Genomic DNA, 56,803 nt, shown 5'->3' on the forward strand with positions numbered 1-56,803 from the left:
GCGCGGGATGCGAGCCCAATAGACGCCGGATAGATTGAAGCAAGCCATCCATTCCATCTGATGAACAGTATTGCAAAAAATGGGGTGACCATAGATTGGTCTTAACTCGCCGTCCGCGGCCAAAGTAACCAAAGCCGTTGCGCTCCATTCATCCGGCCCTGCGCTTCGCTCCGGGTTCCCTCACTCCGGACTTGCTCCCGGGAGGACCGCGCTGCAGGGCCCATCCTGGGCCCCAGCGCTTGACGGGCATCCATGCCCGTCACCTCCCTGCGCAAGTCCTGCGTTCGGCCTCCTGAAGTCGCGAAGTTACGGGCGGCGCCTGAACTGGCGCAGCTGTCGCTAGTTGGAGATTTATTAATCTTTCGATCGTTTCGCGGGGCAAGCCCGCTCCCACGCAATAGTCGTCGTTAAATATAACCCTGTAGGAGCGGGCTTGACCCGCGAAAGGGCCGGAACAGTCAATACATAACTAATAGTAAAACAACTAACTTCGCGCTTCTTGCTCTTGCTCTTGCTCTTGCTCTTGCTCTTGCTCTTGCTCTTGCTTCTAAGCGCGCGGTAGTTCAGGCGCCACCAATTGCGACTTCAGGAGGCCGAGCGGAGTTCTTGCGAAGGGAGGTGACGGCCATGGATGGCCGTCAAGCGCTGCGCCCCAGGATGGGGCGTTCAGCGCGGTCCTCCCGGGAGCAAGAACGGAGCGAGGGAACCCCGGAGCGTAGCGCAGGGCCGGATGAACGGAGCGGAACGGTTTTGCCTACTTTTCCCTAGAGAAAAGTAGGTCGCCGTAAAGGCGAAAAGGTGACTAAATGTCGACATCACCTACGAATGCGCATACAAAAATCAAAACAATCTCCCCGAACCCGAACCTAATCAACTGGAAGGCTTATCGTCACTCCCAACCCCCTGCTGCTGCCCACCCCGCGACTGATCCGACAAGGGCACGCCCCCCTGGGCAACCTGCTCAGCCTGCTGCCGCTGCAGCGCCCACTGATCGCTCCGTTCCTTGAGGCGATCAGCACCACCTTCCGCAAAAGCCGAACCCGCCGAGATCATTACTAAAAGTGCGAGCACAGATGCTAAGGATTTGTTCACCGGAAAACCTCCATTGATTGACCTTGAAACCGGCCACCCTGGCAGCCGGATCGAGGCAAGAATGGAGGCCACGGATTTTCCCAGGATTAACACACCCCGTTCAGTTGGCCAGCAACTGCTCGTGCACCCACCCCTGAGCCGTGAGCACCATGGATCGGGTTTCCTCCAGCGGTTTGGCCGAGCTGCCCGCCGCCAGCCCAAGCCCGGCGATGTTGGCCTGGACCGCCGCGTCACTGGCCCATACCGGCAGCTCGGTGACCTGGTAGCTGTAGGTCACCTGGGACTGCCGTCGGCCATTGTGCTCGACAGGTGCGCTGAAACCCTTGACGGCGGTGACTCGGGCCTTGCCGAAGCACAGCCCGCCGGTGCTGGCGCCGTTCGCCCTGGGCCGGGCGTCGGCCTTGTAGTAACGCCGGCCCTCGTCGGTCAGGTCATAGGCGTAGTAGATGTCAGTGCGCGCTGGTTGCCACAGGCGCTCCGGCACCTCCGTACGGGCGACTTCCCGCTCGCTGACCACCCCGACCCGGGCCAGGGCGTGCAAGGCCTTGTTGGTGCCCTCCACATCGAAGTCACGGGTGCGGGTGGGGAAGGCACTGATCACGAAACAGTGCGGGTACCGGGTGTCGAGGTAGGCCTGGGCGGCCTGGCGCAGCTCGGCTTCGTCGGGCTGTTGGCCGTCCGAGCAGCCGACCAGGGTCGCCAGCAGTGCCAGCGGTATGATCTTCCTGTCCATTGTAAGGCTTCCTTGAGTTGCCAGTTGCAGGGTTGCGCGCCGGCCAGGCCGGCTGGTACAGGATTAGAACCCGCGGGCCAGAGCCCCCGCAATCATGGCAAGACGACATATCCTCGGCGCTGTGCGCTGTTTGGCAACGCCCGCGTTGCGCCAGTTCCGGCAAAATGCCGATGCTCATCCATACTCCTCGGGTCCGCTCCGGCACCTTCGGGCAGCCGTCAACGGACAGACCTGCAACGAGCACAGAGGAGCCGCCGATGGCCAAGGGCGAGGGGAAGAAACGCAAGGGTGACGCCACGGAGAAACTCGGACGCAAGACCTACGAGGCGCAGCTACGGCGGCTGCACGTCGAGCTGGTCAAGCTCCAGCAGTGGGTGGTGGAGAAGGGCCTGAAGGTGTGCATCGTCTTCGAGGGCCGTGACGGCGCCGGCAAGGGCGGCACCATCAAGGCCATCACCGAACGCGTGAGCCCGCGAGTGTTCCGCGTGGTGGCGCTGCCGGCGCCCACCGAGCGCGAGAAGACCCAGATGTACGCGCAGCGCTACCTGACCCACCTGCCGGCGGCGGGCGAGGTGGTGATCTTCGACCGCAGCTGGTACAACCGCGCTGGGGTGGAACGGGTGATGGGCTTTTGCAGCGACGAGCAGGCCCACAAGTTCCTCACCGTGGTGCCGATGTTCGAGCGGATGATGGTCGAGTCGGGGATCATCCTCATCAAGTACTGGCTCGAAGTCAGCGCCGAGGAACAGACCCGCCGCCTGCAGGACCGCATCAGCGACGGTCGCAAACTGTGGAAGCTGTCGCCGATGGACGTCAAGTCCTACAACCGCTGGGACGACTACACCCGTGCCCGCGATGACATGTTCGCCGCTTCCGACTCATCCTGGGCACCGTGGTACCTGGCGCGCTCGGAGGACAAGCGCAAGGCGCGGCTGAACATCATCAGCCACCTGTTGCAGCAGATCCCTTACAAGGACCTCAGCCAAGAGCACAAGGTGTCGCTGCCCAAGCGCGGCAAGATCGGCAAGTACAAGGCGCGGCCTTATCCGTTCAAGATGGTGGCGGAGCGGTTCTGATGCCGCCGATCACTGCGCCTGGCGGGTATCGATGCTCACCACCACCGACATCCCCGGCCGCAGTTGCCTGGCCTCGGGCTGATCGTCATCAACGGTGATCCGCACCGGGATGCGCTGGGCGATCTTGACGAAGTTGCCGGTGGCGTTGTCGGCCTGCAGCAGGGCGAATTCGGAACCGGTGGCCGGCGAGATCTGCTGCACATGGCCGCGCAGCTTCAGGTGGTTGAGCGCATCGACGGTGAAGGTGGCGGGCTGGCCGATGCGTACGTTGGCCATCTGCGTTTCCTTCAGGTTGGCGATCACCCACAAGGTGTCCGGCACCAGCGCCATCAACTGCGCGCCGGGGTTGACGTAGGCGCCCAGGCGGGTGCCGATCTGCCCCAACTGGCCGTCGCGCGGCGCCTTGACCCGAGTGTTGTCCAGGTCGATGCGGGCCAGCTCCACGGCGGCCTTGGCATTCTCCACCGAAGCCTGCAGCGCAGCGCGGTTGACGATCACCGTCTCGCGATCCTGGCGGGCGATTTCCAGCGCGGCCCTGGCCTGGGCCAGGCTGGCGACGGCGGCGGCATGGCTGGCGCGGCTCAGGTCCAGTTCGCGGCGTGACACCGAGCCATCGCTGACCAGCGCCTGGTTGCGCTGCAGGTCGGCCTTGGCCTTGTCGGCCTGGGCTGCCGCGTCGCTGATCGCGGCCTGGCGCTGGGCGATGCCGGCCTCGGCGCTGTTGCGTTGCTGCAGGTTGTTGGCCAGCGCCGCTTCCTGCTGTTTGAGCTGGGCGATGGACTGGGCCAGGCGCTGGGTGTAGATGCGGTCGTCCAGGCGTACCAGAAGGTCGCCCTGCTTGACGAACTGGAAGTCGTGCACCGGCACCTCGACGATATAGCCGCCCAGCTGTGGCCCGATGATCGTCACCTGGCCGCGCACCAGGGCGTTCTCGGTGCTCTCGATGGCGCTGCTGAACGGTGGCAGGCGCCAGGCGTAGAGCACCAGCAGGATACCGGCCAGGGCCACGGCGGCGAAGCTCAGCGACGACAGCAGGCGCACCCGCCGGGTGCGCGCCGGGCTGGTCGGTTCGCTGGGCGGCGGCGTGCCTTCCGGGGTTTCGGCGAGGGCGGTGGTGGTGGTCGTTGGCGTCTCTTGGGTCATCGGCTTGAAGCACCGCTGGTGGAGTGGCTGTAGCGCAGGTACAGGCTGCGAATGAAGATCCAGATCATGGTCAGGATAGCGATGGTACCGATCAGCATGAACACATCGTTGTAGGCCAGCACGTTGGCCTCCCGGGTCGCGGCGTTGGCCAGCAGGCGCATGCCGGCCTCGTTGCGCAGCGCCGGGTCGGCCAATACCCCGGCGTAACCGGCGCCACCGCCCTGCACGCGGGCGCTGACCAGGGGTTCCAGGGCGCTCAGGCGGTCCATCAACTGGCTGGAATGAAACTTCTCGCGCACGGTCTGGAAGGTGCCCAGCAACGCCGAGCCAATCAGTCCGCCGAGGTTGTTGCAGATACCGAACAGCACCGAGAAGCTCACCAGGTTGCGCGGGTTGGCGCGCACATGGCCGATGCCCAGCGCCATCGACGGGCCGACGAAGAAGGTGCTGCCGAAGGCCAGCAGGAACTGGCTGAGGTACATCTGCGCCGGACGGGTCAGGTTGCTCGAGGTGCTGTCCATGAAGGCGCCGGTGGCCATGGCGGCCAGGGAGATGAACAGCGGTAGCACCAGGTGCTGGGGGGTGATGGTCAGGGCGCTGGTGGCCAGCCCGGTGACCGCGCCCAACAGCATCACCGCGTACAGCGCGCGCATCTGCTCGTTGCCCATGTTCAGCGCCTGGAGAAACCCCACGGCGCCGGTGGACTGCTCGGAGATCACCATGCGGATCAGGACCACGCACAGGGCCAGGCGGATGATCGCGCCGCTGCCCAGCCAGCGGGTCATCAGCAACGGGTTGCTGCGGTTGTGCTCGATGGCCAGGCCGGAGAGGATCAGGGCGATGGCGGCGGCCAGGGCGACGCCGATCCACGGCGCGTCCAGCCACCAGTCGATGCGTCCCAGCGACAGCGCCGCGCAGAGCAGGGCGGTGCCGCTGGCCATCAGGGTGAAGGTGAGGAAATCCAGGGGTTCGAAGGTCTTGAAGCGATCACCGGGGGGCAGTTTGAGCAGCAGCACGCAGCCCAGCGCGGTCAGGGCCAGGCCCAGCTCGAACAGGTACAGTCCGCGCCACTCGGCGATCTGCAGCAGGTCTTCGGAGAATACCCGGGCCAGTGGCACCGCCAGCTGCGAGGCGCCCAAACCCAGGACCATCGCCTTGAGCCGCCACTGCGCGGGGAAGGCCTGGATCATGTAGTACAGGCCCAGCGAATTCAGCGCTGCGCCGACCATGCCATGAGCGGCGCGCACGGCGATGGCCGAGTTGAGGTCGTTGACGAACAGGTGGGCGAGGGTGACCAGGGCATAAAGCATCAGGAACACCTCGGTGAACGCGCGCAGGCCGAACTCCTGGCGGAACTTCACCAGCAGCAGGTTCATCGACACGTTGGTCATCACGAAGGCGGCCGGCAACCAGGCCATTTCAGCGCTGGTGGCCCCCAGCGCACCCTGCAGGAACGGCAGGTTGGCAACCACCAGGGCGTTGCCCAGACCGCCGGTGATGGCCACCAGCAGGCCGACCAAGCCGTAGGCCAGGCGCTTTGTCGGGGCGTGCAGCGGCGTCGAGGGCGAGCCGGGCAGGCTGGGCTTCTCGTGGGGGAGCCACTGGCGGGGGGCGTACTTGTCCATCGGGTTGTCCATTACCGCGGGTGACCCGACTCTACGTCAATGGCCGGTTGGATGAAAACATCGCTCAAACGCCGAGCGACAGGCGCATGGCGCAGCGGTTGCCCAGGCCATGCGCCAGTTCGCCGGCGAGGATGCCTTGCAGCCGTGTATCGACCTGCGACGCTGGGATGCGCTCGAAGCCATAGCGGGCGTAGAACGGGGCATTCCAGGGGACATCGTCGAAGGTGGTCAGGGTCAGCCAGGGCAAGCCACCCAGGCGCGCGGCCGCCCGCGCCTGGTCCAGCAGTCCACGCCCTAGGCCCTGGCCCTGGGCTTCCTGGCGGACCGACAACTCGTGAATGTGCAGGGCGTCGCCTGTGGCGCTGGCGCAGAGAAAACCCAGCGGCCGGTCCTGATCATCCACGGCAACCCAGCTGCCGCCCTCGGTGACGAACGCCAGGTGTTCGGCTTCGCTCAGCACATCGCTGTCGGCCAGCCAGGTCAGGTGCGGCAATTGCCGGAAAGCCTGGGCCGCGGAGTGTTCCAGGGCGGGAAGCAGGGGGATGTCGCTAACGAGGGTGGGGCGGATACGCATGGGGGATCAGGACCTGTAGGTGCGATAATGCGCCCGCGCGTTGTCACGCAGGTAGGCGGAGTTTGCCAGATCGGAGTGAGGAGGTGTTGCATTGTGAATGTTATAACGTAACATTTAGATCTTCCTTCCTTGCAGGGCCCTTACCGTGATTCGCAGAAACCCCTCCGGCCATCTCCCGCAAATTGCTGAGTCGGCCTATATCGACCACACCGCCATCATTTGCGGCAAGGTGATCATCCATGACAACGTGTTCGTCGGCCCCTACGCGGTGATCCGCGCCGACGAGGTGGATGGCAGCGGCGACATGCAGCCGATCGTCATCGGCGCCAACTCCAATATCCAGGACGGCGTGGTGATCCACTCCAAGTCCGGCGCGGCGGTGCGCATCGGCCAGTACAGCTCGATCGCCCACCGCTCCATCGTGCATGGCCCGTGCGAGGTCGGTGACCGGGTGTTCATCGGCTTCAACAGCGTGCTGTTCAACTGCAAGGTCGGCGACGGCAGCGTGGTGCGGCACAACTCGGTGGTCGATGGCCGCGACCTGCCGCAGCGCTTCTATGTGCCGCCCACCGAGCACATCGGCCCGCACACCGACCTGGAGCGTTACCCGCCGGTCAGCGTGTCGGCCTCGGAGTTCTCCGAGGACGTGGCGCGCACCAACATCGACCTGGTCCAGGGCTACAAGGCTCTGCAGAACGAGTTCTGAACATGGACACATTGCTGGTGCGCAACGCACGGCTGGTCAATGAAGGGCGCGAGTTCGAAGGCGACCTGCTGGTGCGCCACGGGCGCATCGAGCGGATCGCCGGCAGCCTCGACAATGCCCGGGCGACGCTGGAGATCGATGCCAAGGGCGCCTGGCTGTTGCCGGGGATGATCGACGACCAAGTGCATTTTCGCGAGCCGGGGGCGCCGCACAAGGGCAGCATCGCCAGCGAGTCGCGGGCGGCGGTGGCCGGGGGCATCACCAGCTACATGGACATGCCCAACACCAACCCGCCGACCCTGACCTTGGACGCGCTGGCCGACAAGAAGCGGCGGGCGGCGGCGAGTTCGCGGGCCAACTACGGCTTCCATTTCGGCGTGAGCCGCGACAACCTGGACACCATCGCTGCCCTCGATCCGCGCGAAGTGGCCGGGATCAAGGTGTTCATGGGCGCCTCCACGGGCGACATGCTGGTGGACGACCCGCAGGTACTGGAAAAGCTCTTCGTCTATGCGCCGACCCTCGTCCTGGCCCACTGCGAGCACACTCCGAGCATCCTCGAGAACGAGGGCTGGTGGCGGGCCCGCCATGGTGAGTTCATTCCCCCCGCCGCACACCCGCTGATCCGCGACGCCGACGCCTGCTACCGCTCCTCGAGCCTGGCGGTGGAGCTGGCCCGGCGCTTCGGCACGCGCCTGCACGTGCTGCACCTGAGCACGGTGCGCGAGCTGGCGCTGTTCACGCCGGGCCCGGTGAGCGGCAAGCACATCACCGCCGAGGTGTGCCTGCACCACCTGCTGTTCGACGACAGCGACTACGCCAGCCTCGGTCACCTGATCAAGTGCAACCCGGCGATCAAGACCGGTACCGACCGCGATGCCCTGCGCAAGGCCCTGGCCCGCGACCGCATCGATGTGATCGGCACCGACCATGCGCCGCACACTTTGGAGGAAAAGCGCCGCGTGTATACCCGCGCGCCATCGGGGCTGCCGCTGGTGCAGCATGCCTTGCCGGCGGCGCTGGAGCTGGTCAGCGAGGGGCTGCTGAGCATGGCCCAGGTGGTGAACAAGACCAGCCACGCGGTGGCCGAACTGTTCGCCATTCGCGAACGCGGCTTCCTGCGCGAGGGGTATTGGGCGGACTTCGCCATCGTCGAGCGCCTGGCCAGCCCACGGGCCGTCGCTGACGATCCGATCCTGGCGCACTGCGGCTGGACGCCGTTCCAGCAGCGCGCCTTCCACCATGTGGTGCGCAGCACGGTGGTGTCCGGACAGTTGGCCTGGCACCAGGGGCGGGTACGTGACCAATGCCAGGGCTTGCCCTTGATGTTCGACCGCTGAATCCCCCAGATCCCGTAGAAACGGCCCCATGCCGCGAAAAGGCCGCAAGGCGCCCCCAGTGTCCCGGAGTGACCCCCATGACTGAAGAGCAACTGCTGCAACAACCCGCCACTGCTTACATGAACGAACCCCAGCGCCAGTTCTTCCGCAACCTGCTGCTGACCCAGCGCGGCGAGCTGCAGACGCGCATCGAGCAGGAGTTCCGCGCCCTGCGCGAACAGGAAGTGCACAGCGACCCCGCCGACATCGGCAGCGCCGAGGAGGAACGTCACTGGCAACTGCGCTCGCTGGAGCGGGAGAAGAAGCTGCTGGACAAGATCGACCAGGCGCTGGAGCGCCTGGCCCGTGGCGATTATGGCTGGTGCGAGGAAACCGGTGAACCGATCGGCCTGCGCCGCCTGCTACTGCGGCCCACCGCGACCCTGTGCGTCGAGGCCAAGGAGCGCCAGGAACTGCGCGAACGGCACGTGCGTGACGACGTTTAGTCAGTGGGCAGACCCTGGGCCTGCAGCTGCCAGCGCACGGCGCTGACACCTTTCTCCAGGCTCACCCGCCCGACCAGACGCTCCAGCTGGGTCGGCGCCTGCGGTGTGCCGAGCAGTTCGGCGCGCACTTCCAGGCGTGCCGGGTCGGGCAGGTCCTCGCTGTGCAGTGACTGCAGGCGCAGGCCTGGGTCGCTGAGGCTGTGCAGCATCAGGCTGCGCACTTGGATCTCGTCCTCGGCGCGGCAGACGATGCGCACCTCGTAGCGCTGCTCGACCTCGCTGGCCGACACCACGTCCTGGCGGTCCAGGCGCTGGGCGAGGTCGCGCAGCAGGATGTTGGCGCACAGCACCACCAGGCTGCCCAACGACGCCTCCAGCAGCAGGCCGAGGCTGCACAGCACGCCGACCGCGGCGGTGCACCAGAGGGTGGCGGCGGTGTTCAGGCCGCGCACGTTGAAGCCGTCGCGCATGATCACGCCACCGCCGAGAAAGCCGATGCCCGATACGACATAGGCGGCGATGCGCGAGGCATCGGTGGGCGCCATGCCCGGCACGGCTTGGGTCATCAGCACGAACAAGCAGGCGCCGGTGCTGACCAGGGCGTTGGTGCGCAGGCCCGTCAGACGCTGGCGCAGTTGACGCTCGGCACCGATCAGGGCGCCGAGCAGCAGGGCTACGCTGACGCGCAGCAGAAAGATTTTCCAATCCATAGCGAACTCCGTTCCGCGGGCAATGGCCCGCACGAGCGCCGACCGCAGACGACGCGAATGAAAGCGAGGAATGCGCAGGGCCACGCGCCTAGCCAGGTGGCAGGGCAGGAAAGGAAGGAGGAATGTTCAGCCCCGCAGGGCTGAAGGGAACCACCGTCTACCGTGTGCGGCGAGACAGTAGCAGGAACGCTGCCGGACTAGCTCGCCGTGTGGGCCTGTCGCAATCGACTGGGGCTACTGTCCAATGCAGGGGACTCCTGTGTGGGGGATGCTTGAATGCGCGGCGGACCTTACGCCTTGACCCGCGCAGGGTCAAGGCGTGAATCATGACAATTGCGTTACGCCAGGCGCCGGCAGACGTAGGCCTGGGTCCGGTACGGGAAGGCGACACGCTCACGGCCCTTGAGCGCCGGGTGGTTGTCGATCAGGTCTTGCAACCGGGCCATGACCCTGTCCTGCGCGGCCTGGGGCAGGGCGGCGATGAAGCTGACCGAGCGCAGGCGCTCGAGGATCACCGTTTGCGGACTGCCTTCATGGACGTGGGGCAGGGTGGTCAGTTGCGGCGCGCTGAAGCGGCTGCCCGCAAAGGCGTCGCGCCAGCGACCCGTATGGAAACGCGGGGTGTTGCCCTCGTAGGGGGTGATGATCTCGGTGATCCGCGCCACCCAGTCGACCGTTTCGTCGCGTACGTTCCAGATCAGCCCCAGGCGCCCGCCCGGCGCCAGCACCCGGTGCATCTCGTGCAGGGCGTCGGCATCGGCGAACCAGTGGAAAGCCTGGGCGCAGACCAGCACCTGCTGACTGGCGTCGGCCAGCGGGATGTGCTGAGCAGTGCCTTCGAGCACGGGAACCTCGGGGAGGCGCTCGCTGAATCGCTCGCGCATGGCAGCCACCGGCTCCACCGCAGTCAGGCGTGGCGCCAGCGCGGCGAGCAGGCGGGTGAACTTGCCGGTGCCGGCGCCCAGGTCGAGCACCGTGGTACCTGCGCCGATGCCCAGGGTGTCGCGCAGCCAGCCCTGCAAGGCGCTGGGGTAATCAGGCCGGCCCTGCTCATAGTTGCTCGACTGGCGGGTGTAGCCGGTGCTGGCCGCGGTGTGCACATCCTTCATGGAAAATCCCTCCGAATGACCTGGCGGCAATGGTACCCTTGCGCCTTTCGTTGCCAAACCCCCGGACCGATCCATGTTGTTCAATCTCGCCGTGCTGTTCGGTACCCTGGTGGCCATGGAGGGCGTCGGCACGCTGGCCCACAAGTACGTCATGCATGGCTGGGGCTGGTGGCTGCACCGCTCGCACCACGAGCCGCAGCTGGGCATGCTGGAGACCAACGACTGCTACCTGCTGGCCCTGGGCTTGATCGCCACGGCGCTGGTGGCCCTGGGCAAGGCCGGGCATGCGCCGTTGCAGTGGGTCGGCGCCGGGGTGGCGGGGTATGGCGTGGCCTATGTGCTGGCCCACGATGGCTTATTCCACCGGCATTGGCCCCGCGCGCCAAAGCCGGTCAACCGCTATCTCAAGCGCCTGTACCGGGCGCACCGCCTGCACCATTCGGTGAAGGGGCGCCAGGGCAGCGTGTCGTTCGGGTTCTTCTACGCGCCGCCCTTGCGGGTGCTGAAGCGACAGCTGAAGCGGCGGCGGGGCTGATGGCCCTATCGCGGGGCAAGCCCGCTCCCACGGTACTCGTGGGAGCGGGCTTGCCCCGCGATGTTTTCAATTGACGGTCTCGACCGCGACGTCCTCGCGACGATGCCCTCGACTCACCCACCAGCCAAACCCCGCCGCCGTGAAGAACATGATCAGGCTGTAGATCGCTGCCGGCACCGCCATGGTCGCGTTGTTGAGCAGCGTCGGGCTCAGGGCCAGTGCAATCGCCAGGGTGCCGTTGTGGATGCCGATTTCCATGCCGATGGCGATCGCCTGGCGTTTCGGGATGCTCAGCAGGCGCGGCACCCAGTAGCCCACCGCGAGGCTGAGCAGGTTGAACAGCAGCGCGGCGCCACCGACGATCGGCGCGTACTCGACCACGGTCTGCCAGTCCTTGGCCAGGGCCAGGACGATGGTGAAAGCCAGGAACAGCGCCGCGACGATCTTCATCGGTTTTTCCATGCGCACGGCGAAACGCGGCGTCCAGTGGCGAATCAGCATGCCCAGCGCCACCGGCAACAGGACGATGGCGAACACCTGCATGACCTTGGCGAACTGCAGCGGGATGGCCTGGTCCGATTCCATGAACCAGATCAGCGACAGGTTAACCAGCAGCGGCATGGTCAGGATGGCGATCAGCGAGTTGACCGCCGTCAGGGTGATGTTCAGCGCCACGTCGCCATGGGCCAGGTGGCTGAACAGGTTGGCGGTGGTGCCGCCCGGAGAGGCGGCCAGCAGCATCAGGCCGACCGCCAGTGCCGATTCGAGGCCGAAGCCGTTGGCGATCAGGAAGCACACCAGCGGCAGCAGCAGGATCTGGCAGACCAGGCCGATCACCACCGGTTTGGGGTACTTCACCACCCGGGCGAAGTCGGCCAGGGTCAGTGACAGGCCCAGACCGAGCATGATGATGCCCAGGGCCAGCGGCAGGAGGGCGGTGAGCAGCGGGGAGGCGGTCATGGGCGGTCTCTCGGGCGAAGGATTCCGAGGAGTGTAGGGGGTGGCGCAACGATAGCTAATCGCAAACGGCGCGCTTTGGTAACCGATTGTTACCGGGGCGAGCGGCCCTGTGTCGCGTTGCGATGCATCGCCCGGCGCAGTAGCATTCGCGCTTTTGCCGAGGATTCGCCTGTCATGCCGTTCCAGCCAGGTCTGCTTGCCACCCCGGTGCCGGCCCATGCCCGTCACCTGTTCTTCGCCCTCGATTCGCTCGAGGCCTTGCCCGCCGTCCTCGACCAGCTGTTGCCGCAGGTCGATGGGCAGCGCCTGATCCTGGGCATCGGCGCGCCGCTGGCCAAGGCCCTGGGCCGCGAAGTGCCGGGCCTGCGCAGTTTCCCACAGCTGGATGCGGTGGTGGAGAACCCGGCGACCCAGCACGCCCTGTGGCTGTGGCTGCGCGGCGCCGAGCGCGGCGAGTTGTTCCTGCGCGCCCAGGCCCTGCAGCAGGCGCTGGCTCCGGCGCTGCGCCTGGTCGACAGCGTCGATGGTTTCCTGCACCGGGGCGGCCATGACTTGACCGGCTACGAAGACGGCACCGAAAACCCGGTGGACGAAGACGCCGTCACCGCCGCCATCGTACCGGGCGATCAGCCTGGACTGGCGGGTTCCAGCTTCGCCGCGTTCCAGCTGTGGAAGCACGACCTGGAGTACTTCAAGTCGTTGCCCCAGGCTGAGCAGGACAACATCATCGGTCGCCGCCTGAGTGACAACGAAGAGCTCGACGACGCGCCCGAGTCGGCCCACGTCAAGCGCACCGCCCAGGAAAGCTTCGCGCCGGAGGCGTTCATGGTGCGTCGCTCGGTGGCCTGGACCGACGAGCGTGGCGCAGGCCTGGCGTTCGTCGCCCTGGGCTTCTCGCTGGATGCCTTCGAGGTACAGCTGCGGCGCATGAGTGGGCTCGAGGATGGCGTGGTCGATGGCCTGTACCGCTTCAGCCGGCCATTGACGGGGGGGTACTACTGGTGCCCGCCGTTGGCTGAAGTGGGCGCAGACCTGCGCCTTCTGTTGGGCTGATGGATCCTGGGGCTGCTGCGCAGCCCTTTCGCGACACAAGGCCGCTCCCACACCTGTCAGGCCATGGTTATCTGCCTTGGCCCATGCCTTGAGTCAAGTGGGACAGCAGTGGGGCTCACGCTGAAACCGAGTCGAACCAACAAGGCGGACAAGGTCATGGCACAGGATTGACTGGCCCGAAACAGATGTGGGAGCGGCCTTGCGTCGCGATGCGCCGCGCGGGCGGCGCTCGATCTTGCAGGCGCTGCAAAACCAACGTTGTACACCTTGAAAGGACTGCCCGTCAGAACGGCACCGCCACCGTCAGCTGGCTGTAAACGTTGGTCCCGCTTCCCACCTGGTTGCCGCCATTGCTTTGATCCTTGCGTGGCTTGAACAGCCCCAGCAGCGGGGTGACGATCAGGTGCTCGTTGACCGCCCACTCCACATACAGGTCCAGCTCCTGGGCATCCAGCTTCAGGGTGTCGCGGCTGCGCACGGTGTCGAAGTCGAAGAACAGCGCGCCGACCGTGAGGTCGTCCCGTGGCGTGGCCTTCAGGCCCACATGGTGGATGCCGCTGTTGGTGTTGAACGGCCCGGCATAGTTGCCGGCGACCTCGCCCTGGATCCAGGTGCCGTAGCCGCTGGACAGGCCGGTGAACAGCAGGTCCCAGCCCGCCGAATAGCGGGTGTAGCGGTAGGTCAGCTGCGGTGCCCACGGGGCCTCGGCGAAGGTATGGCTGGCCTCGGCGTACCAGGCGGTCTCGCGGCCGCCGCGCGTGTCCTGCCAGGCATACTCGAAGGCAAAGCGGGTGTTTTCCAGCCCGACGTCACCTTCGCCGCGCAGGCTGTAGACATCCATGCCTTCGCGGCCCTTCTGGAACTCGCTGGCCCACTGGTCGGCCACGTCGATGCCGTGGATATAGGTCAGGCCCAGGGTGCCCAGGTCATGGGTGTAGTCCAGGGTACCGGCCGCCAGCTCTGTTTCGGCTTGGGCACGGTTGTCGGACTTGAGCCACAGCACGCTGCCATGCAGCCCTTCCTTGCCGCCCAGACGCAGTACCGCGGTGCGGTCGAAGGCGTGGCGCGCGCCCAGGTAGAAGCCGCCGCCGCGGTTGAGCTGGCCATCGGCCGGGCCCTTGCCCAGGTTGGGGCCGTCGTCGTTGATCAGGAAACCGCTGCCCAGGCGGATCACCTGGCGGCCGCCGGACAAGTCCACGCCATCCTTGCCCAGCAGCGGGAACAGGTCGCCTGAGCGCCAGCCCAGGTAGGCGTCCTCGATCTTGGTGGTGCGTTCGGAGCCGTCCTGGTTGCCGCCGGCGTCGCCGTCGCCCCAGGCGCCGGAGCTGACCCAGTTGAGGGCACCGTACAGCGAGCCGTTGCCGCCCAGGCCCTGGTCGCCGCTGAGGCCGTACTTGATGAAACCTTCGCGCCAGGTCGAGCCGCCGGGGGTGCCATCGTAGTTGTGGCGGCTATTGAACATGCCCCAGACCGCGAGCAAGTCGGCATTCAGGTGGCTGTCATCGTCGGCGTACAGCTCATAGGCCAGGCTGGCCTGGCCATGCACCAGCAGGGCCAGGGCCGTGGCCATTGCGGTGCGACGTGGGGTGAGACGCATGGATCGATCCTCGTTGGTTGTGTGCGGTCTTGAGTGCCGCGTCGTTGTGGAGGCAGTGTCGAAAGGCGACGGGTTATTAGCGCGTGGAACGCTGGCGGTGGTCTTGCCCGTGGCTGCCAGCGGCCTTGCCTGTCGCCGCCATCACAGGCGCGCGGCGGTCTCCGGCAAGGTGGCGCCGCCGTCGACCACCAGGGTTTGGCCGGTGATATAGCGGGCAGCGTCAGAGGCCAGGAACAGCATCGCCCCGGCGATATCGGCCGGCTCGCCCAGCCGTCCCAGGGGCACGCCGGCGGCGATCCGGGCGTTGAGGGTGGTATCGCCGAGGTTGTCCATGGCCGGTGTGCGCACCATCCCCGGTTCCACGCCGTTGACCCGCACGTTGAACGGCGCCAGTTCCAGCGCGGCATTGCGAATGAGGCCATTGACCCCGGCCTTGGACGCTGCGTAGTGGCTCAGGCCTGGATAGGCCACCCGGGGGCCGGTCACCGACGAGGTGGCCAGCACGCATCCGCCACCCTGGCGGCGGAACAGCGGCAGGGCGCCTTGGGTGAGCCAGAACAACGCGCCCAGGTTCACCGCCAGGGTGCGCTGCAGCAGGGCCGGGTCGATCTCGACGAATGCGGTGAGTGGGAAGTAGGCGGCGTTGTGCACCAGCACATCAAGGCGTTCCAGCCCGGCCAGCAAGGCGCGGATCGCGCCGGGGTCGGCCAGGTCGAGCATCTCCCCACGCACCTGGTGGCCCAACGCCAACTGATCCTCGACCAGGCGCTGCAACGCCTGCGGATCAAGATCCACGGCCAGCACCCGGGCGCCGCCACGGGCGAAACCCTCGACGATGGCCCGGCCGATGCCGCCGGCCGCGCCGGTGACCAGCACCGTGCGGCCTTGGAAGTCGTAGCGCGCGTTCATGCCGACGGCTCCAGGCGGGCATAGGCCAGGGTCGGCACGTCGACCACGGTCGAACCGCCATCGGCGGTGATCATCGCGCCGGTGACGATGCTGGCCTCAACGCCGACCAGGAACTGGCACACGGCGGCGATCTCGTCGCTGCTGGCCGGGCGGCGCAGCGGCACGTCGGCGGTGACGCGGCGGTAGGCGGCGTCGAGGTCTTCCTGGTAGTGATCCATCAATGGCTGCATTTCCTGGTCGGCCATGGGCGTGCGCACCCAGCCTGGGCAGACGCAGTTGACCCGTATGCCGAACGGCCCGTAGTCGCGAGCCAGCGAGCGGGTCAGGCCGACCAGGGCGTGCTTGGCGGTGGTGTAGCCGCAGACTTCGGGACCGGCCGCCAGCGAGGCGATGGAGCCCAGCAGCACCAGGCTGCCGCGCCGCTCGCGCAGCAACGGCAGGCAGGCCCGGGCAGTGTGGAAGGCGCTGTCGAGGTTGCTGCGCAGGGCCTCGCGCCAGGCATCGTCGCTGGTTTGCTCGGCCCGCCCGAGGCCGTGGCCGCCGGCGCAGGCGATCACCGCGTCGAGGCCGCCGAAACGGGCGCGCACCTGCTCGATGAAACCCGCCCAGGAGGTGCTGTCGGCGGCATCGCCGGCCAGCACCAGGCCATCGCACCGCTGCGCGACGCGCTCCAGCGCCTCGCGGCGGCGGCCCACCAGCGCCACCCGCCAGCCCTGGCGGGCCAGGCGCAGGGCGCAGGCTTCACCGATGCCGCTGCCGGCCCCGGTAATCAGCACGCTGCGGTTCACTGCGCATGCTCCGTGCGATTGAGCACCCGGCAGTGGGACGACACCGGGAAGTTGGCCAGCGCATCGAAGCCGCCACCCTGGTAGCCGAAGATCTTGCCGTCGCTGCGGTGGCGCGCCAGGTCGATCATCACCAGGCCCAGGGTGGGCACGATCTTCTCGCACCAGACGAACAGGTACAGCTGCTCGGCGATCTTGTAGTAGTACGCCCGGTCGGTGTCGCACAGCCCCTGCTCGACGCCCTTGAGGCACTGCCAGCTGTAGTAGTTGGCATTGAGGTAGATGTGCTCGTACTCCTCGGTGGGGCTGTAGCGGTAGTGGTTGCGCAGGCCGACCAGCTCGGTGGTCGGCGCGTGGGGACAGGCACCGGCCTGCCAGGGGTGGTCGAGGCTGCCGTGCAGGAAGCTGGCCTCGACGCCAGTCAGCGCTTCGCCGGCCAGGGCCAGGGCATACAGGCCGCGCTGAGTCCGGGCCTGGTCGGGCAGGCGCCCGAGCACGGCGGTGAAGGCGTGCTCTAGGGTGTCGAGCACCAGCGACACCGACCAGGCCTGGCCGGCCTCGTGCTTGATGAAGTCGACCAGGTAGATGCCGGGGCGTACCGAAGTCGCCCGGTAGCCGGCGCTGCCGCTGCTGTGGCCGTCCGCGGTGCGCCAGTGCAGGCGCTCGCTGTCGAAGCGGTGTTCGATGACCCAGCCATTGGCGAAGTGCAGGGTAAGCGTGCGCCCGGACAGGTCGGCCAGTTGCGGCAGGATGAAGGCTTCGGGCGCGAAGCCGTCGGCGAGGGCGCCCACGGTGATCCAGTCGGCGGTATTGGGCATGGCGGTGACTCCTGTGGTTGGGGTGGCCACAGGGTGCAACGGCGCGTCGGGCGATGGTATCAACCGGAAGGTTGAGTCACAGGTAGAGACTGGCCACCAGCTCGGTGCGGTTGCGCACGCCGCGTTTGCGGAACAGGTTGATCAGGTGGGTCTTGACCGTCGGCAGGCCGACGCCCAGGGCGCGGGCGATCAGCTTGTTGCTGCTGCCCTGGCGCAGCAGCTCGGCGATCTGCCGTTCCCGTGGCGTCAGTTCGACGGACGCAGGGGCGCACGCCAGCGGCTGGCTGGCCACGGCGAGCTGCATCAGCCCGTGCAGGGGCAGCAGGCGTTCGAGTTCGTCGCCGCGAAACTCACCGAGGCTGGCGCAGCGCAGCAGCGAGACGCCGGCCACGGGGCGGCCATCGGCCTGGGCGATGATCTCGACCACGTCCACCACCTGATGTTGCGCGAGGAAACACCGGTAGATCTGGCCCTGAGCTTCGGGCAGGCGGGCCAGGCCCTGGCGCAGCGACACCACCGGGCGGCCGATGGCCAGGCAGCGTCCGGGCTGCAGCGGGTCGAAAGCCCGGTAGTGCTCGAGGTAGCGGGCATGCATCGGTGCCTGCAGGTCCTGCAACAGGAAGTCGCAGGCCTGCTGCCCGGCATCGATGTGGTAGAACGCCGCCAACGAGGCCGGCACCTGCTGGCTGAAGGCCTGCAGGCAGTAGCGGCCCAGGTCGTGGTTGGCACTGGCCATGATCAGTAGCGGATCATCACCGACTTCAGCTCGGTGAAGTCGTCGATGAACGCCGAGCCGAACTCGCGGCCGATACCCGAGGCCTTGATGCCGCCGAACGGCACCGCCGGGTCGAGCAGGGTGTGCATGTTGACCCACAAGGTCCCGGCCTGGATTTGCGGGATCAGGCGCATGGCCTTGCCCAGGTCGTTGGTCCACAGGCTCGCGCTCAGGCCGTAGGGTGAGGCGTTCATCAGCTGGATCAGTTCGTCTTCATGATCATAGGGCAGGAAGGTCGCCACCGGGCCGAAGGTTTCCTGGTTGAGCAGGGTGTCACCTGCGTTGTTGGCAAGGATGACCGTGGGCTCGACGAAGCAGCCCGGACCTTCGCCGAGGCGTCCGCCATGGACGATGCGGTTGCCCTCGGCACGGGCGGTGGCGAACAGCTCGCCGAGCTTTTGCTGGTGTGGCTTGTTGGCCACCGGGCCGAATTGGGTGGTTTCGTCCAGCGGCGAGCCGATCTTCAGCTGGTCCAGGCGCTGGGACAGGGCCTCGAGCAGCGGGTCGAGGCGTGAGCGATGGACGTAGAAACGCTCGCCGGCGGCGCAGATCTGCCCGGAGTGCAGGAAACCGGCCTCGATGATGCCGTCCACCGCCTTGTCGACGGCGACGTCGGGCAGGAACGCCACCGCGTTCTTGCCGCCCAGCTCCAGGGTCGCCCGGGTCAGCTTGGCGCCCATGGCCGCTTGGCCGACCGCGATACCGGTGGGCACGGAGCCGGTGAACGACACCTTGTCGGTGCCAGGGTGCTCGACCAGCGCCTTGCCCACCTGGCCGGCGCCGGTCAGCACGTTGAGCGCGCCCGGCGGCAGGCCGGCCTCGCTGGCCAGCTCGGCGATGCGCAGCAGGGTCAGCGGGGTGAACTCGCTGGGCTTGAGCACGATGCTGCAGCCGGTGGTCAGGGCCGAGGCCAGCTTCCACAGGGCAATCATGGTGGCGAAGTTCCATGGCACGATGCCCACCACCACGCCCACCGGCTCGCGCAGGGTGAAGGCGCTGTAGCGTTCGCCGGCGAAGGAGGGCAGGGATGGGGTGATGGTCTGGCCGGTAATTTTGGTGGCCCAGCCGGCGTAATAGCGCAGGAAGTGCGCGGCCTGTTCCACCTCGAAGGCGCGGGCGATGCCGATCAGCTTGCCCGACTGCAGGGTTTCCAGCTGGGCCAGCTCCTCGCGGTTGGCCTCGAGCAGGTCGGCCAGGCGGAACAACACCGCGGCACGGGCGGCGGGGCTGGTGCGCGACCAGCTGGCAAAACCCTTGCGTGACGATTCGACGGCGCACTCGACATCGGCAAGGTTGGCGTCGGCGACCTGGGCGATGGCTTCGCCGTTGGCCGGGTTGTGCACGGTGATGCGGGCGGTGGATTGGCTGGCGACCGATGCGCCATGGATGTACAGACCGTGGTCACGGGCCAGGAAGGCGCTGACGCTGGGGAGGAGGGCGATGTCGCTCATGGCAGGGCTCCGGGTGGTTTGCCGAGGGCTTCGTGGGAGCGGGCTTGCTCCGCGATGGGCCTTATTGCGGCCTGATTTCCCCCAGATTAAAGCCCGACACGCTGGTGATCTTGTCTGCCCATGCCGCCCCCATGACCCTGTCTGCCAGGTGCCACGAAAAGTGCAATCCGAGGTGCGGAAGTTGCATTTTCCGGCTCGGCCACGGCTCCCATACTGACCCGGCATTCATCAGTGAGCGGCCCATTCCGGGCAGCGTTCGCCAGGGTCCAATAACAATGAGCCAGACCATGAAAAAGCCAAATTCCCTGCTCGAAGACCTCAAGCCCCTGCTGCCGGCCATCGCCGCTCGCGCCGACCAGGCCGAGCGCGAGCGCAGCGTGCCCGTCGAGAATATCGCCGCGCTCAAGGCCATTGGCCTGCACAAGGCCTTCCTGCCCAGGCATTACGGCGGCCTGGAAATAAGCCTGCCACAGTTCGCCGAATGCATCGCCGCGCTGGCCGGCGCCTGCGCCAGCACTGCCTGGGCTATGAGCCTGCTGTGCACCCACAGTCATCAGCTGGCGATGTTCCCGGCACGCTTGCAGGACGAGATCTGGGGCCGTGACCCGGACGCCACCGCCAGCAGCAGCATCGCGCCGTTCGGTCGCACCGAGGAGGTCGAGGGCGGCGTGCTGTTCAGCGGCGAGATGGGCTGGAGCAGCGGCTGCGACCACGCCGAGTGGGCGATCATGGGCTTTCGCCGGGCCAACCCTGAGGGCGGCCAGGACTACTGCTTCGCCGTGCTGCCGCGCAGCGACTACCAGATCCGCGACGACTGGTTCGCCGCCGGCATGCGCGCCAGTGGCAGCCGCACGCTGATCGTCGAGCGCGCCTTTGTGCCCGAACACCGTATCCAGAAGGCCAGGGACATGATGGAGGGCCAGTCGGCGGGCTTCGGGCTATACCCGGACAGCGCGATCTACTTCAACCCCTACCGCCCGTACTTCGCCAGCGGGTTCTCCACGGTCAGCCTGGGCATCGCCGAGCGCATGCTCGAGGTCTTCAGGGACAAGACCCGCAACCGCGTGCGCGCCTACACCGGCGCCGCCGTCGGCGCGGCCACCCCGGCGCTGATGCGCCTGGCCGAGTCCACCCACCAGGTCGCCGCGGCGCGGGCGCTGCTGGAAAAGAGCTGGGAGCAGATCGCCGAGTACAGCGCCCGGCACCAATACCCGACGCGCACCGAGCTTACGTACTGGCGCACCAACCAGGGCTACGCGGTCAAGTTGTGCATCCAGGCCGTGGATCGGCTGATGGAGGCGGCTGGCGGCGGCGCCTGGTTTGACGGTAACGAGCTGCAGCGGCTGTTCCGCGATGCGCACATGACCGGCGCGCATGCCTACACCGACTACGACGTCTGCGCGCAGATCCTCGGGCGCGAGTTGATGGGGCTGGAGCCGGATCCGGCGATGACCTGAGCTTCAGCCGATGAACATGGCTGGCGCCCCAGCCTAGCCCAACAACAATGATGGAGCCTTGCATGTCCAATCCCTTCGATAGCCGCGCCTTCCGCCGCGCCCTGGGCAACTTTGCCACCGGCGTCACCGTGATCACCGCCGCCGACGCCTCGGGGCGCAAGGTCGGGGTCACCGCCAACAGCTTCAACTCGGTATCCCTCGACCCGCCGCTGGTGCTCTGGAGCATCGACAAGCGCTCCGGCAGCCATGCGGTGTTCGAGGCCGCCGGGCACTTCGCCGTGAACGTGCTGGCCGCCGACCAGATCGACCTGTCCAACACCTTCGCGCGCCCCAGCGAAGACCGCTTCGCCGGTATCGAGCATGAGACCGGCGAGGGCGGCGCGCCCCTGTTGCCGGGCTGTTCGGCGCGCTTTCGTTGCGAGAAGTTCCAGCAGATCGATGGCGGTGATCACTGGATTCTCATTGGCCGGGTGCTGGCGTTCGACGACCTGGGGCATGCCCCGCTGCTTTATCACCAGGGGGCCTATTCCAGGGTTCTGCCGCATGGGGTGATGGACCGTTGCGCGCAGGGGTAAATGGTTCGAGGTATTCGACACTAGAGTTGCAGTGCCTGTGAGATCGAGTGCCGCCCGCGCGGCGCTCGATCTCAAGAGCGCTGCAAGACTATCGCCAAGCACCTGGCAACACGGATCAAGCCCTGCGGCAGGCAGTGGCAAGACCCGCCCGGGTGCAGGCCGCAAAGTGACAGGGAAGAATCTTTCCCTCGTCCACCCAGGGCCCACCCATGACAATCAACAATAAGCTCACCGAGCACCTCAACCGTGGCAGCGTCGGCTTCCCCACCGCGCTGGCCAGCACCGTCGGCCTGATCATGGCCAGCCCCGTGATCCTCACCGCGACCATGGGCTTCGGCATCGGCGGCAGCGCCTTCGCCGTGGCCATGGTGATCGCCGCGGTGATGATGCTGGCGCAGTCGACTACCTTCGCCGAGGCGGCGGCGATCCTGCCGACCACCGGCTCCGTCTACGACTACATCAACTGCGGCCTGGGCCGTTTCTTCGCCATCACCGGCACTCTGTCGGCGTACCTGATCGTGCATGTGTTCGCCGGCACCGCCGAGACCATCCTCTCCGGGGTCATGGCCCTGGTGAACTTCGAGCACCTCAACACCCTGGCCGAGTCGGCCGGTGGTTCGTGGTTGCTGGGCGTGGGTTTCGTGCTGGTGTTCGGCGTGCTCAACGCTTTCGGCGTGAGCGCTTTTGGCCGCGCCGAAGTGGTGCTGACCTTCGGCATGTGGACCACGCTGATGGTGTTTGGCGTGCTTGGCCTGATCGCGGCGCCCGCCGTGGAGCTGGACGGGCCGTTCGGCGTGTCGCTGGTCGGCACCGACCTGATGACCATTCTGTCGCTGGTGGGCATGGCCATGTTCATGTTCGTCGGTTGCGAATTCGTCACCCCGCTGGCCCCGGAACTGCGCCGCTCGGCCTGGGTCATGCCCAAGGCCATGGCCCTGGGTTTGTTCGGCGTGGCCAGCTGCATGTTCATCTACGGCGCGGCGATGAAGCGCCAGGTGGAGAACGTCGTGCTTGACGCCGCCAGCGGCGTGCACCTGCTGGACACGCCCATGGCCATCCCGCGTTTCGCCGAGCAGGTGATGGGCGATATTGGCCCGGTGTGGCTGGGCATCGGCTTCCTGTTCGCCGGCGCCGCCACCATCAACACGCTGATGGCCGGGGTGCCGCGGATTCTCTACGGCATGGCGGTGGACGGGGCGCTGCCCAAGGTGTTCACCTACCTGCATCCACGGTTCAAGACGCCGTTGCTGTGCATCCTGGTGGTGGCGCTGATCCCGTGCCTGCACGCCTGGTACCTGGGCGGCAACACCGACAATATCCTGCACCTGGTGCTGGCGGCGGTGTGCGCCTGGAGCACCGCGTACCTGCTGGTGACCCTGTCGGTGGTGATCCTGCGCATCCGCCGGCCGGACCTGCCACGCGCCTACCGCTCGCCGTGGTTCCCGCTGCCGCAGATCGTCTCCAGCATCGGCATACTGCTGGGCATGTGGTTCATCACCCCGCCGGGCATGAACCCGGCCGATGTCTACGTGCCGTTCTCCGTGATGCTCGGCGCCACCGCGGCCTACGCGCTGTTCTGGACGCTGTGTGTGCAGAAGGTCAACCCGTTCCGCCCGGCGCGGGTCGAGGACGTGCTGGAGAAGGAGTTCGCCGCCGAACCCGGTCATTCTCACCACGAGCAGGTGCGCCATGTCGGCAAGCTGGCTTGAACGCCTGACCGGCCCACGCACCCCGGCCGGTTATCGGCCTGGGGCGACCTTGCAGCGGGTGTGGCGAAACCTGGGATTGACGGATTTGCAATCCGCAGCATCGTTTACCTACCGCGAAGATGGCCCTCGGATCGAAGTGCGCGAGCGCACTGAGAGCCATCTACTGATGCATCTGGTGCTGTGCGAGTTCATCCTGCAGGTGCCTGCCTTGGGGCAGGGCGCGGTGCGGGTAGAACTGCACCATACCGGGGCGTTGCGCCGAACGGGGCTGGCATGCCGCCTGCGGGGCGGCGATCAGGTGCAGTTCGAAGCGCTGCGAGAGCGCCTCGGGCGTGCTCAGGCTGTATTGATGCCGCTGGATTTCAAGCGCCTGGCCATCGAGTGCCGCGACGGTCAGTGGCGGGTAACCCTTGAGCATATGGGCGCCAGCGAGGTGGTCAATCGGGTGCCCGCGTTTCGCCGCTACATCCCCCTCGACATTGAGCAGCGCAAGCATCTCTGGCGAGCTTTCGATGCGCTGCAACTGATGCTGAGCGACCTGTAGAGCCAGGGGCCGCTTTGCGGCCTTGTGTCTTGCTCAATTCACCTGGCACGGAACCTGCTGCCAACACCGGCACATAATGACAGTTGTACGCTCATTGATAACATGTTAACAATTAGCGCATAACAACAACGCCCGCGTGTGGAGGTTGCCATGCCCCAGCCCGTCACTCAGTGCAACGCCAGACCCGCCTTGGACGGCCTGGAGCGCTGGACCACGGCCATGCAGAAGGTCTGCGGCCGGTTCCAGACCGAACTGGCCTTCAACCGCTCGCTGTTCATCGGCGAGATCTCGACCTACAACCGTGCCGGCCTGGCCCTGGCCAACCTGCGCACCAACGCCGGCACTATCCGCCGCCTGGGCGACAACCCCGACCGCGACGACGACCAGCATTGCTTCCTGGTCAGCCAGCGCATGGGTTACTCGCAGATCACCCAGGATGGCGTGAGCATCCAGCTGTCGCCGGGCGAACTGCTGCTGATGGACTCGGTGGGCCCGTGCGAGATCACCCCGTTCGGCCTGATCGAGCATGTCTCGCTGTCATTGTCTCGCGAGCAGGTGCGCAAGCACGTGACCGGGCAGGGCGCGACCTTCGGCAAGATCTCCTCGACCAACGCCTGCGGGCGCATGCTGCACCTGCTGATGGACCAGTTGTGCCGCGAAGGCGACGAGGCCGGGGAAACCCAGGGCGAGGCACTGCAGGCGGCGTTCATCGCCTTGCTGGAGCCAGGTTTCGAGCGTGGTGACGACAATCCCGGATCGCTCGCCGGGCTCAGCGGCGCCAGCCTGCGCGGCTACGTGCAGAAGGTCATCGACGAGTCGCTGGGCCAGCCGGGCCTGACCCCGGCAAACCTGGCCGAGCGCCTGAGCATCTCGGTGCGTCATCTGTACCGTCTGTTCGAGGAGGAGGGCGACAGCGTCTGCCGCTACATCCAGCGTTCACGCCTCAAGCGCAGCGCGGATGACCTGTCCAACCCGTTCCTCAAGCGCGAGTCGATCACCTCGATTGCCTACAAGTGGGGATTCACCGACTCGGCGCATTTCAGCCGGGCATTCAAGAAGCACTTCGAGCAGTCGCCGAAGGATTTCCGGGCGATGGCTCTAATGCCTGGGCGGTAAGGACATCGCGGGGCAAGCCCGCTCCGACTAGGTTCTCATCGAACCTGTGGGAGCGGCGGTGCGCCGATGCGGCTTGCCCACGATGATGCAGTCAGACCAGACGCGCTCGCAGCCCTTCTACGTACTGCGCCACAAAACACCCATGTTCCGCCCCCGGCTGCTGCAACTCGATGAATGCCAGCATCGGGTCTTCCACCGCTGTCCTCACCCCCACCAACTCCTCCATCACCGCCAACCCACAGAACGGCACATAGGCCTCGGCATACCCACCCTCGTGCACCATCACCAATCGCCCTGAGCACAGCTGCTCGGCGGTCTCGCGCAGCATCCGCGTCATGACCCGGAACGACTCGCTGTGCAGCAGCATCCGCGCCAGCGGATCGACCGCGTTGGCGTCATAGCCGCAGGCCACCACGATCAACTCCGGCTGGAAGCGCTGCAATGCTGGCAACACGATCTGCTCCATCGCCTGCAGGTAACCCGCATGCCCGGTACCGGCCGGCAACGGAATGTTCAGGTTGCAGCCCTCGCCATCGCCCACGCCGCGTTCATCGGCGCCGCTGTAGCCCGGTGGGTAGCAATGCTCCTGGTGCAGGGACACGGTCAGCACGTCACCGCGCTGGGCATAGATCGACTGGGTGCCGTTGCCGTGGTGCACGTCCCAGTCGATCACCGCCACCCGTCCCAGGCCGTGGCGTGCCTTGGCCGCCTCAATAGCGATGGGGATGTTGGCCAGGAAGCAGAAGCCCATGGCCTGGTCGGCCAGGCAGTGGTGCCCCGGCGGGCGCGACAGCGCGTAGGCATTGTCGGCTTCGCCGCGCAGTACCGCGTCAACAGCGGCGATGGCCAGGCCAGCGGAGAGCCTGGCGATCTCGAAGGTGCCCGGGCCGATCGGCGCCTGCAGCCCCAGTTCGCCGCCACCGGCATCGCTCAGCGCCTTGAAGCGCGCCAGGTAATGCGACGGGTGCACGCGCAGCAGGTCGGCGTCGCTGGCGGCTTCGGCGCTGCGCTGCAGCAACTGGCGCGACAGGCCCGAGACGTCCATCAGGTTCTTCAGGCGTCGCTTGGTTTCCGGCGACTCGGCAAAGCCCGCGGCGGCGGGGGGCTGCACCCAACCGCCGACTGGCAGGGTGAGGGCATGCAGCCCGGCGCTGTGCCAGAAGCACAGTTCGTCGGAGAAAAACGCGGTACGGCGGCTCATGGGTGGACTCCAGTGGTGAGCGGGGAACGGTTAAGGCGGGCGAGCATCAGGCTGATGAACGCCAGCAGCAGGCAGCCGATGCTGCCGAGCAGCACGGCGGGCATGCCGTGGCGCGATTCGAGCAGCGGGCCGGCGATGGCCGGGCCCAGGGCCAGGCCGCCACCGATGACCAGGTTGGCGCTGTTCATCAGACGCCCGGCGCGGTCGTGGTCGGCCAGGCAGGCGAGGATGAACGGCAGGGCGAAGGTCCAGCAGTACTTGAACAGCAGCGCGGCCAGGGCGAAACGGCGCAGGTCGGGGCTGCCCAGCAGCAGGGCGACGGCCAGCGCCATCAGGCCGATGCCCAAGGCCAGAGGCAGGTTGCGCGGCCAGCGTGGGCCGATCAGCGTGGCGCACAGCGAGCCGGCAATGCCCATCAGGGTGGCGATGGACAGGATCCGGCCACTGCTGCCCGGGTCGATCGCCGCGCTGGCGGCGATACTGCCGATGAAGGTCCACACCGCGCTGAGCCCCGTGTAGAACAGCAGTACCGCCAGCAGTCCGCACAGACCCGGGAGCCAGCGGTGCTCGAGCGGGGCGTGCGCAGGTTTCATCGGGCCGGGCGCGGCTGAGGCCGGAAAGGTGCCGGCCAGCGGCAGGCACAGCAGCATCAGCAGCGCCAGGCCCAGGTACAGGGCCTTGAGCCCGAATGCCCCGAACAGCGGCGGCAGCAGCCACAAGCCCACGGCGCCGAGGATCAATTGGCCGCTGACCCACAGCCCATACACCCGGTCGGGCTGCCGGCTGCTGGCCGCGCTGGCGATGCACACCACCATCAGCGTGCCTCCGGCCAGGGCGCTGAGCACGCGCAGGGCCATCAGCGCCAGGTAGCTGTCGCAGCCGGTCGAGGCCAGGTTGGCCAGGATGAACAGCAGCGCCGCGCCTCGCGCCACCCGACGCCAGTCCCAGCGGGGCTGCCAGTAGTAGGCGGGCAGGGTGGCCAGGCTCATGGCCGCCAGCTCCGCGGAAAACAGCTGGCCGACACGCGCCGGCCCGAGGCCCAGCTGGGCGGCGTACTGGCCAGCGACCGCCGGCGCGGTCATCAGCACGCAGGGCACCACGGCGGCGAACAGCACAATGGCCAGCAGCCGCAGCGGTGGCAGGCCGATAGCAGTGAAGACAGGCATGGCGATTCCTCAGAAGACGTGGACGAAACGCAGCAGCAGGTTGTCCTGGGCGTAGGCGTTGTCGGTGGAAACATTGCGGGTCAGGCCGAGCAGCACTTGGTTGCGCCGGTCGAGCCAATGGCCGAGCTCGAAGCCGACCTGGGTGTAGCGCTGGTGGCTGTTGTCCAGGTGCCGGTCATCGAGCTCCAGTTGGCCGCCGTCGGCGTGGATCAGGCGCAGGGCGCCGTAGGTGGTGGGAGTGAAGTCGTAGGAGGCGAAGGCCTGCAGGCGGTACAGCGGCTTCTGCTTGAGCTCGTTGTCGAAGTAATCGTCGTTGCGGCCGTACAACTGGGCTTCCAGATTGGCCTCGAGCAGCCAGCGTTCGCCCACGCCCTGGGTGTAGTTGTAGTTCAGGTGCAGCGCCCAGCGGTTGGCGCCGGGCGATACGCCGGGGTTGCTGGCGTGGTACTCGCCGACCGGCACGCTGAGCAATGCCAGCAGCCCGCTGTAGGTACGGTTTTGCGGATCGTTGATGAAGAACAGCGTGCCACCGACCTGCGGATCGCCGATGCCGCGCTCGCGGGTGTGGCCGTCGCTACCCGGCAGGCGCGCCTCGGTGTCGACGTAGGGCACGATGAATTGCGGCGTACACAACGTGCCGCAGATGTCAGTGAACCACAACTGGCGATAGGCGAAGGCGTTGACCGCCAGGTCGGCCTTGCCGTTGCCGTCGGCGGCGCCATGGTAGTCGTTGGCGCGGGTCAGCGGCAGGTACGCGACCCCCAGGCGGGTGCCCACCGGGGCACTGACGAAATCGCGGGCATTGAGGTCGGCGGCCTGGGCATGGGCGCCGGCCAGGGTGAGGGCCAAGGCAAGCCAGCGGCTGCGAGGGTCGGGCATGGGCGTGTTCCTTTGTTGTTGTGGTTGGCGAACAGCGGGCAAAGGCGCCCCAACCCCGCGAGCCAGGCTGGCGGGCTGGAGGGCGTCAGGAAGGGGTCAGAGCGGAGGGTGGTGCAGCAGCTGGGTGATCCCGGCCTTGCTGTTCACGCCCAGCTTGCTGTAGATGCTGCGGATGTGGTGGCGCACGGTATTGGGCGCCACCCCCAGTTCGCGGGCGATCTGTTTGTAGGTGCCGCCGCCGCCGAAGCGCTCGGCCACATCCGCCTCGCGGGCGCTGAGCTGGGCCAGGGCCGAACGGGGCCGGGCGGCCAGCAGGAACAGGTCGCCCACGGCGGTGGCGTCCAGTTGCAGGTGCTGGCCACGGTAGCTGGCGGGACTGACCTCGGCTGGCAGGTGCGGGCCGCTCCAGCGCGGCCATTCCAGCAGCAGGCGCTCGACGAAGCCGCGTTCGGCGTGGTGCAGGGTGCCCTGGCGGTCGCAGACGGCCAGCGACAGGGTGTTGGCGCCGTCCAGCGCCTCGCGCAGTGCCACCAGGGCGCGGATCTGGTTGGCACCCTCGGCGGCCACCAGGTGCGGCATCAGGTGATCGAGCAGCAAGCGCTCGTGGGCGGTGAAGCTGGCCGCGCCGTGGGCCCGGTAGAGGGTCAGGTGCACGCTGAGGCGGGTCTGTGGGTCGATATGGATGATGCACAGGAACTCGCCGAAACCGTGGCGGGCGCCGAGCCAGCGCAGGCCCTCGGGGGCGTCGTCGGCCTGGCTGTCGACGATCACCGAGCGGCCCGGCTGGGCATGCACCTGCTGCACGGTGATGTCCTGGTGGCGAATCGACTGCCAGTCCTGCACGTAACCAGGCGGCAGCTTGTAGACATGGCTGCTGTGTTCGTGGGGCAAGCCATCGACCAGCGCGGCGCGGCCCCACCAGGCCTTGTCGAACGGGATCAGCTCGCCGGCGCGTTCGAGCATGCGGTCATGGAAGCTTGGCAGCGGCTGTTCCTGGGCCAGGCGCTGCAGTTCCAGGACCAGGGCGTTGAACAGCGTGAAGCCGGGGGACGCAAGGAAATCGGACATGGGCGGTACCTGGCTGCGACGTTCTTGTTGTTGTCAGGGCCTGGGGGGAGTATCGCCAAGTGGGGAGGGGGAAGACCATCCTGCAGATGCAGGATACAGCGCCTGAAGCGTCATAGGCGTGGGAGCGGGCTTGTCCCGCGATAGCATCAGTCTGCCTGACGAGGATGTACCGGCAGCCGCTATCGCGGGGCAAGCCCGCTCCCATAGGGAGGTATCAGGCAATCGCCAGGTAATGCTTCACAAAGGTCTCGCTCAGCACTTCCCACAGCACCGGCGTGCCCTTGGTCACGAACCAGGCATCACCCGCTTTGTAGCGCGTCACCTGACCGGTGGATTCATCGGTCAGCTGGATCTCGCCGGTCACGATCACCGCCTGCTCGCTGAACGGATAGACCATGCGGAACTTGCCTTGGGTGGTGCCGAAGTAGGCGCTGCTGAGCGGGTCGGTGGGGGCGCCGTGGGTCATCTTGCCGTAGCACTTGACCTCGCCTTCGAGGATGGTCGAGCCCAGGTCGGCAACGGTGCCCCAGGCGTCGAGTTCGGACAGTTGCACACCCTGGCGGACGGCGGTGAGGGTCATGGTGGTTCTCCTGGTCTTGTTCAAAAGGAATCAACGGCGGCCGTTGAAGAAGCCCGACAGCTGATGCACGGTCTTGCCGGCGGTCAGCAGCAGCGGGCGGATATGGTCCTTGCCGAGGATGCGCGCATGCTTGACCGAGCTGATCAGGTCGTAGCGGCTGGAGCCTTCGCTCATGCCTTCGGCGAGAATCTTGCAGATGATGTGGCTGGGGGTGACGCCAAAGCCCGAATAGCCCTGCACGTAGAAAGCGTTGGGGCGGTTGCTCAGGGTGCCGATCTGCGGGAACAGGTTGGCGCTGGTGGCCATCGGCCCGCCCCAGGCCAGGTCGATGCGCACGTCCTTGAGGTAGGGGAAGATCTTCAGCATCAGGTTGCGGTTCCAGGCCTTCAGGTCCTTCGGGATGTGTTCCACGAACGGGGTGGCGGCGCCGAACAGCAGGCGGTTCTCGCGGGTGACGCGGTAATAGTCGATTACCGGGCGGATGTCGCTGTAGGCGCCGCGAATCGGGCTGATGCGCTGGATGAGTTCGTCCGGCAGTGGCTCGGTCATCAGCTGGAAGGCGTAGGTGTTGACGGTGCGCGCATGCAGCTCGGGTTCGAGCTTGTTGAGGAAGCTGTCACAGGCCCACAGCAGTTTGTTGGCCTTGACCGAGCCGCGCCCGGTGCGCACGGTGATCCGCTCGCCGTAGCGCACCTCCAGGGCCGGGCTGTGTTCGAAGATCCGCGCGCCGTGGCCGGCCAGGGCCTGGGCCTCGCCGAGCAGCAGGTTCAGCGAGTGCACGTGGCCACCACCCATGTGCAGCAGGGCGCTGCTGTAGGCGTCGGAGCCGATGATCTGCTTGACCTCCGAGCCGCCGAGAAAGCGAATCTCGTCCTTGCCGTTGATCGCCTTGAAGTCCTTTTCCCAGGCGCGCAGGGTCTTTTCCTGGCGGGCGTTGAAGCCCATGTAGCCGTAGCCGTGGCAGAAGTCGGCGTCGATCTGGTAGCGGGCGATGCGGTCCTTGATGATGCCGGCGCCCAGTTCGCTGATCTCGAAGATCTCGCGCAGGCCCTTTTCGCCGACACTGCCCTTGATCTTCTCCAGGTCGTGGCCGATGCCGGCCATGATTTGCCCGCCATTGCGACCGGTGCCGCCGAAACCCAGGTAGCGGGCTTCGAGCACGACGACGTTGGTGATGCCTTTCTCCGCCAGTTCCAGGGCGGTGTTGATGCCCGAGAAGCCGCCGCCGATCACCACGACATCGGCCTCGATGTCGCTTTCCAGGGTGGGGAAGCTCAGGTTGTACTTCTTGGTGGCGGTGTAGTACGTGGGCGTTTCGATGTTGATCATGGCGCAGCCTGGACAGTTGGAATTGTTGGACAGCAGGGCTTGCACAAGCGCTGGCGGTTACAGGCATTGAGCACCTAACGACAGGTAGGTGTCTTGCCTGGGGCTGCCAGGGTGTTGCTTCAGGCTGCCAGAAATTCCATCTCGAAAGGCATACGGCGGCAGCATGACCTCCACGGGAGGTGTGGTGATCATGCGCCTCATGAATATGTTAAGTAAATTACCCCCAGCGACTGTTTTCCCTGTAGGAGCGGTGAATGGCTTGGGTTCTTACTTGAAATCCCACTGCATCTGCGTGGCGATGCTCACGCCGCTGGACGACCTGACACACACGTCCAGGTAGTCGGTGAAGCGTGGCGGCACGGCGATGCCTTCTTCCAGCAACCGGCTGTTGTCGAACAGGTAGTTGAGGTCAGCAAAACCGCTGTACAGGCGCAGTGCGCGCAGCACCAGGCGCGGGTTGGCCGGGCCGATGCGGGCTTCGAAGCGGCTGGCCAGCGACTTCAGGTCGTCGACATCGACCTTGCGGTAGCGCTCGCCCACTGGTTGCGCGCCATTGGCCAAGGCGAAGGCTTCGTCGATCTCGGCGAAGGTGCAGGCCGAGTGATGGCCGGCGGAGATGTGGTACAGGTCATGGCCCAGGCGCGGCTTGAGAGCCAGGCCGATCAGCGCCTCGGCGCAGTAGTCCACCGGGATCACGTCGATCTGTTCGTCCAGGCCACAGGTAAAGCTTTCCAGGGCGAAACCCATGCGGAACACCCAGAAGATGCTGCCCGACGCCTGGCAACCGAGGCTGCGATGGCCGACCACGATGGACGGCCGCGCTACCACCAGGGGCAGGGCGGGCAGCGCTTCACGCAGGCGTCGCTCGATCTCCGCCTTCGAGGCGGTGTAGTCCACCAGTTGCTGGGCCGCCTCAGGGAATTCCCAGGATTCGCTGATCGGCGACTCCCGCTGCGGGCCGCAGCACATGGCGGTGCCCACGTGCAGGAAGCGCTTCAGGCGCGTGGAGCGGCTCAGTACCTGGGCGAAGGCGAAGGTGCCCTCGACGTTCACCGGCCAGATGTTGGGGTTCTTCGAGAATGACGCCACGGCGGCGCAGTTGATTACCCGGTCGATCTGCATCAGCCGTGGGGTCTCGCGGGCCAGCCAGGCTGTGTCGAGAAAATCGCCGCAGATGATCTGCGCCTCGCTCAGTGCCAGGCCCTGGCGCTCATCGACGCCGTGTTGGCGCAGGTTGTCGCGCAGGCGCTGCAGGCCCTGGGCCGAGTTGTCAGCGCGGACCAGGAAGCACAGGGCGCTGGCCTGGCCTTCGGCGATCATCCGGGCGGCGACGGCGCCCCCGAGAAAACCTGTGGCGCCGGTCAGCAGGATACGTTCCTGCGTTGCGTTGAACGTGTCGGGCGCGCCGGTGGCTGGGGTGTTCATAGTTTTCCTCGGTAGATGTTTTGCCCGTACTACATGCCATGGAATGGATGTAAAAGTTTTGTGTACGGTGCGGCTGCAACACAATTGCATGGGCGCGCGTCTTTTCTTTTAATTAAAAAGCGCAGACGCTGACATAAAAGATGAAGTGCTCGGTGTAGGGCGAGCACCCCGTTGCCACGCCAGTCGTGGACCAGGGCGGTGACTGATTGTCGGTCCGTTGAAACGTGAATTCAATTAACTGTTGTGCGCGATATTAATGTTTTTAGTGAAATAATTTTAATGGGTGGTGAGCCGATGTAAATCGGTGTTATCAATATGTAAATATATTTAAAGTTAGCGCGCGGTTGACACTTTTTCACACGAAGGTTATTCACGGTGCTTCCCAGATCCCGCCGTCGCCGATGACGAAAACCCGCTGCCCGACAGTGGCCTGCACGGTGAAGCCGCCGGTGAAACTGCCGAATGCTGGCAGCAGGGTCAGGTGTTCGCTCACGCTGAAACAGGGCAGGCGCACCTGCTGTCGGCCCCGGCCACGCAAGCGATACGCAGGATGCACATGGCCCGCCAGCACGTGACGGCCTGGAAACGGGATCGGCTCGTGCTGCAGGGCGAACGGCCCGAGCAGCAGGGGCTCGGGAACGACCTCGATGCCCAGCTGCGCAGGTGGATCGCCGGCATGTCGGTCATGGTTGCCGCGTACCAGCAGCATCGGCAGTGCGCGATGGCGACCGCGCCATTCGGCCAACGCCGCCAGTGTGCGAGGTGTCCTCCCCGCCGCGCTGTGCAGGAAGTCACCGAGCAGCACCAGCTGTCGACAGGCGAAGCCGCTCAGCAGGGTGTCAAGACGCTGCAGGTTTTCAGCGGTGGTGCCGCTGGGCACCGGCTGGCCCAGCGCCCGGTAACCGGCGGCCTTGCCCAGATGAAGGTCGGCGACCAGCAAGGTACGTTGCTCAGGCCACCACACTGCCTTGCCTGCGAGCAGCCAGAGTTCGCTGCCGGCCACCTGTACGACCTGGTGAACGGGGTGGGTCATGGCTCGTTGTTCCGTGCCTGACGTTTCGGCCGGGGTCGGCCATCCTTGTGTCGCCTCTGGGCTGCGGCTCGAGGCTGTGCACATTCCACCCGTGGCGGCGCCAGGGCCGTGCCCGTGCCGCTTGCGTCTCCGGCCGCCTCTTCCAGCTCGGCCACCATGCGCTGGATGCGGTCCGCCAGTTTTTCCGAACTGAGGCCTTCGCGGAACCGCTCCACCAGCAGCGGGAAGGCGAACGGTGTCGCGCGCCGTAGCGGCCTTACCAGCAGGCGCAGTCCGCGCAGGCGCTGCAGCGTCTGGTCCAGGCGCGTTACGTCAAGTTCCTGGCTGAGTACCTCCTGATGCGCCTGGGTGAGCAACAGGTTGTCCGGATCGTGCTGTCTGAACACATCGAAGTACAACCCGCTCGAGGCCTGCAGCTGGCGGGCACTCTTGGGCGCACCGGGATAGCCGGTGAACACCAGTCCGGCGACCCGGGCAATTTCGCGAAAGCGTCGTCGTGCCAGCTCGCCGGCGTTAAGGCTGGCGAGCACCTCAGGCAGCAGGTCGTCGCTGGCGAACAAGGCTGGGGTCAGGGCTTCGGCGTAATCAATGGCGCTGGCACAGAGCAGCTCCAGGCCGTAGTCGTTGACCGCGATCGAGAAACTCAGGGGCACATTTCGCGCCAGCCGCCAAGCCAGCAGGCTGGCGAGCCCCAGATGGACCGAGCGTCCGGCGAAGGGGTAGAGGAACAGGTGCCAGCCCTCGCGCGACTTCAACGTTTCCGCCAGCAAGGTGTCCTTGCCGGGCAACGCCGACCAGGCTTTCTGCACCTGCAGCAGGGGGCGCAGCAGCTGCATTTCCGGGCCGTCGTACACGCCCTGGTCCGCTGCATCCAGCTTGGCCAGCATGGCATCGGCCAGCTCGCCGGAAAGCGGCATGCGCCCGCCGTTCCAGCGGGGAATGGCGGGTTTGCGGCGGGTTGAGCGACGCACGTAGACCGTCATTTCGCGCACCTCCACCAGTTCCAGGGAGCGACCGGCGAACAGGAACGTATCCCCAGGGCGCAGGCGGGCAATGAAGCCTTCCTCGATGGTGCCCAGCGAGCCGCTGCCGCCTCGGCCCCAGAACTTCACCGTGAGGCTGGCGTCGCTGACGATGGTACCGACGCTCATGCGGTGACGACGCGCCAGCCGCGCGTCGGGTACCTGCCAGAGGCCGCTGGCGTCCGGCTCGGCACGGCGAAAGTCAGGGTAGGCGGTGAGCGAATGGCCGCCATGGCGGATGAACGCCAGCGCCCACTGCCACTGGGCGTCGGTCAACGCCCGGTACGACCAGGCTTCGCGCACCTCAGCGAGCAGCTCTTGGGCATGAAACCCATCGCCAAGCGCCATGCTCACCAGGTGCTGGACCAGCACGTCCAGCGGATGTTCGGGCGCCTGGCGCGCCTCGACCTTGCCTTCGGCCACCGCAGTGCGCGCGGCGGCGGCCTCCAGCAGCTCCAGGGCATGGGTCGGTACCAGGGTCGCCCGGGACGCTCGCCCCGGTGCGTGACCGGATCGCCCGGCGCGCTGCATCAGGCGCGCCACGCCCTTGGCCGAGCCGATCTGCAGCACCCGTTCGACCGGCAGGAAATCCACTCCAAGGTCCAGGCTTGAGGTACACACTACCGCTTTCAACTGGCCGAGCTTGAGGGCCTGCTCGACCCAGTCGCGCACCTCGCGCGACAGCGAACCATGGTGCAAAGCCAGTAACCCGGCCCAGTCGGGGCGGGCCTCGAGCAGCGCCTGGTACCAGTTTTCCGCCTGCGAGCGCGTGTTGGTGAACACCAGCGTGGTGGCGCTGCCCTCCAGCTCGGCGATGACCTGTCCGAGCATGCGCAGACCCAGGTGGCCGGCCCAGGGAAAGCGCTCGAACACAGCCGGCAGCAGGGTGTCGATGCGCAGGTCCTTGGCGGTGCGGCCTTGCACCAGCCGGCCGGCGGGCATCAGCACCTGCCGGGCGTGTTGCAAATTGCCGAGCGTGGCCGACAACCCCCAGACCAGCAGGCCAGGTTGCCAGCGGCGCAGACGGGCGAGTGCCAGCTGCAACTGCACACCGCGCTTGTTGCCCAGCAGTTCGTGCCATTCATCGACCACCACCATGCGCAGGCTGGCGAAGGCTTCGCGGGCACTGGCCTGGGTCAGCAGCAGGGTCAGGCTTTCCGGTGTGGTGACCAGGGCGCTGGGCAGTCGCCGTCCCTGACGCGCACGTTCGGCGCTACCGGTATCGCCGGTGCGCAAGCCGACGCGCCAGTCTATTCCGAGCGCATCAAGGGGCGCCTGGAGGGCTTTTGCCGTATCGGCAGCCAGCGCGCGCATCGGCGTGATCCACAGTACCGTCAGCGGGGCCAAGGCTGGTTTCCTGGCCCCACGCGTTGTCAGCGCCGCTGGCTGGACGAAGCGATCCAGCGCGGCGAACCATACCGCGTAGGTCTTGCCGGCACCGGTGGCGGCATGCAGCAGGCCCGACTCGCCCTGATCGACGGCCTGCCAGACCTCCTTCTGGAAGGCGAAGGGTTTCCAGCCTCGCTCGGCGAACCAGGTCGACGAAGGCCGTGGCCGTTTCGCCGTCACCATCAGAGCAGCCCCTGCAGCGTGGCCAAGGTGTCGGCCTGTTCTATGGTCTTGTCGGTGCGCCAGCGCAGCATGCGCGGGAAGCGCACCGCAATGCCGCTCTTGTGGCGCCTGGACAGGGAGATGCCTTCGAAGCCCAGTTCGAACACCAGAGTCGGCGTGACACTGCGCACCGGCCCGAAATTCTCCACGGTGGTCTTGCGAATGATCGCATCGACCTTGCGCATTTCATCGTCGGTGAGGCCGGAATAGGCCTTGGCGAACGGAACCAGGACGCGCTCGCCCGGGGCGCTGTCGTCCCACACCGCGAAGGTGTAGTCGCTGTACAGGCTGGCGCGGCGACCATGGCCACGCTGGGCGTAGATCAGCACCGCATCGACGCTGAACGGGTCGATCTTCCATTTCCACCACACGCCGAGGTCGCGGGTGCGCCCGACGCCGTACAGCGAATCGCGGCGCTTGAGCATCATGCCTTCGACGCCGAGCTGACGGGAGGACTCGCGCTGACGGGCCAGCGCCAGCCAGTCTTCGCCACCCAGCCTGGGCGACAGGCGCAAATGCGCGTCGCCGACTTCGTCGACGAGTTGTTCCAGCTGTGCCCGACGTTGATCCTGGCTGCGGTTGCGCCAATCCTGGCCTTGCCATTCCAGCAGGTCATAGGCCAGCAGGGCTGCCGGCAACTCCTCTAGCAGCTTCCTGCCGAGCGTCTTGCGGCCGATGCGTTGCTGCAGCAAGGCGAACGGCTGCACGCCAAACCCGTCGCCGACGGCGTCCTTGCAGATCACCAGTTCGCCATCGAGCACCGTGCCTTCGGGCAGCGCGGCGGCCAGGTTGGCAAGCTCGGGAAAACGCTCGGTGATCAGCTCCTCGCCGCGCGACCAGAGCCAGCCACGCCCGTCGCGCTTGATCAGCTGGGCGCGGATACCGTCCCATTTCCATTCCACCAGCCAATCCTGGGCAGGTCCGAGCAAGGCCTCGAACCGCTCGACCGGCTCCTGCAGCGGGTGCGCCAGGAAGAACGGGTAGGGTTGGCCGCCACGCTGGGCGTGCTCCTCGTGGGATTCAGGGGCAATCAGGGCCAGGTAGCGCTGCGGCGTCGGCCGGTGCGAAAGGTCGGTATAGCCCACCATGCGCTGCGCCACGCGCTTGGCGTCGACCCCGGCCAGGCTGGCCAGCGCCCGGGTCACCAGCAGTTTCGAGACGCCGACGCGAAACGCGCCGGTGAGCAGCTTCAGGCTGACCATCAGGCCCTGGCGGTCAAGCAGCGCCCAAAGCTGCTGCAGGCGTTCGCCCAGTGCTTGCGGAGGCAGCCCGCGTAGCGGCAGCAACTGCTCCAGCCACCATACCAGGCTGTGCTCCGAAGCCTGAGGCGACTCGGGCAACAGCAGCGAGATTGTTTCGGCCAGGTCGCCGACCGCCTGGTAACTTTCCTCGAACAGCCACTCGGGCAACTGGCAGCGCTGAATGGCCAGCTCGCGCAGCAGACGGGTCGGCACCACTTGCCGCGGGCGTCCGCCGGCCAGGAAGTAAACCGCCCAGGCGGCGTCGGCCGGTGGGGCGCTGGCGAAGTATTGCTGAAGCGCGGCAAGCTTGGCATTGCTCGAAGTCGTGGCGTCGAGCCGGGTGTAGAGGTCGGCGAAGGCTTTCATGGCACCGGCGCCTCCCCAGTGTCGTCTTCCTCGCCGTACTCGGTCTGGAAGGCGCGGGCATCCAAGCCACGTTCACCGAGGTAACGGACCAGCACGTTGACCTGGCCGTGGGTGACCATCACCCGTTCGGCCCCGCTCTGCTCGATGGCCCAGAGCAGGCCGGGCCAGTCGGCATGGTCGGAGAGCACGAAGCCGCGGTCCACGCCGCGCCGCCTCCGGGCGCCGCGCAGCAGCATCCAGCCGCTGGCGAAGCCATCGCTGTAGTCGCCAAACCGTCGCAGCCAGGTGCTGCCGGCGGCCGACGGCGGGGCGAGCACCAATGCCTGGCGCAGCAGCGGATCCCCCCGGGTGGTCGCGGTGGCGGACAAGGTATCGGGCAGGTGTATGCCGGCCTCGCGGTAGACACGGTTCAGCGGTTCGACGGCGCCGTGCACCAGCAGCGGGCCGATACTGGCATCGATGCCATGCAGAACTCGCTGTGCCTTGCCGAAGGCATAGGCGAACAGCACGCTGGCGCGTCCGGCGGCGGCATTGGCGCGCCACCAGGCATCGATGTCGGCGAACAGGCGGGCTTGGGCTTGCCAGCGATAGATCGGCAGGCCGAAGGTCGATTCGCTGATGAAGGTGTGGCAGCGCACCGGCTCGAAGGGCTCGCAGGTACCGTCCGCTTCGACCTTGTAGTCGCCCGAGGCGACCCATACTTCGCCATGGTACTCCAGGCGCACCTGGGCCGAGCCGAGCACATGGCCGGCCGGGTGCAGGCTCAGGGTAACGCCACGGTGCTCCAGGCGGGCGCCGTAGGGCAGGGTCTGCAGGTCGATGTCCTCGCCCAGTCGGGCGCGCAGTATGCCCGCGCCGGGCGCGGCTGCCAGGTAGTGACGATTGCCCCGGTGGGCATGGTCGCCATGGGCATGGGTGATGACCGCCCGGTCCACCGGGCGCCACGGGTCGATGTAGAAATCACCGGGAGGGCAGTAGAGGCCCTCGGGGCGGGCGACGATCAGCTCCATGGCGCACCTTGGCCTTGGGGGTTAAAAGCTCAGAGCGTCGGGAGACGGGACAGGTTCATTCGGGCCAACGTCCGATCTCAGGATCGACGTCGGACGTTGACCCGTCGGTTAGGCGCGGAAGAACGCCAGCAGATCCTGGTTGATGACTTGCGCGTGGGTGGTCGGCATGCCGTGGGGGTAGCCCTTGTAGGTCTTCAGGATGCCCTGGGGCAGCAACTTGGCCGACAGTGGCCCTGAATTGTCGTAGGGCACGATCTGGTCGTCGTCACCATGCATCACCAGCACCGGGACGTTGACTTTCTTCAGCGACTCGGTGAAGTCCGTCTGGGAGAATGCGACGATGCCGTCGTAGTGCGCCTGGGCGCCACCCATCATGCCCTGGCGCCACCAGTTGAGGATCACCCCCTGGTCCGCCTTGGCTCCGGGGCGGTTGTAGCCGTAGAACGGACCCGCCGGAATGTCGTGATAGAACTGCGCCCGGTTGGCCTTGAGCTGGGCCTGCAGGTCATCGAATACCGACTTGGGCAGCCCGCCGGGGTTGCTGTCGGTCTTGACCATCAAGGGAGGAACCGCAGCGATGATCGCGGCCTTGGGCACCTTGTCTTCGGGATGGCGGGCCATGTAGTGGATCACCTCGCCGCCGCCGGTGGAGTGGCCGACATGGATCGCGCCCTCGACGCCCAGGTGCTTGACCACTGCGGCCACATCGTCGGCGTAGTGGTCCATGTCGTGGCCATCCCAGACTTGGCTTGAGCGGCCATGGCCACGGCGGTCGTGGGCGACCACGCGATAGCCTTCGGCGACGAAGAACAGCAGCTGGGCGTCCCAGTCATCGGCGCTGAGCGGCCAGCCGTGGTGGAAGAAAATCACCTGGGCGTTACGCGGCCCCCAGTCCTTGTAGAAGATTTCGACACCGTCTTTGCTTGTGACGTATCCCATTGTGCTTCTCCTTTTTCCAGGGTGTGGAGCGGGCAGGCCGGTGACGGTTCACTTGGCCACCGGACAACTCTAGGATTAAAGTGCGCTTGAAGGTCAATACAATTTCAAAGGTGCCGCATGAGAATAGGAGAGCTGGCCAAACTCACAGGGTTGGCTGCGTCGCGTATCCGTTTTTACGAGGCCAGCGGGCTGATCAGCTCGGTCGAACGCAAGGCCAATGGTTATCGCGACTACGACGCCGACGCGGTGTGGGTACTGGAAATGATCACCAACGCCCAGGCTGCGGGATTCTCGCTGGAGGAAATCCGCCAGCTGCTGCCGGCCAAGGCCAAGGGCTGGCAGCATGACGAACTGCTGGGCGGGCTCAAGCGCAAGGTCGAGGAGATCGAGCGGCTGCAGGAGCGCCTGGCGCGCAACAAGGCGCAGCTGCTGCTGGTGATCGAGGGGATCGAGAGCAAGCCCGAGGGCATGCCTTGCGTGGACAATTCGCAACGGGTGCTGGAGCGGTTGCGCGAGGAGCTCGCCCAGGACAAGGCGCGGCGAGCTACTGACGTTTAGGCGCTCGCCCAGCCCTTTGGGCTGCGCTGTCGCGCAGGGAGCTGTCATCCCTGTGGGAGCAACTGTCTTGCTCAATTTTTAGATTCTGGCGCGATCCTTGTGGGAGCGGCCTTGCGTCGCGAAAGGGCTGCGCAGCAGCCCCGGCAATTTTGATGGTGGCTCAGAACCTGGGGTCGCTGCGCGCCCTTTCGCGACGCAAGGCCGCTCCCACAGGGATAACAGTTCCCTGCGCGACAGCGTAGTCCGCAGGGCTGAGGAATCTCCTACATGAGGCGATCACCGTCAGTTCCGTCTCAGTCGCCCGAGGCCAGCGCCGCCAACGGCTTGGGCGCATACAACGCGCTCTGGAACTCGGGTACGTACTCGTACTTGACCATCCGCCCCAGCCGCAGATCGCGGATATAGCGCGACAGCTCGCCATCCCCCAGCACCAGCTGCGCCGAATCCCCGCTCATGCTCGAGGCATGCAGGGTCTGGCGCGAGGTGGCATAGCCGTAGGCCAGCTGGCCCTGGTGGTCGAGGTTGGTGAAACTGTTGGTCACCAGGCCCGGTTCATCGGACAGCCCGTCGAGCTTCTTCGCCCTGAAGATCACATCCACCTTGCCACTCTGCGCATCGCCAATGTCGTAGATCACAGCCCGCGCATCCTCGCGGCGGTCGATCGCGGTCAGCCACTTGGGCAGGTTGTAGCCCACCACGCCGCGCACCCGCGCCAGCTCGGTATTGACCGGCAGCTTGAGCACATAACCCCAGAAATCCTTGGACATCGACTGGCCGATCAGGGAGAAGGGCCCGAGATTCGCCTTGCCGGGTTTGCTGGTGATGATCGACAGGGCGATCTCGTTGTAGCTGTCGTTGTCGCAGTAGTCATAGGTGTAGGCGGTAAACGCCACCAGCCCGCGCCCCGGCCACACCTGCAACGGCTGCACGTGTTCCAGCACTTCGGCGGGCATCAGGGCGCGCAGGCGGTCCAGGTCGGCGGTATAGACGGCGGTGACGCGGCTGTTCCTGTAGTAGAAGTTCGGCGAATAGGAGGTAAAGCCCATGTCGACCCGGGTCTTTTCCAGGCCCTTGAACCAGCTCAGGTCGATGCCCGGCGCCTCGGCCTGGATCACGGCCAGCGGCGGGTTGGAACGGTAGCGGTCGTACAGCCCGCCCTTGAGCACCGGCACCGAGCGCCCTGCAATGTCGATCTGCGTGGTTTCGGCGTGTTCAGGGAGGCCATTGGCGGCGTAGGCGACGGGCATCAGCAGGGCACTGGCCAAGGCGGTTGCGCTTGCGAGTTTCACGGTGCGGTATCTCCAGGGGTGGGTAGAGGCAGTCACTGCGCAATCACCCTAACGTTCAACCCAACTTGAGAGTCAATGCTCAAATGTTCGCCAATCCAGGGCTTGACCTTAAAGTTGGCTTCAAGGCTAACGTCTGCGCAACGCCACTTTCTCGAGGTATTGCCGATGGACGTGTTCTCCCCCCTGACCCTGCCCAATGGCGCGGTCGTCCCCAACCGCATCGCCAAGGCCGCCATGGAGGAAAACATGGCCGATGCCGACCATGCGCCATCGGATCGGCTGATGCGCCTTTACCAGGCCTGGGCGCAGGGTGGCGCCGGACTGCTCATCAGCGGCAACGTCATGGTCGACCAGCGCGCCATGACCGGCCCCGGCGGCGTGGTGCTGGAGGATGACCGGCACTTGGAGCGTTTTCGCCAGTGGGCCGCCGTTGGCCGCTCTAAGGGGGCGCAGTTCTGGTTGCAGATCAACCACCCCGGCCGGCAGATGCCGGCGAGCCTCGGGCAGCAGACCTGGGCCCCGTCGGCAGTGGCGTTGGACCTGGGCAACATGTCCAGGCATTTCGCCACCCCGCGGGCGATGCCCCCGGAGATGATCGACGAGGTGATCCGGCGCTTCGCCAACTCCGCACGGCTTGCCGAGCAGGCCGGCTTCAGCGGCGTGCAGATCCACGCGGCCCATGGCTACCTGCTCAGCCAGTTCCTTTCGCCGCTGAGCAACCAGCGCACCGACCAGTGGGGCGGCTCCCTGGACAACCGCGCGCGGCTGCTTCTCGAGATCGTCAAGGCGGTGCGCGCGGTGGTGTCGCCGGGCTTTGCCGTGGCGGTCAAGCTCAACTCGGCGGACTTCCAGCGCGGCGGCTTCAGTGCTGACGATGCCCGGCAGGTGGTGCACCTGCTCAATGAGCTGGCGGTCGACCTGGTGGAGCTGTCCGGTGGCAGCTACGAGGCGCCGGCGATGCAGGGCCAGGCCCGGGATGGCCGCACGCTTGCGCGTGAAGCGTACTTCCTGGAGTTCGCTCGGGACATCCGCACGGTGGCGAAGATGCCGGTGATGGTCACCGGCGGTATTCGCCGTCGACCGGTTGCCGAGCAGGTGATGCAGAGCGGCGTCGAGATGGTCGGCATCGGCACCGCCCTGGCCATTGCGCCGGCCTTGCCCCGTGCGTGGCAGGCGGGGCAGGTGGTGGTGCCGGAACTGCGCCCGATCACCTGGAAGAACAAGGCGCTGGCTTCGCTGGGCAACATGGCCATGGTCAAGTTCCAGCTGCGCAGGCTGAGCGAGGCCAAGGCGCCCGAACCCGGTGTTTCGCCTTGGTGGGCACTGCTGCGCCAGCAATGGACCGATGCCATTCGCGCCAGGCAGTACCGGCGGCGCATGGCACAGGCCTGACACCCCGGAGCGCCAAGGAGATGCGATAATGGCCGCGCTATCACTAGAGGCGCACCATGCTGACCATCTCCAACAACGTGCATCTGCCGGATGCCGAGATCGAACTGACCTACATCCGCGCCCAGGGCGCCGGCGGGCAGAACGTCAACAAGGTCTCCAGCGCCGTGCACCTGCGCTTCGACATTCCGGCCTCATCGCTGCCCGCGTTCTACAAGGAGCGGCTGCTGGCGCTGCGCGACAGCCGCATTACCGGTGATGGCGTGCTGATCATCAAGGCCCAGCAGTACCGTACCCAGGAACAGAACCGCACGGACGCGCTGGAGCGTCTGGCCGAGCTGATCATCGGTGCCGGCAAGGTCGAGAAGAAGCGCCGGCCGACCAAGCCGACCCTCGGTTCGAAGACCCGCCGCCTTGATTCGAAGTCCAGGCGCGGCACGATCAAGGCGGGGCGCGGCAAGGTGGACTTCTAGCGAACTTGGCCAGGCCTGCTTTGCCTGCCTATAGCATTCACGAATAAAAAACAGGATTGAAATTACCCATTGCCCTGATGAGCAGGATCAATTTAGTGATCGGTGACAGGCTCCTTACCCTTTTCGAGGCGCATCAAGACGCCTGAAAAGAACCCTTAGGAGTACCCCATGATCCCTTTGCTCAAGCTGTTCCAACCCGGTCGCCTGCTGGTGGCGGGCAGCCTCGCCGCCAGTCTGCTGTCGCTGTCCGTGCAGGCCGCCACCCTGACCCGTGACAACGGCGCGCCGGTGGGCGACAACCAGAATTCGCAGACCGCCGGCCCCAACGGCTCGGTGCTGCTGCAGGACGTGCAGCTGCTGCAGAAGCTGCAGCGTTTCGACCGTGAGCGCATTCCCGAGCGCGTGGTGCATGCTCGCGGCACCGGCGCCCATGGCCAGTTCACCGCCAGTGCCGACATCAGCGACCTGAGCATGGCCAAGGTGTTCCGCCCCGGCGAGAAGACCCCGGTGTTCGTGCGCTTTTCCTCGGTGGTGCACGGCAACCACTCGCCGGAAACCCTGCGTGACCCGCGCGGCTTCGCCACCAAGTTCTACACCGCCGACGGCAATTGGGATCTGGTCGGCAACAACTTCCCGACCTTCTTCATCCGTGACGCGATCAAGTTCCCGGACATGGTCCACGCCTTCAAGCCGGACCCGCGCAACAACCTCGATGACGATTCGCGCCGCTTCGACTTCTTCTCCCATGTACCGGAAGCCACCCGCACCCTGACCCTGCTGTACTCCAACGAAGGCACGCCGGCCAGCTACCGTGAGATGGACGGCAACAGCGTGCACGCCTACAAGCTGGTCAACGCCAAGGGCCAGGTGCACTACGTCAAGTTCCACTGGAAGAGCCTGCAAGGGCAGAAGAACCTCGACCCGAAACAGGTCGCCGAGGTCCAGAGTCGCGACTACAGCCATATGACCCACGACCTGGTCAGTGCGATCAACCAGGGCAAGCTGCCGAAGTGGGACCTGTACATCCAGGTGCTCAAGCCCGAGGAGCTGGCCAAGTTCGACTTCGACCCGCTGGACGCGACCAAGATCTGGCCCGACGTGCCGGAGCGCAAGATCGGCCAGATGGTGCTCGACCGCAACGTCGACAACTTCTTCCAGGAGACTGAGCAGGTGGCCATGGCGCCGTCGAACCTGGTGCCGGGCATCGAGCCATCCGAGGATCGCCTGCTCCAGGGGCGTCTGTTCGCCTACGCCGATACCCAGATGTACCGTATCGGCGCCAATGGCCTGAGCCTGCCGGTGAACCGCCCGCGTGCCGAGGTCAACACTGTCAACCAGGATGGCGCGATGAACGCCGGGCACACCGACAGCGGCGTGAACTACCAGCCGAGCCGCCGCCAGCCGCGTGACGAGCAGGCCGACGCGCGTTATGTGCAGACTCCGCTGAGCGGCAGCACCCAGCAGGCGAAGATCCAGCGCGAGCAGAACTTCAAGCAGGCGGGCGAGCTGTTCCGTTCCTACGGCAAGAAGGACCAGACCGACCTGATCAACAGCCTCGGCCAGGCACTGGCGACGGCGGACGAGCAGAGCCGCTACATCATGCTGTCGTTCTTCTACAAGGCGGATGCGGACTACGGGGCTGGCCTGGCCAAGGTGGCCAAGGCCAACCTCGAGCGGGTCCGGGAGTTGGCGGCGAAGCTCAAGGACTGAACGGCCATTGCTGCGCAGGTCCTTTGATTTGAAGCTGCAAAAACGGATGTATCGGGCCAACCGGTACGTCCGCTCCCGCATGACGACCATGCTGCCCGGCGCGGCTTACTTTCTGGTGAACTTGTCACCTGGCACATGCAAATACGACAGCACGCTTTCAGTGAGCTTGGTGGCCAGTTTCACCGCCTCCTTGTTGCGCGCCATGACCCCGGCCACCAGGCCTTAGCGGCGAGGCCGGGGAGTCGGCGATGGCCAGCAGCACGTCCGGTCCGGTGATCGCGGCCAGGCGGTAGGCGGCGTTCACGTTGCCGCCTTCCATGCTGATGGCGCAGGTGTTCTTGCAGAATGGATTGTGTACTACGTGCCATGTATGAAAGCACTTTTGATCATATATTTCAGGCCTACGTGCAGGTTTTGTACGATATTTTCGCTAAATAGTATGATTTAAAAGCGCTCCGTCTTCCTGACGCATCGTGCCCGCGCATGCTCGACGTCGAACGCTTTCGTGCGGTGCGTCACTGAGGCTCGAAGATCACATGGCACTGTATCTCAGGCTCAGGATGGAGCCTGAGATACAGCGGTCAATCGGCCGCGCTCAGGAGGCCGATGCAGCCACTTGCAACTGCACCCGCCGAAGCCTGCCAGTCAACGGCACCACCTCGCCTCCCGGTGTCGGCAGTGCCCGCCCCACCAGCCCCATGCCTTCGCTTACCAGCACCGCATCCTTTACCAGGCACAAGTTGGAAGGGGTGTCCAGGTCACGGGCTAGCACGGTCACCTGCTGCGTTTGCAGATTGCAATGCAGGAGCCGCCCGCTGAAACGGGTAAAACCGCCATGCCGCGGTTCGCCTTGCCAGTCGGGCGTCAAGGGTTGCTGCAGGCTGTCGCAGAGCTCCAGCACCAGCAGGTTGCCGTCGCGGTCCAACGCCAGGCCGGTGGGCAGCTGCAGGCCAGCGATCACGATGTCGATCCGGCCACTGTCCGGCCAAACCCGGATCACCTGGCCTGCCTTGTCGGCGAAGTCGATGCCCCGGCGACCTGGATCATCGTGCAGCTCGCCGGAGAACAGGCTGATCAGCACCGCGTCGGTGGCCGGCTCGTACACCAGCGTGACAGGCACGGCCTCCTGGCCTTGGTCCAGTTCGGGCAATGCCACCAGCACATGCTCCTGCTGGCCGTCGGCGAACTCCACCAGCTGGTTGCTGTCGGGCTTCACCGCCAGCCAGCTGCGACGGGTCGGGTGGTAGCACAGCGCATTGAGGTTGCCGTGGCTGTGAAACACCGGCTCGGGCGGCGTGAACCGCAGGTCCAGCAGCCGCGAGCCGCCGACGTAGTCGGTCTGGCTGGCCAGGCAACGGCCATCACCGCAGGCGATGTCAGACAGGCCCATGATTTCGTCGCGCCACATGCGTGCCTGCATGTTCATGGCGCGAAAGCCTTGGGCCACGGTTTCCCGAGGCAGGTAGGCGCCGGGGGCGCGCGGGTCCGGTCGCAGCCGGCTGATGCGGCCGCTGAAGGCCTGTGCGGCCAGGCCCGAGCCGGCTTCTGCCAGCAGCAGGCTGCCATCGGCCTGCAGGCAGACGCCGCGGGGGTTGAGCAGGCCCTCGGCGATGAACGTGCTGGACCGCAGGGTTTCCTCAGGATGTATCGGGACAAGCACAGGCATGGGAGCTCTCCGTGAACAATAGGTCAGTGCGGCTGCTGTGGCGGCTGCCAAGGCTCACCGGTCAGATAGGCACGCAGCAGCGCCCGCTGGCTGGGCGACATCGAGCGCACCACCGGCATGAACAGCGTGGTGTTCTTGTAGGCGTCCGCGGTGCGGGCGAGGATCGGCGCCTTGGCGGCCATGATCGCGTCGGGCTGGTTCAGCGGGACGTAGCGGGACATGGCGGGGAAGGCCAGGTAGTGGAACCGCAGCACGTTGGGGTACACCTGCTGCCAGGTGACACGGCTACCCCTGGGGATGCCGAAGTCGGTCTGGGCGAATTTGCGGAAATTGGTGAAGTAGCCGCCGGCGGCCAGGCCGTTGACGCTGTAGCTCAGGGCGACGAAACCGGCCTGCCCAGCGGTGCCGGGCCTGACCTTGACGGGCACGCTGACCGTGAGCTGGCCGGGATTGACGGGCAGCGAGTCGGGAACATCGAGGAAGTCCCAGTTCTGCGGCGAGCCGTATGACGGGCCCGAGGGCGCGGTGCCAAGGTTGATCTTGCAGGGCGTGGTCACCGGACCGCCCAGGTAGCGGACCTGCAACGTGATCGACAGGCCATTGGGGTAGTCCTCGGTGTAGACATTGCGCTGGTCGGCGTAGACCCGATAGACCGACTCGCACGCATGCAGCAGGGTCCCGGCGACCGCGCCGGGCGCATCGACGTGCAGGACCGAGGATTTCGCTGCCTGTTGCTGGCTGGGGTTGAGCGGCAGGTCGACGATACCGCCATACACGTAGTAGTTGAACAGCGGATTGCTGTTCGGGTCGAGGGTGGCCAAGGGAACCGCGCCGGCGGTCAGGGTGACCGGCCCGTAGTTGGCGTTGGGCCCAATGGGGCTGGTGATGTCATCGCGCACGGCCCTGAAGGTCTGCTTCGGAATCAGGTTGATCATGTCGACGCTCAGCAGGCCATTGTCGCCCAGCTCGGCATAGGCCGTACTGCCGGTGCTCTGGTTCACCAGCTGGCGACCGGCCTGGCAATTGAGCGGTTCATTGGCGAAGGCCGGGGCCAGGGTGCCGATGACCCGGCCGATGCTCGGGTTGGGGGTATAGCGACCGGCGGCATAGTCGGCGTCCAGTTGCGCGGTGGTCATGGCCGGGCACATCTCGAACATCACGAAGCGCAGCACGATCCCGGTTGCTCCGGGCGCCTGGATGATCGCCCGCAGGCCCGGGCTGTTGCGGTTCCAGCTGACGATGCTGGTGAGCGGGAAGGTCAGCTGAAAGGTGCCGCTCAGGCGGAACGAGCCTGGTGCATCCATGGACGTGGGCAGGAGCACGCGCTTCTTCACATCCAGGCTGCTGCAGACGGTGTTGCCGTGGATCAGCAGCTGGATATTGCTGCTGGCGCCGATCTGCAGGCCACCGACGAATATCTGCGTGGTGGTGGTCGAGGTCGGGTCCAGGTCCACCATCATCGGCCCGGAGACCGGCGCCTGCCCGGTCACCGGGTCCACCGAGCCGAGCAGGTACACCGGCTGCCCCACCAGGTCGCCGGTGGTGCCGACATTGCCCGGGCTGCCCTGGGAGCTGATCAAGGCGTTCTGCAGGTCGACGACATGCTGCCCGTAGTGGTTCCAGCCGCCGGCGGTGTAGTAATCACCCGTCGGGGCATTGAGCATCGCGTTCAACTGATCGTCGGTGAAGGACTGGGCACCCGGGGCCAGGGTCGAGGTGGTCAGGTCGAAGATCGGCCACTCATCGTTGCCCTCGTAGGGAATGGTGGGCGAGTTGTTCGGCAGGCTGACATCGGTACGGATGCCACCCCAGAAGTTCAGGCGCGGGCCATTCAGGATGCTCATGGTTCAATCCTCGTCCTTGATGGGTTTGCCCAGGGGGGAATGGGCGAATTTGAACAGGTAGGAGTAGTCGGACTTGTAGGGGCTCTTCACCGGCGTCGCCATGGAGTGGCAGTTCATGCAGCTGCTGTTGGGCTGGATGTAGCTTTCCATGGTGACGTTGGCCGACAACGCGGGCGTCGGCTGGCCCAGCGGGTTGCCGGGGTTGTCGGGCATCAGCGGACGCTGGGTGGTGATCAGCTGGTAGTACTTCAGCACGCTGCGTTGCAGCCCTGGAGCGGCGCGGTAGCTGGCGTTGACCTGCTGGGTGACGTCGGCGATCGGGGTGACCCGGTTCAGCGGGTTCGGGGTCTTGAAGGTGGTGCCGGGACGGGGCACGCAGACCAACTGCGTACCCTGGGTTTGCCAGTTGCAGGGCGACTGGTTGAGGCTGGCGGCGGGCGCTGCGGGGTTGAAGTAGGCGTAGGCGGTGCCAGGCACCGGCTGGTCCACCCACTGGCCGTTCACCAGCGCCTTGGGTGGCACGTTGTCGACCTGCTCGAAGGTCGACCAGATCCACTGCGGATAACCCTTGGCCTTGGTGATGACGTGCAGGCCCACCAGCCCGAGGAAGGCTTCGGTGACCCCGTTGCGCCGGCCCTGGTCGTCGAAGGTGGCGATCCGCGCCAGCATGGTCAGGTAGCGGCTGGCGTTGTCCCGGGGTCCGAGGATGCGCCAGCTCGACTTGATCTCGATGACCCCGTAGGGGAACTGGATGTTGCGCGCCCGGGAGACGATATCGGCGTTATAGAAGCGGTTGCCGACGATGTAGTTGTAGGACGCCTCGTTGGCCGAGATGTCGTAGTAGGTCGGGTTGCCGGCCTGGTCGATCAGCCAGCCGCCGACGGCCTGGTCGATGGCGTTGACCAGCGAGCTGTTCTTCAGCGCGGCGATGTTGATGATGCCCAGGCTTCGAGGGCCCAGCGGGCTGTTCCAGGGGCCCGGATCGGCGCCGCCTGGCAGGAAGATCTCGTCAACGGTCTTGTAGGTCTGCCAGACGGTGTAGCCGGCGTCCCCGGGTTGCCGGGTGCAGTCCGGATTGCCGCGTCGGCGGTCCTGGGCGGGCCAGTTCAGGGCAATGAACAGTTGCCAGCTGTACTGGTCGAACTGCGCCTGGCCGGCCGTGGGGGCCGGCGCACTGGCCGGTGGCTGGCAGTTGAGCTGGGTGGCCAGGTGCGCTGGCAAGGCCTGTTCCCTGGCCAGCGCCGGCAGGCAGGCCAGGCCCAGCAGCAGCACGGAAAAACGCATCATCGGTTTCATGGCGATCCCTCGCATGGCTCAAGGTTTGCGTTGCATCAGCTGGTTCCACTGCGCCTTGTGGCCGTTGCTTTGCGCGGCGGGTGGCTCGAACAGCTGGCAGGGCGGCGGGTTTGCCGGGCACATGGCGGCGACACGCGCCCAGGTCTGGGCCGGGTCGGGCTTGACCATGCGAAAACCGGTGTAGTTCTGGCTGACGATCGGCGCATTGGCGACGCTGGCGTCCCCGGAAAAGTAGAACGACTGCGGTTGCCGGTAGGGCGGTTGTCCCGAGGCTTTGCGGTAGAAGGCATAACCGAACAGGATCGGCCCCTGGGGCGAGTCCAGGTCCAGGGCGTAGGCCTGCACGCTGGCGCCCAGGTGCTGGCTGCGCGCGGCGCTGTAGGGCAGGTGCTTGATGAAGTCCTGGCGCGGCGGATGGTTCATCGGCGAGAACAAGCAGCAGGCCGGCATGTCCTTGGGGCGGTCCTGCGGGTAGGTCAGGAAGTACGCCTTGTTGCCCAGCGAGACGAACGAGCAGGTGTAATTGTTGTTGCGGATCGGGAAGATCGGCAGGCAGTACTTCTCGTAGTGCTCCATCATGGCGCCGAAGCCGTCGCCGTCCGGCGGAATGTAGGTGGTGTCGTAGTAGCTGGTGCCGCGAGAGACCGTGTAGTCCGCCGGACTCAGGGTGGCGGGCGGGTTGCTGTAGGGCGGCGGGTTGTTCTGGTAGTTGCGCATGACCCGGTACATGGTCCAGTCGCTGATCCAGTACGCCGGAAAGAACGGATCGGACGGGTCGCTCGGCGCGCGCTTGGCGATGCAATTGCCGTTGCTCGCATCGCAGCCCAGGGAGTTGTGCACCCCCATGGTGAAGTAGACGGCGCTGTCGTCCGCCTGGGCGACCAGCGCAGGGCACAGCAGCAGGATCAGCAGCAACAGTCGGTCGAGGATGCGCTTGTTCATTGGACACTCCTGTGAAGTATGCCGGGTGACAGCCGCGTCACCCGGCGGTCCTTGTGGTCAAGCCTGCGGGTAGTCGCTCATGCTCAGCGGGATGGGCGGGTAGTTGCGTTTCACCAGGGCCTGCGCCCAGAGCTCCAGCACCGCCCGGCGGCTTTGCGGCATGTCGCGGGTGATCGGCATCGCCAGGGTGCTTTCTTCCTGGTACTGCTTGCTGATCAGCACGATGAGCTGGTCCACGGCGCCTTCTATGCGCGCCAGCGAGTTCAGCGGCATGTACTTGTTCATGATCGGGTACATGTAGAAGAACGGCTGCAGGATGAACGGGTAGATGAAGCGCTGCCAGATCTGCTGGCCGGCATCCTGCTGCTGGTAGACCAGGTTCCAGGCATCGACGAACGCCTGCTGCATGTCCGGCTCCTGCGGCAGCACGCGCAGCGGCGCCAGGAAGTCGGTATAGGCCTGTGACAACTTGAAGCTGAACGGAACCTGCGGCGCCTGCCCGCCCTCATGCACGAAGAAGCGCAGGGTCGGGAAGCCCGGTGCCACGGCCTTGACGGTCAGCAGGGCAATCCCGTTGGCGTCGGTGGTGATCTGCGTGGTGCTGTACTGCACGTTGCCCTTTGGCTCATCCTTCAGCGAGCCCTGGCCCTGGATGGGGTTGGCGAACGCCAGGCTGGGACTCAGGGCCACCGAGCCTGGCGTGGGCAGGTACTGCTGGTAGCTCACCGGCTTCATGCCGACGGTCGAGTCGGCGGGGTGGATCGCTGTGAGCCGACGCCCCGTGCCTTCGCTCAGCTGGCGGGTGAGTGACGGCGTACCGACAAACTGTGGCAGGTTGGGAGTATTGTTGGCGCGGTTGTCCGGATCGTCGAAAAACAGCGTGAAATCAGCCTGGTTGCTGAACGCCAGGTAGTAGTCGGTGGTGCACATCATGTAGGCGTTGTTGTACTCGGCCACCGTCAGCACGGTGCCGGCCGGCGCGGGCAGGCCGTCGTACTGCACCATGATCTGCAAGGTCTTGCTGTCGCCGACGTCGATGAAGCTGGCACTCTCGACCACCTCGGCGGTCCACATCTGCTGGGTCGCCGCCTGCACAGGCGTCGCGCCTTGCTGCTGCAGCTCAAGCGCGCCGCTTTGCAGCTGTTTCTGCGCCTCGGCGCTCAGCGGCAGGTCGAGGATCCCCGAGCGTTTGTCAAAGGCTGCCTGCTGGTAGTCGTCGTAGCCGAAACTGGCCAGCGGCGTGAACTGCCCGCCTTGGCGTATCCCCAGCTGGTAGTTGCCAGCGTTGAACTTCGCCGCTACCGGTATCTTGGCCTGGGCATCAAGCGCATAGCTGGGGAACCCGTTGAGCAGGTCCAGCGACAGGGTGTTGTCATGCACCTGTGCAGAGATCACGCCCAATGTCATGGCTTTGAAATCCACGCCGTCCTTCTGCAACTGCACCGGCGTGCAAGGAACCAGCCGCCGCCCGGCCGGCGCCGTGGGAAACTCGTCGTCGAACCACAAGCCCAGGGTGCCCGCGGTACGGCTGTAGGCAGGGTTGAAGAAGATGCTGCCGACATTGTCCAGGCCCTTCTGGTACATCTGCTGAACATTGGCCAGATCCGCCGGTGTGGTGGAATGGGTATTGATGGGCGGTTGGTCGTTGAAGACACCGTTCTTGTCGTAGCAGGTCAGGTAGGTGGAGAAGCGGAACATCAGCCCCTTGGCGTTCTGCTGTTCCATTTGTTGCTGCAGGTTCTGCAGCAGTTGCGAGTTGCCGATCACCCAGCTCAGGTTCTCTTTCGGGAAGCAGGTCTGCCAGGTGGTGGTCACGTAGATCAGGCCACCCAGGCTTGCCCAGTTGAAATTCAGGAAACGGTCGAGCATGCGGTGCTGGCGCTTGAGGGTCAGGCCGCACTGGGCATCGCCCAGCACCAGCCGGTCGAAATACAGCGCCGTGAAGGTGTTCTGCCAAGGGCTGACGTCGACGAAGCGGGCCGGGGTGGGGGCGTCGCTGCCGAACGGGTTGCCGAACAGGTTGTAGGTCTGGTTGATCAACGGGTCCTGGCTGACGTAACCCCCGCCGGGCAGTTCACCGCCGGTGATGACGGAGGCCGTCGCCGGGATGGTGGGGTCAGCCGGGGTGTAGTTGACCGTGCCGCAGGCGTTGTCACCGAACAGGTTCCACTCGCCGGGGATCATCACACTGGGGTTCTGCGCGACGTTGCCCGGCACCTGGGTGACATACTCGGGGGCCTCGAGCAGAATCTGCGGGGCGATCACCCACGGCATCAGCTTGCTGGCGGCATTCGCCGGGTTGATGCCGTAGTACTCGAGGAAGCGCCAGTTCAGGCGCATCTTCGAGGCGTCGTAGAGTGGAAACATGTCGTTGTTGTTGGCGGTCGGCGGATTCCAGTACATGTGGCCGCCCAGGTAGATGCGCGGAAAGTTCAGTACGCTCATGTCTTGCTCCTTAGCGTTGCCACTGGGCGCGTTTCAGCGACCAGACAAAGTCCAGTTTGTTGTATCCGGCGAATTCGGACGCCGGTACCGGGGCCGTGGGGTAGACGATGCCGTCCTGCTGCTTCTGGGCGAAGTTGAAGTAGCCCTTGGTCTTGGAGTACGCCGCCGTGCCGTGGCAGGCGAAGCAGGACGATTGGCTCTGGAAGGCCGACTCGAGCTGGGAGTTGGCGAGCAGGGTCGGATTGGTCTCGGACTGGGTGCCGATCAGTTCGTACTGGGCAAGCTGCGGGTACTGCGCCTGGAAGGCGGTATTGGTCGTCTGCGCCGCCGGCGTCGGCCCGGTGCTGTTGCTCATCGGGGTGGGCGGAATCGCGTTGGTCACGGTGTACTTGCCGTTGTTGCGATTCTCGAAGGTGGTCCAGACCCATTGCGGGTTCAGCTTGTTGACCACGTGCAGGCCGCTGAGCGCGGCGTAGCCGACCTGGTATTGGCCGTTGTCCTGCTGGTAGTAAGCCTGGGCGATGTAGTAGCCATCGTCTTGCAGTTGCTGCTGGTAGCTCGGGTCGTTACCGATCCACAGCCAGGCGGCCTTGAGCTCCCAGGCGGTGGAGGGAAAGTCCAGGTTGCTGGTCAAGGCGGCCTGGCCGTTCACGTTGTACACCTGTTTCTGCACGATGTAGTCGAAGGTGTCCTCGCCCATCAACAATTGGAAGCGCACCGGCTGGCCCTGTTGCGCGGTCGGTACCGCGCCGCCCATCTCGAGGATCAGGCCATCCACCTGCTGGACGGCGTTGAGGTTATGGAACGTGCGGTTGAGGTCCAGGCCCTGTGCTTGGGCCGCCAGCAACACCGGAGCCGGCACCGGCTGGCTCTGGCCCCAGGGCAGCGGCGCGGCGCCATTGCTCAGGTAGACCTGATCCGAAGGCTTGAGGGTTTCCCAGACCCGGTTGGGGCTGTTGGACTCGACCGGCTGGTTCAGGCAGACGAACCAGTTCCAGCTCATGGTTTCAGGCCCCTGGGCGAACGCCTGGCGGGCCTGGTCGACGTTGCCGCCGAACTGCATGAACTGATTGCAATCGAAGCTGTTGGTGCCCTCGGCCTGGACCAGTCCGGCCAGTGCGCTGAGGACGGTTATTGAGAGGGCTCGCCGCATGTGTGCTCCTTGGCATTGGCCAGTTCGGTGTAGGGGTGCCCCAGAAAATGCTGCAGGAGCAGTTGTTTCACCGCCGTTGCCGCAAGGCGCTGCGGCAACGGCAGGTCACAATTGGTGATGAGCAGCGGGCCTTCCCGCTCACTGGCGGGCAGCCGGCCATGGCTGCCGCGCACCAGCGTGGTGTCCAGCGGGATGAGGTCCATGTAGTAACGAAAGCCGAGCTTTTTCTGCAGCAGGCGGCGCGCCACCCTCAAGCGGGGGAAGCGTATGGCCGGGTCGATGAACAGCTCCAGCGGGTCGTAGCCGGGCTTGCGATGGATGTCCACGGTGCGGGCGAAGTCCGGTGCCTTGCGCGCGTCGAGCCAGTAGTGATAGTCGAACCAGTGACCGGCGGCGGCCACGGCCACCAGCTCGCCGCTGCGCGGGTGGTCCAGCTGCCAGGCCCGCTGCTCGGTCTTGTCCAGTACCCGCTCGATGCCGGGTTGGCGCTGCAACAGTGCCTTGACCCTGGCGATGTCCACGCACTGGCGCACATAGATGTGTGCGATCTGGTGATCGACGACGGCGAAGGCATCGCTGGCACCGGGGTCGAGCAGTTCCCAGGTCAATGACTGACGCACCTGCAACAGGCCTTCGGCGCGCAGCAGGCGATTAATGGACACCGATTGGCTGACCGCCTCGATGCCGTATTCGGACAGCAGCATCACCGCCGCACCTTGTTCCTCGGCGAAGCGCAGCAGGCGCCCGACCTCGTGGTCGATGGCCCGCACTTCGTCGGCGATCGACGGATGACCCGGCCCTAGCCGTTGCAGGCAGTAGTCCAGGTGCGGCAGGTAGACCAGTTGCAGGTCCGGGTGATCGAGTTGGAACTCGGCGATGGCGCAGTCGACGATCCAGCGGCTGGAGGCAATGCCGGCGGCCGGCCCCCAGAACGCCGGGAACGGAAACTCGCCGATCTGCGCCTCGATCCGCGCATGCAACGTTGCCGGTGACGAGTACAGCCCGAAAAGCTTGCGGCCATCGGCCGGGTAGTGCGGGCGCGGGGTGATGGCGGCGTCCACGTCCGCGTACATGTTGTACCACCAGAACAACTGGCTGCAGCGAAAGCCCGGCAGCTCGCGCTTGAGCGTCTGCCAGACCTTCTCGCCCTGGATCAGGGCGTTGGGCTGCAACCAGAAGCGCACCTCGGCCTGGTCGCGAAAATACCAGCCGTTGCCGACGATGCCGTGCTCGGCCGGTGACAGGCCGGTGAGGATCGAGGCCTGCACCGTGGAGGTGATGGCGGGAAACGTCGGTTGCAGGCTGGCCATCCTGGCCGATTGCAGCAACCGGTTGATGTGCGGCGTTGCCGCGCCGAGCAGCGCGGGCGTCAGGCCGACCACGTTGATCAGCAGCAACGGTTGACGTGGCGAGTCAGAGGGCATCGGCATGCACCTCCCGCGCCTGGGGTTGCAGGAGGCGGCGCTGGCGCAACTGCTCCTCGACCCAACGCAGCTCGTCGCGGATGCCCCGGTGCTGGGCCTGTTCGTCGCTGGGTCGCACTGGCGCGGGCAGTACGCCCCAGCTGTAGGTCTCCACCTCGAGCACCGGGCGCACATCCTCGTGCGCGGCCAGGAAATCGAAGGTCTGCGCCAGGGCCATCTGGCTGCCGCCGAGTTCGGGCAGCAGCAGGTGTTCGCTGAACAGCGGAATGTGGAAATGAACCCGCAGCTCAGGGTAGCGCGCAGGCTGCACCGCACAGGCGGCGAGCGCGGCCGGCAGGTCCGCCCAGCATTGGATGCGGCCCCGGACGTCGCGCGCCTGCACCTGGTGCAGGTAGGTGGCTTCGGCAAAGCTGCCCAGCACGTCGAGAACCTGTACGCAGCGACTCGGATCGTCGCTCGGCAGGCGGCAGATCATCGCGTTCGACAGCTGGATCTTGCCGATGGGCACCCCGGCCTGGCGCAGGCTTTCCAGAGACTGCCGGCAGTCCTCGAACATCACCGCCTGGTGGCAGACGTCGAAGCACAGCGCCAGGTACTCATGATGCGGGTCGCTGGCTTGCCAGTGGTGGAAGAAGGCGATGGCCTGGTCGGTGGTCTGCAGCACGCAGTCCGGCTCCATTTCCAGGCACATCACGATCCTCTTGCCGGTTTCCTGGTGCAGCCGGGCCAGTGCCGCCGTGAGCTGGCGCAGGTGTTCCTCGGCCTGGTGCTGCAGCGTCGGGTTCCAGTGGGCGGCGTAGCCCAGCGGCACGCTGGAGATCGCCCCCTGCGGGCACGCCGGCGGCAGTGCCTCGGCCAGCAGCCGCG

The 56,803-nt window shown here is 66.0% G+C and carries 48 protein-coding genes and 2 pseudogenes (1 of these 50 cut by a window edge); 15 read left to right on the plus strand and 35 right to left on the minus strand.

All coding sequences use genetic code 11. The features are described 5' to 3' along the window. Positions 1-1,192 precede the first annotated feature (1,192 nt). The gene (locus AC25M7_RS10400; protein ID WP_028688762.1) at positions 1,193-1,825 is read right to left on the minus strand and encodes a hypothetical protein; all 633 of its coding nucleotides are present in this window, start codon (positions 1,823-1,825) and stop codon (positions 1,193-1,195) included. A 257-nt stretch (positions 1,826-2,082) separates the two neighbouring features. Between AC25M7_RS10400 and ppk2 the strand changes: the two genes are divergently transcribed. Next, positions 2,083-2,901 (plus strand): polyphosphate kinase 2, encoded by an 819-nt coding sequence (ppk2, locus tag AC25M7_RS10405; RefSeq protein WP_486971005.1) that lies wholly within the window; start codon positions 2,083-2,085, stop codon positions 2,899-2,901. Positions 2,902-2,910: 9 nt separating this feature from the next. Here the strand turns inward: ppk2 and AC25M7_RS10410 are convergent, their stop codons facing one another. The 3 genes from AC25M7_RS10410 to AC25M7_RS10420 all read right to left on the minus strand — a co-directional run bounded on the left by AC25M7_RS10410 (position 2,911) and on the right by AC25M7_RS10420 (position 6,243). Continuing rightward, positions 2,911-4,044: an HlyD family secretion protein gene (locus tag AC25M7_RS10410; protein WP_028688764.1), complete on the minus strand. Its 1,134-nt coding sequence runs from the start codon at positions 4,042-4,044 to the stop codon at positions 2,911-2,913. After that, entirely contained in the window at positions 4,041-5,669 is a 1,629-nt protein-coding gene (locus tag AC25M7_RS10415) for an MFS transporter (RefSeq protein ID WP_062362172.1), read from the minus strand. The genes AC25M7_RS10410 and AC25M7_RS10415 overlap by 4 nt, the downstream gene beginning before the upstream one ends. Positions 5,670-5,733: 64 nt before the next feature. Then, entirely contained in the window at positions 5,734-6,243 is a 510-nt protein-coding gene (locus AC25M7_RS10420; protein ID WP_182324645.1) for a GNAT family N-acetyltransferase, read from the minus strand. A gap of 145 nt (positions 6,244-6,388) precedes the next feature. Between AC25M7_RS10420 and AC25M7_RS10425 the strand changes: the two genes are divergently transcribed. The 3 genes from AC25M7_RS10425 (at position 6,389) to dksA (ending at position 8,774) form a co-directional block, all read left to right on the plus strand. Next, on the plus strand, positions 6,389-6,949 hold the full coding sequence (locus AC25M7_RS10425) for a gamma carbonic anhydrase family protein (RefSeq protein WP_486971006.1): 561 nt from the start codon (positions 6,389-6,391) through the stop codon (positions 6,947-6,949). Between the two features lie 2 nt (positions 6,950-6,951). After that, the gene (locus tag AC25M7_RS10430) at positions 6,952-8,289 is read left to right on the plus strand and encodes a dihydroorotase (RefSeq protein WP_028688768.1); all 1,338 of its coding nucleotides are present in this window, start codon (positions 6,952-6,954) and stop codon (positions 8,287-8,289) included. A gap of 77 nt (positions 8,290-8,366) precedes the next feature. Then, on the plus strand, positions 8,367-8,774 hold the full coding sequence (dksA, locus tag AC25M7_RS10435) for an RNA polymerase-binding protein DksA (protein ID WP_028688769.1): 408 nt from the start codon (positions 8,367-8,369) through the stop codon (positions 8,772-8,774). Here the strand turns inward: dksA and AC25M7_RS10440 are convergent. After that, positions 8,771-9,484: an MgtC/SapB family protein gene (locus AC25M7_RS10440; protein WP_062362182.1), complete on the minus strand. Its 714-nt coding sequence runs from the start codon at positions 9,482-9,484 to the stop codon at positions 8,771-8,773. The genes dksA and AC25M7_RS10440 overlap by 4 nt on opposite strands. Before the next feature lie 338 nt (positions 9,485-9,822). Beyond that, positions 9,823-10,593: a class I SAM-dependent methyltransferase gene (locus AC25M7_RS10445; protein WP_486971007.1), complete on the minus strand. Its 771-nt coding sequence runs from the start codon at positions 10,591-10,593 to the stop codon at positions 9,823-9,825. Positions 10,594-10,666: 73 nt separating this feature from the next. Between AC25M7_RS10445 and AC25M7_RS10450 the strand changes: the two genes are divergently transcribed. Then, the gene (locus AC25M7_RS10450; protein ID WP_213884157.1) at positions 10,667-11,128 is read left to right on the plus strand and encodes a sterol desaturase family protein; all 462 of its coding nucleotides are present in this window, start codon (positions 10,667-10,669) and stop codon (positions 11,126-11,128) included. A 66-nt stretch (positions 11,129-11,194) separates the two neighbouring features. On the opposite strand, the gene AC25M7_RS10455 is transcribed toward AC25M7_RS10450, so the two are convergent. Next, the gene (locus tag AC25M7_RS10455) at positions 11,195-12,088 is read right to left on the minus strand and encodes a bile acid:sodium symporter family protein (RefSeq protein WP_213883294.1); all 894 of its coding nucleotides are present in this window, start codon (positions 12,086-12,088) and stop codon (positions 11,195-11,197) included. Between the two features lie 174 nt (positions 12,089-12,262). On the opposite strand from AC25M7_RS10455, the gene AC25M7_RS10460 reads away from it, so the two are divergent. After that, positions 12,263-13,141 (plus strand): Dyp-type peroxidase, encoded by an 879-nt coding sequence (locus AC25M7_RS10460; RefSeq protein WP_062362189.1) that lies wholly within the window; start codon positions 12,263-12,265, stop codon positions 13,139-13,141. A gap of 283 nt (positions 13,142-13,424) precedes the next feature. Here AC25M7_RS10460 and AC25M7_RS10465 read toward each other — a convergent pair whose 3' ends face one another. From AC25M7_RS10465 to AC25M7_RS10490, 6 genes are all read right to left on the minus strand, one after another. Continuing rightward, on the minus strand, positions 13,425-14,738 hold the full coding sequence (locus tag AC25M7_RS10465) for an alginate export family protein (RefSeq protein ID WP_486971008.1): 1,314 nt from the start codon (positions 14,736-14,738) through the stop codon (positions 13,425-13,427). A 141-nt stretch (positions 14,739-14,879) separates the two neighbouring features. Continuing rightward, positions 14,880-15,647: an SDR family oxidoreductase gene (locus tag AC25M7_RS10470; RefSeq protein WP_197866261.1), complete on the minus strand. Its 768-nt coding sequence runs from the start codon at positions 15,645-15,647 to the stop codon at positions 14,880-14,882. Further along, the gene (locus AC25M7_RS10475; RefSeq protein ID WP_062362198.1) at positions 15,644-16,435 is read right to left on the minus strand and encodes an SDR family NAD(P)-dependent oxidoreductase; all 792 of its coding nucleotides are present in this window, start codon (positions 16,433-16,435) and stop codon (positions 15,644-15,646) included. The genes AC25M7_RS10470 and AC25M7_RS10475 overlap by 4 nt, the downstream gene beginning before the upstream one ends. Beyond that, complete coding sequence (locus tag AC25M7_RS10480; protein WP_486971009.1) at positions 16,432-17,250, minus strand: molybdenum cofactor biosynthesis F family protein; 819 nt, start codon at positions 17,248-17,250, stop codon at positions 16,432-16,434. The genes AC25M7_RS10475 and AC25M7_RS10480 overlap by 4 nt, the downstream gene beginning before the upstream one ends. A gap of 76 nt (positions 17,251-17,326) precedes the next feature. Next, complete coding sequence (locus AC25M7_RS10485) at positions 17,327-17,989, minus strand: helix-turn-helix transcriptional regulator (protein ID WP_371877796.1); 663 nt, start codon at positions 17,987-17,989, stop codon at positions 17,327-17,329. Further along, on the minus strand, positions 17,989-19,476 hold the full coding sequence (locus AC25M7_RS10490; RefSeq protein WP_062362205.1) for an aldehyde dehydrogenase family protein: 1,488 nt from the start codon (positions 19,474-19,476) through the stop codon (positions 17,989-17,991). The genes AC25M7_RS10485 and AC25M7_RS10490 overlap by 1 nt, the downstream gene beginning before the upstream one ends. Before the next feature lie 287 nt (positions 19,477-19,763). Between AC25M7_RS10490 and AC25M7_RS10495 the strand changes: the two genes are divergently transcribed. The 5 genes and pseudogenes from AC25M7_RS10495 to feaR all read left to right on the plus strand — a co-directional run bounded on the left by AC25M7_RS10495 (position 19,764) and on the right by feaR (position 24,877). Next, on the plus strand, positions 19,764-20,933 hold the full coding sequence (locus AC25M7_RS10495) for a p-hydroxyphenylacetate 3-hydroxylase oxygenase component (protein ID WP_028688782.1): 1,170 nt from the start codon (positions 19,764-19,766) through the stop codon (positions 20,931-20,933). A gap of 62 nt (positions 20,934-20,995) precedes the next feature. Next, positions 20,996-21,505 (plus strand): annotated as a pseudogene (locus AC25M7_RS10500) (flavin reductase family protein); the annotation flags it as partial. A gap of 212 nt (positions 21,506-21,717) precedes the next feature. Further along, on the plus strand, positions 21,718-23,217 hold the full coding sequence (locus AC25M7_RS10505; RefSeq protein ID WP_062362211.1) for an APC family permease: 1,500 nt from the start codon (positions 21,718-21,720) through the stop codon (positions 23,215-23,217). After that, a complete protein-coding gene (locus AC25M7_RS10510) occupies positions 23,198-23,761 on the plus strand; it encodes a DUF3156 family protein (RefSeq protein ID WP_186596038.1) in 564 nt (187 codons plus the stop codon). The genes AC25M7_RS10505 and AC25M7_RS10510 overlap by 20 nt, the downstream gene beginning before the upstream one ends. 150 nt (positions 23,762-23,911) lie before the next feature. After that, a complete protein-coding gene (gene feaR, locus AC25M7_RS10515) occupies positions 23,912-24,877 on the plus strand; it encodes a transcriptional regulator FeaR (protein WP_081100287.1) in 966 nt (321 codons plus the stop codon). Positions 24,878-24,968: 91 nt separating this feature from the next. Here the strand turns inward: feaR and AC25M7_RS10520 are convergent, their stop codons facing one another. The 12 genes from AC25M7_RS10520 to AC25M7_RS10575 all read right to left on the minus strand — a co-directional run bounded on the left by AC25M7_RS10520 (position 24,969) and on the right by AC25M7_RS10575 (position 39,747). Next, the gene (locus AC25M7_RS10520; RefSeq protein WP_028688785.1) at positions 24,969-26,078 is read right to left on the minus strand and encodes a class II histone deacetylase; all 1,110 of its coding nucleotides are present in this window, start codon (positions 26,076-26,078) and stop codon (positions 24,969-24,971) included. Next, positions 26,075-27,244: an MFS transporter gene (locus AC25M7_RS10525; RefSeq protein WP_486971010.1), complete on the minus strand. Its 1,170-nt coding sequence runs from the start codon at positions 27,242-27,244 to the stop codon at positions 26,075-26,077. The genes AC25M7_RS10520 and AC25M7_RS10525 overlap by 4 nt, the downstream gene beginning before the upstream one ends. Before the next feature lie 9 nt (positions 27,245-27,253). Beyond that, the gene (locus AC25M7_RS10530) at positions 27,254-28,123 is read right to left on the minus strand and encodes a transporter (protein WP_186596036.1); all 870 of its coding nucleotides are present in this window, start codon (positions 28,121-28,123) and stop codon (positions 27,254-27,256) included. Positions 28,124-28,219: 96 nt separating this feature from the next. Next, the gene (locus AC25M7_RS10535; RefSeq protein WP_182324630.1) at positions 28,220-29,191 is read right to left on the minus strand and encodes a helix-turn-helix transcriptional regulator; all 972 of its coding nucleotides are present in this window, start codon (positions 29,189-29,191) and stop codon (positions 28,220-28,222) included. 214 nt (positions 29,192-29,405) lie between these two features. After that, a complete protein-coding gene (locus tag AC25M7_RS10540; RefSeq protein WP_028688789.1) occupies positions 29,406-29,771 on the minus strand; it encodes a cupin domain-containing protein in 366 nt (121 codons plus the stop codon). Positions 29,772-29,801: 30 nt separating this feature from the next. After that, on the minus strand, positions 29,802-31,100 hold the full coding sequence (locus AC25M7_RS10545) for an NAD(P)/FAD-dependent oxidoreductase (protein ID WP_028688790.1): 1,299 nt from the start codon (positions 31,098-31,100) through the stop codon (positions 29,802-29,804). A 267-nt stretch (positions 31,101-31,367) separates the two neighbouring features. Next, positions 31,368-32,525, minus strand: coding sequence for a cationic peptide resistance protein CprA (gene cprA / locus AC25M7_RS10550; RefSeq protein ID WP_486971011.1), 1,158 nt, complete (start codon positions 32,523-32,525; stop codon positions 31,368-31,370). Positions 32,526-32,895: 370 nt separating this feature from the next. Then, complete coding sequence (gene pdeM / locus AC25M7_RS10555; protein ID WP_247284517.1) at positions 32,896-33,558, minus strand: ligase-associated DNA damage response endonuclease PdeM; 663 nt, start codon at positions 33,556-33,558, stop codon at positions 32,896-32,898. Further along, positions 33,555-36,152 carry a ligase-associated DNA damage response DEXH box helicase gene (locus AC25M7_RS10560; protein WP_207852133.1) on the minus strand — a complete coding sequence of 866 codons (2,598 nt, stop codon included), beginning with the start codon at positions 36,150-36,152 and terminating at the stop codon, positions 33,555-33,557. The genes pdeM and AC25M7_RS10560 overlap by 4 nt, the downstream gene beginning before the upstream one ends. Continuing rightward, complete coding sequence (locus tag AC25M7_RS10565; protein ID WP_486971012.1) at positions 36,152-37,798, minus strand: ATP-dependent DNA ligase; 1,647 nt, start codon at positions 37,796-37,798, stop codon at positions 36,152-36,154. Before AC25M7_RS10565 ends, AC25M7_RS10560 begins: the two co-directional genes overlap by 1 nt. After that, positions 37,795-38,808: a ligase-associated DNA damage response exonuclease gene (locus tag AC25M7_RS10570; RefSeq protein ID WP_062362238.1), complete on the minus strand. Its 1,014-nt coding sequence runs from the start codon at positions 38,806-38,808 to the stop codon at positions 37,795-37,797. The genes AC25M7_RS10565 and AC25M7_RS10570 overlap by 4 nt, the downstream gene beginning before the upstream one ends. A 108-nt stretch (positions 38,809-38,916) precedes the next feature. Further along, entirely contained in the window at positions 38,917-39,747 is an 831-nt protein-coding gene (locus AC25M7_RS10575) for an alpha/beta fold hydrolase (RefSeq protein WP_028688795.1), read from the minus strand. A 117-nt stretch (positions 39,748-39,864) separates the two neighbouring features. Here AC25M7_RS10575 and AC25M7_RS10580 point away from each other — a divergent pair, with 117 nt between their 5' ends. After that, positions 39,865-40,305 (plus strand): MerR family transcriptional regulator, encoded by a 441-nt coding sequence (locus AC25M7_RS10580; RefSeq protein WP_036985708.1) that lies wholly within the window; start codon positions 39,865-39,867, stop codon positions 40,303-40,305. 293 nt (positions 40,306-40,598) lie between these two features. On the opposite strand, the gene AC25M7_RS10585 is transcribed toward AC25M7_RS10580, so the two are convergent. Then, a complete protein-coding gene (locus tag AC25M7_RS10585; protein ID WP_051555617.1) occupies positions 40,599-41,552 on the minus strand; it encodes a hypothetical protein in 954 nt (317 codons plus the stop codon). 207 nt (positions 41,553-41,759) lie between these two features. On the opposite strand from AC25M7_RS10585, the gene AC25M7_RS10590 reads away from it, so the two are divergent. From AC25M7_RS10590 to katB, 3 genes are all read left to right on the plus strand, one after another. Beyond that, complete coding sequence (locus AC25M7_RS10590) at positions 41,760-42,986, plus strand: NADH:flavin oxidoreductase/NADH oxidase family protein (protein WP_062362241.1); 1,227 nt, start codon at positions 41,760-41,762, stop codon at positions 42,984-42,986. Positions 42,987-43,042: 56 nt separating this feature from the next. Then, positions 43,043-43,456 carry an alternative ribosome rescue aminoacyl-tRNA hydrolase ArfB gene (arfB, locus tag AC25M7_RS10595; RefSeq protein WP_062362244.1) on the plus strand — a complete coding sequence of 138 codons (414 nt, stop codon included), beginning with the start codon at positions 43,043-43,045 and terminating at the stop codon, positions 43,454-43,456. A 168-nt stretch (positions 43,457-43,624) separates the two neighbouring features. Next, positions 43,625-45,166 carry a catalase KatB gene (katB, locus tag AC25M7_RS10600; RefSeq protein WP_349738735.1) on the plus strand — a complete coding sequence of 514 codons (1,542 nt, stop codon included), beginning with the start codon at positions 43,625-43,627 and terminating at the stop codon, positions 45,164-45,166. Positions 45,167-45,271: 105 nt separating this feature from the next. Here katB and AC25M7_RS10605 read toward each other — a convergent pair. From AC25M7_RS10605 to eboE, 9 genes and pseudogenes are all read right to left on the minus strand, one after another. Continuing rightward, a pseudogene (locus AC25M7_RS10605) lies at positions 45,272-45,515 on the minus strand (MurR/RpiR family transcriptional regulator); the annotation flags it as partial. Positions 45,516-45,761: 246 nt separating this feature from the next. After that, the gene (locus AC25M7_RS10610) at positions 45,762-46,832 is read right to left on the minus strand and encodes a hypothetical protein (protein WP_028688800.1); all 1,071 of its coding nucleotides are present in this window, start codon (positions 46,830-46,832) and stop codon (positions 45,762-45,764) included. 23 nt (positions 46,833-46,855) lie between these two features. Beyond that, entirely contained in the window at positions 46,856-48,676 is a 1,821-nt protein-coding gene (locus AC25M7_RS10615) for a hypothetical protein (RefSeq protein ID WP_486971013.1), read from the minus strand. A gap of 3 nt (positions 48,677-48,679) precedes the next feature. After that, the gene (locus tag AC25M7_RS10620) at positions 48,680-49,972 is read right to left on the minus strand and encodes a hypothetical protein (protein WP_486971014.1); all 1,293 of its coding nucleotides are present in this window, start codon (positions 49,970-49,972) and stop codon (positions 48,680-48,682) included. A gap of 18 nt (positions 49,973-49,990) precedes the next feature. Continuing rightward, the gene (locus AC25M7_RS10625; protein ID WP_197866207.1) at positions 49,991-50,914 is read right to left on the minus strand and encodes a hypothetical protein; all 924 of its coding nucleotides are present in this window, start codon (positions 50,912-50,914) and stop codon (positions 49,991-49,993) included. A gap of 57 nt (positions 50,915-50,971) precedes the next feature. After that, positions 50,972-53,359 (minus strand): hypothetical protein, encoded by a 2,388-nt coding sequence (locus AC25M7_RS10630; RefSeq protein WP_486971015.1) that lies wholly within the window; start codon positions 53,357-53,359, stop codon positions 50,972-50,974. 10 nt (positions 53,360-53,369) lie between these two features. Then, positions 53,370-54,512, minus strand: coding sequence for a hypothetical protein (locus AC25M7_RS10635; RefSeq protein ID WP_486971016.1), 1,143 nt, complete (start codon positions 54,510-54,512; stop codon positions 53,370-53,372). Beyond that, positions 54,491-55,936: an alkaline phosphatase family protein gene (locus AC25M7_RS10640; RefSeq protein WP_486971090.1), complete on the minus strand. Its 1,446-nt coding sequence runs from the start codon at positions 55,934-55,936 to the stop codon at positions 54,491-54,493. Before AC25M7_RS10640 ends, AC25M7_RS10635 begins: the two co-directional genes overlap by 22 nt. Continuing rightward, on the minus strand, positions 55,926-56,803 hold the 3' portion of the coding sequence (gene eboE / locus AC25M7_RS10645) for a metabolite traffic protein EboE (protein ID WP_486971017.1). 355 nt of this gene lie beyond the right edge of the window; 878 of the gene's 1,233 nt are visible here — the last part of the coding sequence; its start codon lies beyond the right edge, outside the window; the stop codon is at positions 55,926-55,928. Before eboE ends, AC25M7_RS10640 begins: the two co-directional genes overlap by 11 nt.

Source organism: Pseudomonas sp. P106(2024) (assembly GCF_057480815.1).

Coding starts and splice junctions, on each gene's coding strand:
- AC25M7_RS10525 (WP_486971010.1), bottom strand. CDS start 27,244: ATGCCTGTCTTCACTGCTATCGGCCTGCCACCGCTGCGGCTGCTGGCC.
- AC25M7_RS10615 (WP_486971013.1), bottom strand. CDS start 48,676: ATGAGCATCCTGAATGGCCCGCGCCTGAACTTCTGGGGTGGCATCCGT.
- AC25M7_RS10415 (WP_062362172.1), bottom strand. CDS start 5,669: ATGGACAAGTACGCCCCCCGCCAGTGGCTCCCCCACGAGAAGCCCAGC.
- ppk2 (WP_486971005.1), top strand. CDS start 2,083: ATGGCCAAGGGCGAGGGGAAGAAACGCAAGGGTGACGCCACGGAGAAA.
- AC25M7_RS10585 (WP_051555617.1), bottom strand. CDS start 41,552: ATGCCCGTCGCCTACGCCGCCAATGGCCTCCCTGAACACGCCGAAACC.
- AC25M7_RS10490 (WP_062362205.1), bottom strand. CDS start 19,476: ATGAGCGACATCGCCCTCCTCCCCAGCGTCAGCGCCTTCCTGGCCCGT.
- AC25M7_RS10520 (WP_028688785.1), bottom strand. CDS start 26,078: ATGAGCCGCCGTACCGCGTTTTTCTCCGACGAACTGTGCTTCTGGCAC.
- feaR (WP_081100287.1), top strand. CDS start 23,912: ATGCCCCAGCCCGTCACTCAGTGCAACGCCAGACCCGCCTTGGACGGC.
- AC25M7_RS10445 (WP_486971007.1), bottom strand. CDS start 10,593: ATGAAGGATGTGCACACCGCGGCCAGCACCGGCTACACCCGCCAGTCG.
- AC25M7_RS10580 (WP_036985708.1), top strand. CDS start 39,865: ATGAGAATAGGAGAGCTGGCCAAACTCACAGGGTTGGCTGCGTCGCGT.
- AC25M7_RS10450 (WP_213884157.1), top strand. CDS start 10,667: ATGTTGTTCAATCTCGCCGTGCTGTTCGGTACCCTGGTGGCCATGGAG.
- AC25M7_RS10535 (WP_182324630.1), bottom strand. CDS start 29,191: ATGTCCGATTTCCTTGCGTCCCCCGGCTTCACGCTGTTCAACGCCCTG.
- katB (WP_349738735.1), top strand. CDS start 43,625: ATGATCCCTTTGCTCAAGCTGTTCCAACCCGGTCGCCTGCTGGTGGCG.
- AC25M7_RS10510 (WP_186596038.1), top strand. CDS start 23,198: ATGTCGGCAAGCTGGCTTGAACGCCTGACCGGCCCACGCACCCCGGCC.
- AC25M7_RS10640 (WP_486971090.1), bottom strand. CDS start 55,936: ATGCCCTCTGACTCGCCACGTCAACCGTTGCTGCTGATCAACGTGGTC.
- AC25M7_RS10505 (WP_062362211.1), top strand. CDS start 21,718: ATGACAATCAACAATAAGCTCACCGAGCACCTCAACCGTGGCAGCGTC.
- AC25M7_RS10465 (WP_486971008.1), bottom strand. CDS start 14,738: ATGCGTCTCACCCCACGTCGCACCGCAATGGCCACGGCCCTGGCCCTG.
- AC25M7_RS10420 (WP_182324645.1), bottom strand. CDS start 6,243: ATGCGTATCCGCCCCACCCTCGTTAGCGACATCCCCCTGCTTCCCGCC.
- AC25M7_RS10530 (WP_186596036.1), bottom strand. CDS start 28,123: ATGCCCGACCCTCGCAGCCGCTGGCTTGCCTTGGCCCTCACCCTGGCC.
- AC25M7_RS10410 (WP_028688764.1), bottom strand. CDS start 4,044: ATGACCCAAGAGACGCCAACGACCACCACCACCGCCCTCGCCGAAACC.
- AC25M7_RS10430 (WP_028688768.1), top strand. CDS start 6,952: ATGGACACATTGCTGGTGCGCAACGCACGGCTGGTCAATGAAGGGCGC.
- AC25M7_RS10440 (WP_062362182.1), bottom strand. CDS start 9,484: ATGGATTGGAAAATCTTTCTGCTGCGCGTCAGCGTAGCCCTGCTGCTC.
- cprA (WP_486971011.1), bottom strand. CDS start 32,525: ATGAACACCCCAGCCACCGGCGCGCCCGACACGTTCAACGCAACGCAG.
- AC25M7_RS10635 (WP_486971016.1), bottom strand. CDS start 54,512: ATGCGGCGAGCCCTCTCAATAACCGTCCTCAGCGCACTGGCCGGACTG.
- AC25M7_RS10495 (WP_028688782.1), top strand. CDS start 19,764: ATGAAAAAGCCAAATTCCCTGCTCGAAGACCTCAAGCCCCTGCTGCCG.
- AC25M7_RS10620 (WP_486971014.1), bottom strand. CDS start 49,972: ATGAAACCGATGATGCGTTTTTCCGTGCTGCTGCTGGGCCTGGCCTGC.
- dksA (WP_028688769.1), top strand. CDS start 8,367: ATGACTGAAGAGCAACTGCTGCAACAACCCGCCACTGCTTACATGAAC.
- AC25M7_RS10455 (WP_213883294.1), bottom strand. CDS start 12,088: ATGACCGCCTCCCCGCTGCTCACCGCCCTCCTGCCGCTGGCCCTGGGC.
- AC25M7_RS10545 (WP_028688790.1), bottom strand. CDS start 31,100: ATGATCAACATCGAAACGCCCACGTACTACACCGCCACCAAGAAGTAC.
- AC25M7_RS10400 (WP_028688762.1), bottom strand. CDS start 1,825: ATGGACAGGAAGATCATACCGCTGGCACTGCTGGCGACCCTGGTCGGC.
- AC25M7_RS10470 (WP_197866261.1), bottom strand. CDS start 15,647: ATGAACGCGCGCTACGACTTCCAAGGCCGCACGGTGCTGGTCACCGGC.
- AC25M7_RS10630 (WP_486971015.1), bottom strand. CDS start 53,359: ATGAGCGTACTGAACTTTCCGCGCATCTACCTGGGCGGCCACATGTAC.
- AC25M7_RS10575 (WP_028688795.1), bottom strand. CDS start 39,747: ATGGGATACGTCACAAGCAAAGACGGTGTCGAAATCTTCTACAAGGAC.
- AC25M7_RS10480 (WP_486971009.1), bottom strand. CDS start 17,250: ATGCCCAATACCGCCGACTGGATCACCGTGGGCGCCCTCGCCGACGGC.
- AC25M7_RS10625 (WP_197866207.1), bottom strand. CDS start 50,914: ATGAACAAGCGCATCCTCGACCGACTGTTGCTGCTGATCCTGCTGCTG.
- arfB (WP_062362244.1), top strand. CDS start 43,043: ATGCTGACCATCTCCAACAACGTGCATCTGCCGGATGCCGAGATCGAA.
- AC25M7_RS10590 (WP_062362241.1), top strand. CDS start 41,760: ATGGACGTGTTCTCCCCCCTGACCCTGCCCAATGGCGCGGTCGTCCCC.
- AC25M7_RS10560 (WP_207852133.1), bottom strand. CDS start 36,152: ATGGTGACGGCGAAACGGCCACGGCCTTCGTCGACCTGGTTCGCCGAG.
- pdeM (WP_247284517.1), bottom strand. CDS start 33,558: ATGACCCACCCCGTTCACCAGGTCGTACAGGTGGCCGGCAGCGAACTC.
- AC25M7_RS10610 (WP_028688800.1), bottom strand. CDS start 46,832: ATGCCTGTGCTTGTCCCGATACATCCTGAGGAAACCCTGCGGTCCAGC.
- AC25M7_RS10565 (WP_486971012.1), bottom strand. CDS start 37,798: ATGAAAGCCTTCGCCGACCTCTACACCCGGCTCGACGCCACGACTTCG.
- AC25M7_RS10540 (WP_028688789.1), bottom strand. CDS start 29,771: ATGACCCTCACCGCCGTCCGCCAGGGTGTGCAACTGTCCGAACTCGAC.
- AC25M7_RS10570 (WP_062362238.1), bottom strand. CDS start 38,808: ATGGAGCTGATCGTCGCCCGCCCCGAGGGCCTCTACTGCCCTCCCGGT.
- AC25M7_RS10460 (WP_062362189.1), top strand. CDS start 12,263: ATGCCGTTCCAGCCAGGTCTGCTTGCCACCCCGGTGCCGGCCCATGCC.